General features: G+C 71.1%; 41 protein-coding genes and 1 tRNA gene. 25 read left to right on the top strand and 17 right to left on the bottom strand.

What is annotated here, in order from left to right:
* Nucleotides 1-110 precede the first annotated feature (110 nt).
* On the bottom strand, nt 111-923 hold the full coding sequence (locus tag AVW09_RS16850; protein ID WP_063259150.1) for an alpha/beta fold hydrolase: 813 nt from the start codon (nt 921-923) through the stop codon (nt 111-113).
* Nucleotides 924-1,138: 215 nt separating this feature from the next.
* Between AVW09_RS16850 and AVW09_RS16855 the strand changes: the two genes are divergently transcribed.
* Genes AVW09_RS16855 through AVW09_RS16865 form a run of 3 tightly spaced genes read left to right on the top strand, consistent with a single transcriptional unit; the run spans nt 1,139 to nt 3,842 of the window.
* On the top strand, nt 1,139-2,239 hold the full coding sequence (locus AVW09_RS16855; protein ID WP_063259151.1) for a cupin domain-containing protein: 1,101 nt from the start codon (nt 1,139-1,141) through the stop codon (nt 2,237-2,239).
* Nucleotides 2,236-3,060, top strand: coding sequence for a fumarylacetoacetate hydrolase family protein (locus tag AVW09_RS16860; RefSeq protein WP_063259152.1), 825 nt, complete (start codon nt 2,236-2,238; stop codon nt 3,058-3,060). Before AVW09_RS16855 ends, AVW09_RS16860 begins: the two co-directional genes overlap by 4 nt.
* The gene (locus AVW09_RS16865; RefSeq protein WP_197462686.1) at nt 3,057-3,842 is read left to right on the top strand and encodes a maleylpyruvate isomerase family mycothiol-dependent enzyme; all 786 of its coding nucleotides are present in this window, start codon (nt 3,057-3,059) and stop codon (nt 3,840-3,842) included. Before AVW09_RS16860 ends, AVW09_RS16865 begins: the two co-directional genes overlap by 4 nt.
* Before the next feature lie 83 nt (nt 3,843-3,925).
* On the opposite strand, the gene AVW09_RS16870 is transcribed toward AVW09_RS16865, so the two are convergent.
* From AVW09_RS16870 to AVW09_RS16880, 3 genes are read right to left on the bottom strand one after another with little or no spacing between them, the layout of a single operon-like run.
* Nucleotides 3,926-4,537: a flavin reductase family protein gene (locus AVW09_RS16870; RefSeq protein WP_063259153.1), complete on the bottom strand. Its 612-nt coding sequence runs from the start codon at nt 4,535-4,537 to the stop codon at nt 3,926-3,928.
* Nucleotides 4,538-4,557: 20 nt separating this feature from the next.
* A complete protein-coding gene (locus AVW09_RS16875) occupies nt 4,558-6,216 on the bottom strand; it encodes a (2,3-dihydroxybenzoyl)adenylate synthase (RefSeq protein ID WP_063259154.1) in 1,659 nt (552 codons plus the stop codon).
* Entirely contained in the window at nt 6,213-7,718 is a 1,506-nt protein-coding gene (locus AVW09_RS16880) for an FAD-dependent monooxygenase (protein WP_063259155.1), read from the bottom strand. Before AVW09_RS16880 ends, AVW09_RS16875 begins: the two co-directional genes overlap by 4 nt.
* A 109-nt stretch (nt 7,719-7,827) precedes the next feature.
* Here AVW09_RS16880 and AVW09_RS16885 point away from each other — a divergent pair, with 109 nt between their 5' ends.
* Complete coding sequence (locus tag AVW09_RS16885; protein ID WP_063259156.1) at nt 7,828-8,667, top strand: PaaX family transcriptional regulator; 840 nt, start codon at nt 7,828-7,830, stop codon at nt 8,665-8,667.
* A 44-nt stretch (nt 8,668-8,711) separates the two neighbouring features.
* On the opposite strand, the gene AVW09_RS16890 is transcribed toward AVW09_RS16885, so the two are convergent.
* Complete coding sequence (locus AVW09_RS16890) at nt 8,712-9,560, bottom strand: Sir2 family NAD-dependent protein deacetylase (RefSeq protein WP_063259157.1); 849 nt, start codon at nt 9,558-9,560, stop codon at nt 8,712-8,714.
* A gap of 87 nt (nt 9,561-9,647) precedes the next feature.
* Here AVW09_RS16890 and AVW09_RS16895 point away from each other — a divergent pair, with 87 nt between their 5' ends.
* Nucleotides 9,648-10,454, top strand: coding sequence for a TrmH family RNA methyltransferase (locus tag AVW09_RS16895; protein WP_063259187.1), 807 nt, complete (start codon nt 9,648-9,650; stop codon nt 10,452-10,454).
* A gap of 2 nt (nt 10,455-10,456) precedes the next feature.
* Here AVW09_RS16895 and AVW09_RS16900 read toward each other — a convergent pair whose 3' ends face one another.
* Complete coding sequence (locus AVW09_RS16900) at nt 10,457-11,314, bottom strand: SGNH/GDSL hydrolase family protein (protein WP_063259158.1); 858 nt, start codon at nt 11,312-11,314, stop codon at nt 10,457-10,459.
* A 255-nt stretch (nt 11,315-11,569) separates the two neighbouring features.
* Here AVW09_RS16900 and AVW09_RS16905 point away from each other — a divergent pair, with 255 nt between their 5' ends.
* Nucleotides 11,570-13,483, top strand: a complete 1,914-nt coding sequence (locus AVW09_RS16905) for a DEAD/DEAH box helicase (protein ID WP_063259159.1) — start codon at nt 11,570-11,572, stop codon at nt 13,481-13,483.
* A 154-nt stretch (nt 13,484-13,637) separates the two neighbouring features.
* Complete coding sequence (locus tag AVW09_RS16910) at nt 13,638-14,717, top strand: VIT1/CCC1 transporter family protein (protein WP_063259160.1); 1,080 nt, start codon at nt 13,638-13,640, stop codon at nt 14,715-14,717.
* A 54-nt stretch (nt 14,718-14,771) separates the two neighbouring features.
* On the opposite strand, the gene AVW09_RS16915 is transcribed toward AVW09_RS16910, so the two are convergent.
* Together AVW09_RS16915 and AVW09_RS16920 are read right to left on the bottom strand one after the other, a co-directional pair.
* A complete protein-coding gene (locus AVW09_RS16915; RefSeq protein ID WP_063259161.1) occupies nt 14,772-15,815 on the bottom strand; it encodes an isopenicillin N synthase family dioxygenase in 1,044 nt (347 codons plus the stop codon).
* A gap of 132 nt (nt 15,816-15,947) precedes the next feature.
* A tRNA-Leu gene (locus AVW09_RS16920) sits at nt 15,948-16,032 on the bottom strand.
* 161 nt (nt 16,033-16,193) lie between these two features.
* Here AVW09_RS16920 and AVW09_RS16925 point away from each other — a divergent pair.
* The gene (locus AVW09_RS16925) at nt 16,194-17,495 is read left to right on the top strand and encodes a M20/M25/M40 family metallo-hydrolase (protein WP_063259162.1); all 1,302 of its coding nucleotides are present in this window, start codon (nt 16,194-16,196) and stop codon (nt 17,493-17,495) included.
* Nucleotides 17,496-17,503: 8 nt separating this feature from the next.
* Nucleotides 17,504-18,352, top strand: a complete 849-nt coding sequence (locus AVW09_RS16930) for an undecaprenyl-diphosphate phosphatase (protein ID WP_063259163.1) — start codon at nt 17,504-17,506, stop codon at nt 18,350-18,352.
* A 54-nt stretch (nt 18,353-18,406) separates the two neighbouring features.
* Here AVW09_RS16930 and AVW09_RS16935 read toward each other — a convergent pair whose 3' ends face one another.
* Entirely contained in the window at nt 18,407-19,273 is an 867-nt protein-coding gene (locus AVW09_RS16935) for a PAC2 family protein (protein WP_063259164.1), read from the bottom strand.
* 109 nt (nt 19,274-19,382) lie between these two features.
* Between AVW09_RS16935 and AVW09_RS16940 the strand changes: the two genes are divergently transcribed.
* From AVW09_RS16940 to lnt, 9 genes are all read left to right on the top strand, one after another.
* The gene (locus AVW09_RS16940; RefSeq protein WP_063259165.1) at nt 19,383-20,075 is read left to right on the top strand and encodes an HAD family hydrolase; all 693 of its coding nucleotides are present in this window, start codon (nt 19,383-19,385) and stop codon (nt 20,073-20,075) included.
* A complete protein-coding gene (locus tag AVW09_RS16945; protein ID WP_063259166.1) occupies nt 20,072-21,097 on the top strand; it encodes a tRNA (adenine-N1)-methyltransferase in 1,026 nt (341 codons plus the stop codon). The genes AVW09_RS16940 and AVW09_RS16945 overlap by 4 nt, the downstream gene beginning before the upstream one ends.
* A 9-nt stretch (nt 21,098-21,106) precedes the next feature.
* The gene (locus tag AVW09_RS16950; protein ID WP_063259167.1) at nt 21,107-22,063 is read left to right on the top strand and encodes a hypothetical protein; all 957 of its coding nucleotides are present in this window, start codon (nt 21,107-21,109) and stop codon (nt 22,061-22,063) included.
* 26 nt (nt 22,064-22,089) lie between these two features.
* A complete protein-coding gene (locus tag AVW09_RS16955; RefSeq protein WP_063259168.1) occupies nt 22,090-23,082 on the top strand; it encodes a helix-turn-helix transcriptional regulator in 993 nt (330 codons plus the stop codon).
* A complete protein-coding gene (locus AVW09_RS16960) occupies nt 23,079-24,062 on the top strand; it encodes a helix-turn-helix transcriptional regulator (RefSeq protein WP_063259169.1) in 984 nt (327 codons plus the stop codon). Before AVW09_RS16955 ends, AVW09_RS16960 begins: the two co-directional genes overlap by 4 nt.
* Before the next feature lie 78 nt (nt 24,063-24,140).
* The gene (gene tatA, locus AVW09_RS16965; protein WP_063259170.1) at nt 24,141-24,389 is read left to right on the top strand and encodes a Sec-independent protein translocase subunit TatA; all 249 of its coding nucleotides are present in this window, start codon (nt 24,141-24,143) and stop codon (nt 24,387-24,389) included.
* 63 nt (nt 24,390-24,452) lie between these two features.
* Nucleotides 24,453-25,211, top strand: coding sequence for a twin-arginine translocase subunit TatC (gene tatC, locus AVW09_RS16970; RefSeq protein WP_063259189.1), 759 nt, complete (start codon nt 24,453-24,455; stop codon nt 25,209-25,211).
* A complete protein-coding gene (locus AVW09_RS16975) occupies nt 25,208-27,682 on the top strand; it encodes a DEAD/DEAH box helicase (protein ID WP_082823058.1) in 2,475 nt (824 codons plus the stop codon). The genes tatC and AVW09_RS16975 overlap by 4 nt, the downstream gene beginning before the upstream one ends.
* Before the next feature lie 38 nt (nt 27,683-27,720).
* Complete coding sequence (lnt, locus tag AVW09_RS16980) at nt 27,721-29,283, top strand: apolipoprotein N-acyltransferase (RefSeq protein ID WP_063259171.1); 1,563 nt, start codon at nt 27,721-27,723, stop codon at nt 29,281-29,283.
* Between the two features lie 14 nt (nt 29,284-29,297).
* On the opposite strand, the gene AVW09_RS16985 is transcribed toward lnt, so the two are convergent.
* The 4 genes from AVW09_RS16985 to AVW09_RS17000 form a co-directional block, all read right to left on the bottom strand.
* The gene (locus tag AVW09_RS16985) at nt 29,298-29,666 is read right to left on the bottom strand and encodes an RNA polymerase-binding protein RbpA (protein WP_022877536.1); all 369 of its coding nucleotides are present in this window, start codon (nt 29,664-29,666) and stop codon (nt 29,298-29,300) included.
* Nucleotides 29,667-29,775: 109 nt separating this feature from the next.
* Entirely contained in the window at nt 29,776-30,558 is a 783-nt protein-coding gene (locus tag AVW09_RS16990) for a glycerophosphodiester phosphodiesterase family protein (RefSeq protein WP_063259172.1), read from the bottom strand.
* Nucleotides 30,555-31,511 (bottom strand): SPFH domain-containing protein, encoded by a 957-nt coding sequence (locus AVW09_RS16995; protein ID WP_063259173.1) that lies wholly within the window; start codon nt 31,509-31,511, stop codon nt 30,555-30,557. Before AVW09_RS16995 ends, AVW09_RS16990 begins: the two co-directional genes overlap by 4 nt.
* Nucleotides 31,508-31,978, bottom strand: a complete 471-nt coding sequence (locus AVW09_RS17000; protein ID WP_063259174.1) for an NfeD family protein — start codon at nt 31,976-31,978, stop codon at nt 31,508-31,510. The genes AVW09_RS16995 and AVW09_RS17000 overlap by 4 nt, the downstream gene beginning before the upstream one ends.
* Before the next feature lie 177 nt (nt 31,979-32,155).
* Between AVW09_RS17000 and AVW09_RS17005 the strand changes: the two genes are divergently transcribed.
* Both AVW09_RS17005 and AVW09_RS17010 read left to right on the top strand, forming a co-directional pair.
* Entirely contained in the window at nt 32,156-32,920 is a 765-nt protein-coding gene (locus AVW09_RS17005; RefSeq protein WP_063259175.1) for an SDR family oxidoreductase, read from the top strand.
* A 2-nt stretch (nt 32,921-32,922) separates the two neighbouring features.
* On the top strand, nt 32,923-34,893 hold the full coding sequence (locus tag AVW09_RS17010; protein WP_063259176.1) for a S9 family peptidase: 1,971 nt from the start codon (nt 32,923-32,925) through the stop codon (nt 34,891-34,893).
* A 57-nt stretch (nt 34,894-34,950) separates the two neighbouring features.
* Here the strand turns inward: AVW09_RS17010 and AVW09_RS17015 are convergent, their stop codons facing one another.
* Nucleotides 34,951-35,502: an HdeD family acid-resistance protein gene (locus AVW09_RS17015; RefSeq protein ID WP_063259177.1), complete on the bottom strand. Its 552-nt coding sequence runs from the start codon at nt 35,500-35,502 to the stop codon at nt 34,951-34,953.
* Between the two features lie 78 nt (nt 35,503-35,580).
* Entirely contained in the window at nt 35,581-36,498 is a 918-nt protein-coding gene (locus tag AVW09_RS17020) for an AEC family transporter (protein ID WP_063259178.1), read from the bottom strand.
* A 259-nt stretch (nt 36,499-36,757) separates the two neighbouring features.
* Between AVW09_RS17020 and AVW09_RS17025 the strand changes: the two genes are divergently transcribed.
* Together AVW09_RS17025 and AVW09_RS17030 are read left to right on the top strand one after the other, a co-directional pair.
* A complete protein-coding gene (locus AVW09_RS17025; RefSeq protein ID WP_156496156.1) occupies nt 36,758-37,261 on the top strand; it encodes a hypothetical protein in 504 nt (167 codons plus the stop codon).
* Between the two features lie 31 nt (nt 37,262-37,292).
* On the top strand, nt 37,293-37,604 hold the full coding sequence (locus AVW09_RS17030) for a hypothetical protein (protein WP_063259180.1): 312 nt from the start codon (nt 37,293-37,295) through the stop codon (nt 37,602-37,604).
* A gap of 269 nt (nt 37,605-37,873) precedes the next feature.
* Here the strand turns inward: AVW09_RS17030 and AVW09_RS17035 are convergent, their stop codons facing one another.
* Together AVW09_RS17035 and AVW09_RS17040 are read right to left on the bottom strand one after the other, a co-directional pair.
* Nucleotides 37,874-38,473, bottom strand: a complete 600-nt coding sequence (locus tag AVW09_RS17035) for a DUF6578 domain-containing protein (protein ID WP_063259181.1) — start codon at nt 38,471-38,473, stop codon at nt 37,874-37,876.
* Nucleotides 38,461-39,267 (bottom strand): SDR family NAD(P)-dependent oxidoreductase, encoded by an 807-nt coding sequence (locus tag AVW09_RS17040; protein ID WP_082823060.1) that lies wholly within the window; start codon nt 39,265-39,267, stop codon nt 38,461-38,463. The genes AVW09_RS17035 and AVW09_RS17040 overlap by 13 nt, the downstream gene beginning before the upstream one ends.
* A 100-nt stretch (nt 39,268-39,367) precedes the next feature.
* On the opposite strand from AVW09_RS17040, the gene AVW09_RS17045 reads away from it, so the two are divergent.
* From AVW09_RS17045 to AVW09_RS17055, 3 genes are all read left to right on the top strand, one after another.
* Entirely contained in the window at nt 39,368-39,925 is a 558-nt protein-coding gene (locus AVW09_RS17045) for a dihydrofolate reductase family protein (RefSeq protein WP_063259183.1), read from the top strand.
* A gap of 83 nt (nt 39,926-40,008) precedes the next feature.
* On the top strand, nt 40,009-40,671 hold the full coding sequence (locus AVW09_RS17050; RefSeq protein WP_063259184.1) for a TetR/AcrR family transcriptional regulator: 663 nt from the start codon (nt 40,009-40,011) through the stop codon (nt 40,669-40,671).
* Complete coding sequence (locus tag AVW09_RS17055; protein ID WP_063259185.1) at nt 40,668-41,756, top strand: zinc-binding dehydrogenase; 1,089 nt, start codon at nt 40,668-40,670, stop codon at nt 41,754-41,756. The genes AVW09_RS17050 and AVW09_RS17055 overlap by 4 nt, the downstream gene beginning before the upstream one ends.
* Nucleotides 41,757-42,343 lie beyond the last annotated feature (587 nt).

Genomic DNA, 42,343 nt, shown 5'->3' on the forward strand with positions numbered 1-42,343 from the left:
GGCCGACCCGCGGCGCGGACGGGCGCTCGCCGAGGGGCGGGGGGGGTGGGAATGGGCCGGCCCCCGGCCCGGACGGGCGCACGCCGGGGGCCGGGGCGAAGGGGGTGGGCTCAGCTCTGCGCGCGTGCGGGCTGGAGCGCGTCGACGACCACGCGCGCGAAGCCGGCGGGGTCCGACAGGTGCGCGAAGTGGTCGGCGCCGTCGATGTCGGTGATCCCGGCGCCGGGGATGATGCCGGCGAGGTCGTGCGCCGACTGGTACAGGAACGACGTCGTCGCGGTGCCCGCGATGAGGTGGGTCGGGTCGTGGATCTCGGCGTATCCCAAGAGGTCGTCGCCGAGCGCGTCGATTTCCCCCAGCTCGCGCACCCAGGTGGGCGTCAGGGGCACGCTGGCGCCCCACAGGGGCGTCTCGCGGATGAACGGGATGGCCTCGGCGGGCACGCGCACGAAGTTGACGAGCGCGTACTCCAGCGCACCGTCGAGGTCGCCGGCATCCACGAGCTCCCGGTATCCGGCCAGGCGCTCGCCCGCGACGGGTCCCTGGACGGCCAGAGGAGGCTCGTAGGCGATCAGGGTGCCGCCGGAGAGGCCGTGTCGCCGCGCGTAGGCGAGCGTCGCGAGGGCGCCGAACGAGTGGCCGAGGAGGTGCGCGCCGGGGCCGGCGACCGCCATCATCGCGGCGATGTCGGCGACCTCGGTGTCGAGCGAGTAGTCCGCGGTGTCGCCGCTGCCGCCGCGCCCGCGACGGTCGTGGACGTAGAGGGTGACGTGCTCGGCGAGCGCCTCGCTCGCGGGGAGCCACTGCTCCTTCGTGGCGATGCTGCCGTGGGTCACGACGAGGGCGGGGCCGCTTCCACGGCGGAAGTAGGCGATGGGGGTGCCGTCGGCCGAGGTGGTGTGCGCGTGTTCGATGTCGGACATCTTCTGCCTCCTTGCAGAATCGCGTCGGGTGCCCGCCGGGGGATTCGGGGGCCGGGGCGTCGGACGCTCCGTGCGGCACATCGTGTAACAGATTTGCGTCTGACGCAAGAGGAATGTTTCACAAAGATCCCGGCATCCAATCATGTGTAACGAATTTCTGTTGCAAGACGCGCGAAAGTAACGCAATCTGGGATTGCCACGATCGAGGAGGACCGATGAGCACGCAGACCACGCCGGTCGAGAACGCGATGCAGCCCGAGGACAGCCCGGAGCTCCGCGCCCTGTACCGGGGATTCGAGGAGCAGCATCTCATCCCGCTCTGGACGCAACTTGACGACCTGATGCCGCAGACCCCGCAGCCCAAGGCGGTGCCGTGGGTGTGGCGCTGGAACGCCCTGCAGCCGCTCGCAGAGCGCGCCGGCGATCTGATCCCGGTGGGGCGTGGGGGAGAACGCCGCGCCATCGGCCTCGCCAACCCCGGCCTGGGCGGGCGCGCATACATCTCGCCGACGCTGTGGGCCGCCATCCAGCAGCTCGGGCCGCGCGAAACCGCGCCCGAGCACCGGCACTCCCAGAACGCCTTCCGTTTCGTGACATCCGGTGAAGGAGTCTGGACGGTCGTCAACGGCGACCCCGTGCGCATGAGCCGCGGCGACTTCCTGCTCACGCCCGGCTGGAACTTCCACGGCCACCACAACGAGACCGACCAGTCCATGACCTGGATCGACGGCCTCGACATCCCCTTCGCCTACCAGATGGACACCGGGTTCTTCGAGTTCGGTGCCGAACGCGTCACCGACGAGGCGACACCGAACTTCTCTCGCTCGGAGCGCCTCTGGGCCCACCCCGGCCTTCTTCCCCTCGCCGGGCTGCGTCGGACCGTGTCGAGCCCCATCGGCGCGTACCGGTGGGAGCACACCGACGCCGCGCTCACCGATCAGCTGCTCCTGGAGGCGGAGGGGATGCCGGCCACGGTCGGCCCCGGCCACGCCGCCGTACGTTTCGCCAACCCGACGACCGGCGGCGACGTCATGCCGACCATCCGCGCTCAATTCCACCGCTTCCGCGAGGGCGCGAGTACGCCCGTCCGGCAGGAGGTCGGATCGAACGTCTACCAGGTGTTCGAGGGATCGGGACGCGTGCTGCTGGGCCACACCGAGCACGCGGTCGAGCACGGCGACATCTTCGTCGTGCCGAGCTGGTGCCGCTTCCGGGTGCAGGCCGAGACGCGCCTGGACCTGTTCCATTTCAGCGACACCCCGATCTTCGAGGGCCTGGGGCTGTACCGCGAGCTCGAAGAGGAGACCGACCGATGAAGCTGTGCACCATCCACTGGCGAGAGTCCACCGCCGCCGCGCGGGTGGAGGGAGACCACGTCGTCGTGCTCGAGGAGCACGCGGACGTCGGCGCTCTGCTCCGCGCGGGCGACGTCGAGGCGACCGCCGAGGTCGACGGGCCCACGATCGCCCTCGACGAGGTGCGGTTCGCGCCGGTCGTGCTCGCGCCGAGCAAGATCGTGTGCGTCGGTCTGAACTACCGCGCGCACATCCTCGAGATGAAGCGCGACCTGCCCGAGTACCCCGTGCTCTTCGCGAAGTTCCCCGACACCCTCGCCGCGGCGGGCGAAGATCTCCCGCTTCCCCCGGAGAGCCCCGAGATCGACTGGGAGGGCGAGCTCGCGATCGTCATCGGCACCGCCGTGCGCCGCGCGGACGCCGGGCAGGCGGCCGCCGCCATCGCCGGCTACACGATCGCCAACGACGTCTCGATGCGCGACTGGCAGTTCCGCACGCGCGAATGGCTGCAGGGCAAGGTCTGGGAGCGGTCGACGCCGCTCGGGCCCGTGCTCGCCACCGCCGACGAGATCCCCTCCGACGCCCGGATGCGGACGGTCGTGGACGGAGTCCTCAAGCAGAACGGCGACATCCACGATCTCGTCCACGGGCCGGTCGACCTCGTCCGGTACATCTCGACCGTGACGACGCTCCGACCCGGCGACGTCATCCTCACCGGCACCCCCGGCGGGGTGGGACACGCGCGCGAACCCCAGGAGTACCTGGCATCCGGGAGCGTGGTCGAGGTCACGATCGACGGCATCGGAACCCTCGTCAACCGCTTCGTCGCGGAGGAGCCGTGAACGCCGAGACGCTGGGCCCCGAGGAGCGGGCCCTGCGCGAGCGTCAGGGCGCCGGCGCGCGCTACGACGCTCCGGCCGCACCTCACGCGCACCTCGACCTCGCGCGCCGGGGGACGGCGTACTTCGCGCGGCGGCTCGGCGAACTCGACGACGACGACATGGACGCGCCGAGCCTCCTGCCCGGGTGGTCGCGACGCCACCTCCTGGCGCACGTGGGCTACAACGCGCGCGCGGTCGCCCGGCTCGTCGAGTGGGCCCGCACGGGTGTGGAGACCCCGATGTACGCCTCCGACACCCAGCGGTGGGACGAGATCGTCCTCGGGTCGACCCTGCCCGCACGGGCGCTGCGGCACCTCGTCGAACACGCCGCGGTCCACCTGAACGTCGAGTGGCGCGACCTGACCGACGCGCAGTGGGATGCCACGGTCGTCACCGCGCAGGGGCGCACGGTGCCCGCGCGGGAGACGGCGTGGATGCGAGCCAAAGAGGTGTGGGTGCACGCCGTCGACCTCGACAACGGCGGCTCCTTCCTCGACTTCCCGACCGAGATGGTCGACGAGATCATCGCCGACGTCTTCCGCGCCTGGACGCGGCGCGGCGAGCCCGGTGCGGTGGTGCTGCGCGCGACCGACCGCGACCTCGGGGTCGCCGCGTACGGCGAGGGCGGGCCGACGGTCGAGGGCGCCACGCCCGACCTCGCGCGTTGGATCGCGGGCCGCGGCGCTCGCCGCCTGCGGGTCGTGGGCGGCGGCGACCTGCCCGTGATCGCGCGCTGGTTCTGACGCGGGCGCCGCTCATCCGCCCGGGACGGGCGGCAGTTCCACCACACGTCCGAGCGGGGTGTAGTGCGGGCAGGCGAGGCGTCTCATCCGCCCGGGACGGGCGGCAGCTCCATCACGCGCCCGAGCGGGGTGTACCGCGGGCCGGCGAGCCGTCCGATCGGGCGCAGCAGCTCGGTGTCGATGCTCGCGGCGCCCGTCGATCCGACGCGCACGATGTCGTCGCGGATCGACCACGCCACCACGGTCCCCACCACGAACTCGCCCCCTGTGGGGCTGAACGCGGTCGTCGAGTGGTAGCGGCACTCCATCCGCACGGGCGCGTCCGCGAGCCCCGGTATGCCGATCACCCGCGAGTCCTCGAGCGCGAGGCCCAGGTGCTCGGCTTCGCCGACGTCCGGTGGCATCCCTTCCGAACTGGCGTGGAGGGAGGCGAGCATCGACTCGTCGGCGATGTTGACGACGTACTCGCCGTACGCCTCGATGTTGCGGATCGTGTCCTTGCGGCCGTGCGCGCGGCGGTTCACGGTGAATCCGAGCATCGCGGGATGCTGACTCACCCACGTGAACGAGCTGAAGGGCGCCAGGTTCACCGGGTCCCGCCCGCTCGTGACCCACGCGATCGGGCGGGGGACGACCGACCCGACGAGCAGACGGTACGTATCGGCGGGGGAGAGGCCGGCGGCGTCGATGAACATGGGTCTCCTCGATCCGGGCGTCAGCCCCGGGCGTGTTCGCTCGCGAGCAGCTCGCGCAGCGCCTTCTTGTCGATCTTGCCGACTTTGGTCAGCGGCAGTTCGGCGACGGTCTCGAGGCGCTCGGGGCGTTTGAAGGCCGCGACCCCCGAGGCGTCGAAGTGCGCGCGGACGGTGGCGAGGTCGAGTTCGTACCCGTCGTGCAGCACGGCGAACAGGCACACGGTCTCGCCGAGGGTCGCGTGCGGCATCGCCACCGCGGCCGCGAGCCGCACCGAGGGGAGCCGATAGACCAGGTTCTCCACCTCCTCGGCGGAGATGTTCTCGCCGCCGCGGTTGATCATGTCCTTGCTGCGGCCCTCGACGACGAGGTTCCCGTCGGGGCGCAGACGCACGATGTCCCCCGTGATGTAGAAGCCGTCGGGTGTGAACGAGCGGGCGTTCGCCTCGGGCGCGTCATAGTAGCCGCGCGGCGTGTACGGCCCCCGGGTGAGGAGAACGCCGGGGGTGCCGTCCGGGACGGCGGTCCCGGTGGCCTCGTCGACCACCCTCAGCTCGTCGGAGGTCGACACCGGGCGTCCCTGCGTCGCGACGATCGCCTCCACGGGGTCGTCGAGCCGCGTGACGTTGATGAGGCCCTCCGCCATGCCGAACACCTGCTGCAGCGTTCCGGGCAGCTCCTCGACCGCTCGCCGGGCCAGCTCGTCGGCCAGCCGCGCGCCGCCCACTTGCAGCACGCGCAGGGTGTGGAGTGCGTCGGTGCCGACCGCGGCGCCGTGGTCGAGCCACGACGCCACGACGGCCGGCACCGCGGCCGTGTGGGTGACGCCGTAGCGCTGGATCGCCGCGAACGCGCGCTCCGGACGCGGGGAGCCGAGCGGCACCACCGTGCCCCGGGCGAACAGGGTGCCCAGGATGCCGGGGCACGCGAGCGGGAAGTTGTGGCCCATCGGCAGCGTCGCCAGGTACACCGTGTCGGCGTCGACGCCCGCGGTCGCCGAGGTCAGCAGCACGTTGCAGACGTAGTCGTCGTGCGTGCGCGCGATGAGCTTCGGCAGTCCCGTGGTGCCCCCGGAGAGCAGGAACACGGCGACGGAGGAGGCATCCACGGGCGGGAGCGCGACGCCGCGGGTCGCCGCGTCCGACGGGGCGCACAGCGGGGCGAGGTGCTCGACGTCGTCGGGGAGCGCGCGGTCGTCGTCGGCCTGGATGAGCACGTGGCGGAGCGTCGGACTCTCCGCGCGCAGCGCGCACGACAGGTTCCGGTGGTCGAAGTCGCGCAGCGCGTCGGGGCTCACGAGCGCCACGGCCTCGGACGCCTCGATCAGGTGCCGCAGCTCGTGCTCGCGGTGGGCGGGCAGCGCCATGACCGGCACGATCCCCGCGCGGAGGCACCCGAGCGTGAGCACGACGAACGTCCAGTGGTTCGGCAGCTGCACGACGATCCGGTCGTCGGGGGCGATCCCGAGGGCGAGGAGCCGCGCGGCGCACGCGTCGACGCGGTCGGCCAGCTCCGCATAGGTGAGGGTCGTGTCGCCGTCGGCCACGGCGACACGGTCGGCGTGGGTCCAGGCGGACTCGACGAAGACGTCGCCGATCGCGCGGCCCCGCCACAGTCCGTCCGAGCGGTAGCGCTCCGCGACCTCGGCCGGCCAGGGGGTGAGTCCGTCCGCGGTGTTCATCGGAGCACCGCGTCGGCACGGCCGGACAGCACGAGCGTCATCGCGCGATCCTCGTCGCAGTCGGGCTCGTCGATGATCGCTGCCACGCCGTGGCGCAGACGGGCCGCCTCGGCGGCCAGCTGGCGTTCGAGCGGGGTTCCGCCGGTGATCAGCACGGTCGTGGCATCCGCGTGGCTCGCGAGCGCGTCGCGGACCGCGGAATCGGGATGGATGCCGCTCCCCACCGCGACCGTGACGGCCGACGGCAGGTGGTCGCGGTCGAGCACGCGGCGGTCGAGGAGCACGCGGGCCCCGGGCCCCCGCACCGGGGACTCGAGTGGCGGTGCGCCGTGGCGTCGCTGCCACTGATCGAGCGCACGCCGCACCGCCTCGGGGTCGCGGCGGGCGATCTTGGCGGCCGGCAGCGCCCGGGAGAAGAAGTGGAAGCCGAACTGCCACGGCTCGAAGGCGTGGAAGTAGGTGCCGAAGTTCTCCCACCACGACAGGCTCGGACCGGCCGCGCCCTGGATGCGGGCCACCTGCGGCTGGCGCACGGCCTCGTACCCCGTGAAGGCGGCCTCGGTGTCGTCGGGGTGCGCGGCGAGCGCCTCGGAGAGCGCGATCGCGTCCTCGAGGGCCATCTTGGTGCCGCTGCCCACGGAGAAGTGCGCGGTGTGCACGGCGTCGCCGAGCAGCGCGACGTTGCCGTGGTGCCACCGGCGGGCGCGGATGGTCCGGAAGTTGCCCCAGCGCGAGTTGTTGCCGATGAGCTGCGCACCCCCGATGAGCGGGGCGAACAGTTCCTCCAGGCGCCGCTGGCTGTGCTCGTCGCTGGGCCCGGGGGGAGTGGCGGCGTCGAAGCCGTCGAGTCCCGCGGCCCGCCACGTGTCCTCGTCGGTCTCGACGATGAAGGTCGAGAGCCCGCCGCCGATCGGGTACGCATGGGCGGCGAACACGCCGCTCACGTCGCCGGGGAGAGTGTCGTCGTACGTGTGGAGGAAGGTGAGGCCGTCGAAGACGGCGTCTGTGGCGAACCAGATGAACTTGGCCGTGGCGATGTCGTAGGTCACGCCCAGCGTGTCGTCTCCGATGGCGGCACGGGTCTGGGAGTTCGCGCCGTCCGCGGCGACGATCACGTCGTAGTCGGCCAGGTCGTCGAGGACGCGGGCGTCCGAGAAATGCAGGTGCGCACCGGCATCCGCCGCCCGCGCCTGGAGGGCCGCGAGCAGGTCCTTGCGCAGCACCGCGCCCATGCCGTTGCCGCGGAACGACAGGCTCTCTCCCTTGAGGCGCACCTCGATAGCGTCCCACCGCACGCCGGAGGCGTCGAGCGTCTCACGCAGGGCCGAGTCCGCGGCATCCACGCCGTTCTGCGTCGCGTCCGAGAACACGACGCCGAATCCGAAGGCCTCGTCCGGGCGGTTGCGTTCGAACAGGTCGACGTGGGCGCCGGGGATGTTCCGGGCCGCCAGTGCGGCGAACAGCAGCCCGCCGGGGCCGCCGCCGAGGACAGCGATGCGCATATCAGCCTCCTTGCTGAAGTCGTCGTCCCAGGGGGGACGTCACGAGTATGCAACATAATCACGTGCAACGCCAAAACTTCGTTACACATGGGTCCGGTAACGTTCTCGCATGCGCCCGCGCTCCCTCGTATTCACCCTCTTCGGGGACTACTTCCGCTACTGCGGCGACGGAGGAGCGCCCCTGCGCGGTCTGAGCGACGTCCTGCAACTGTTCGGCGTCGAACCGGCGACCACCCGGGTCGTGATGTCGCGCCTGCGCGCCGAGGGCTGGTTCGAGACGCGGCGCGACGGTCGCCTCACCACCTACGTGCTGTCGCCGCGGGCGTGGACCCTCCTCGACGAAGGACGCGACCGCATCTTCCGGCACATCGCGCGCGAGTGGGACGGGCAGTGGACGCTCATCGCGACGCGGGCCGGCGACCGCACCGCGCGCGACGAGGTGCGCAAGCGCCTCACGTGGCTCGGCTTCGGCCAGTTGCAGCCGGCGATCTGGATCGCCCCCGGCGACCGGATGGCATCCGCTCGCGCGGTCATGGAGGAGAGCGACATCGAGTCCGACGTCTTCCTCAGCCGCACCGGAGACATCGACGGCGACCGCTCCCTCGCCGGTCGCGGGTGGGACCTCGAGGGTCTCGACCGGCTCTACCGTGATTTCGCCGCCGCGCACGACATCGCCGAGCCGCCGAGCTCCGACGAGGAGGCGCTCGTGCGCCGCGTGCACCTCACCGACGACTACCGTCGGTTCCCGTTCACCGACCCCGACCTGCCGGCGGTGCTGCTCCCTGCATCGTGGAGCGGACCGCGGGCCCACGCGGTGTTCGTGCAGCGGCACGGCGAACTGCACGACGCCGCGACCGCGGCGGTCGAGCGTCTCACGGGGCTCCGGATCGTGGGGGCACACCGTGTGTTCCTGGCGGACGGCGCGGTGGGATACACGCGCGGGCAGTGAGCCGTCGGGCGCTACCGCAGCGCGGGCAGTGAGCCGTCCGGCGCTTACCGCAGCAAGGGGAGCCGCTCGGCGAAGGTGCTCAGCACGTCGCTCGTGCCTGCGTCGATCTTGACCGCGGCGCGCTGATCGGCGCGCGTCGCTCCGCGGTTGACGATCACGACCGGCAGTCGCCGGCGACGCGCGCGCTCGACGAGGCGGATGCCGGAATTCACGACGAGCGACGAGCCGGCCACGACGAGGGCCTCGCTGGCGTGCACCAGCTGCTCGGCCTCGCGGAACTTCTCGACCGGGATGTACTCGCCGAAGAACACCACGTCGGGCTTGAGCGTGCCGCCGCACACCGTGCACACCGGCACGATGAAACCTTCCGCCGACGCGGGCGTGACGTCGCCGTCCGGACCGAGCTCGACGTTCTCGGGCACGGTGATCCACGGGTTGTCGGCCTCGACGCGCGCCGCCAGGTCGCGGCGGTCGAACACCTGCCCGCAGTGCAGGCAGCCGACGCGACGCATCGTGCCGTGGAGTTCGACCACGCGGTGACTGCCCGCGCGGACGTGCAGACCGTCCACGTTCTGCGTGATGACGCCGTTCGTGATCCCGGCGTTCTCGAGTGCCGCGAGAGCCCGGTGACCGTCGTTCGGCTCGGCCGCGGCGAACGCCTTCCACCCGAGGTGGCTGCCGACCCAGTACCGCCGGCGCGCGTCCGCGTTCGCGAGGAACTGATCCGCCGTCATCGGGGTCCGCGTCGGCGCGCCCTTTCCGCGGTAGTCGGGGATCCCCGAATCGGTGGACACCCCCGCGCCCGTGAGCACCGCCACGCGGCGGCCGGCGAGCACCTCGACGGCTCGATCGATGGATGCCAGGGTCTCGGCATCCCTCGTCGTGTCCGTCATGCGCACCTCCGTCGCTTCGAGTCTAGGACCGTGGGTGGATGCCCTCGCCCGGGGCACCGGGCCGTGCGGTCCTGGCAGAGTGGGACGATGCCCGTCCTCCCGATCGCCTCCGCCGACGACCCCCGTCTCGCCGACTACCGCGACCTCACCGACGTGTCGCTGCGCCGCGTGAGCGAGCCCGCCGGCGGCCTGTACATCGCCGAATCGTCGAAGGTGCTCGACCGCGCGCTCCGCGCCGGGCACCGTCCCCGCTCGGTGCTCGTGCAGGAGAAGTTCCTCGACGACGCCCTCGCGCTGGCAGGGGAGGATGCCGAGATCTACGTCGTCCCGGCGGAGGTCGCCGAGCAGGTCACCGGCTACACCGTGCACCGGGGGTTGCTGGCATCCATGCACCGTCCCGTTCTGGCCCCCGTCGCCGACGTCGTCGCGGGCGCGCGGCTCGTGGTCGTGCTCGAGGACATCGTCGACCACACCAACGTCGGTGCCGCGTTCCGTTCGGCCGCGGCGCTGGGTGCCGACGCGGTGCTCGTCACTCCGCGCTGCGCCGACCCGCTCTACCGGCGCAGCGTGCGCGTCAGCATGGGCACGGTGTTCCAAGTGCCGTGGACGCGGCTACCGGAATGGCCCGAAGCCAAACCGCTGCTCACGGACGCCGGGCTGCACCTCGCCGCCCTCGCGCTCGCCGACGACGCCGTGACGCTCGACGACTTCGCCGCGGCCGGACACGAACGCGTCGCCCTCCTCATGGGCGCCGAGGGCGACGGACTGAGCCGCGGTGCGCTCGCCGCGGCCGACACCGTCGTGACGATCCCGATGGCCGGGGGAGTGGACTCGCTCAACGTCGCCGCGGCGAGCGCGGTCGCGCTGTGGGAGCTGGGGCGCGCCTTGCGCTGAGCTCAGACCTCCGTGTGGCGCGAGGCCGTGGCATCCTGTCCCGGGGCGAGGGTGATCACGGGCAGCGGCTCGGGGCGCTTCGGGAGGATGTGGTCGCCCGACGACTGGTGACGCAGACGCCGCAGCACCCACGGCACGAGATACGCGCGCGCCCAGACCAGGTCCTTCTCGCGCGCCGCGCGCCACGTCGTCGGGGGCAGGGCCTCGGGCTGCATCGGCTGCAGGTCGTTGGGGACGTTCAGGGCCCGCAGCACCATCCGCGCGACCTCGTGGTGGCCGAGGGTGTTGTAGTGCAGGCGGTCGTCGTCGAAGAAGCGCATGTCCTGCACCTCTTTCAGGCCCCACTGGTTCGCGACGATGCAGTCGTAGCGGTCGGCGATCGAGCGGATGTTCTCGTTGTAGATCGCGACCTTGCCCCGGATGCCCCGGAACACGGGCGTGAACTCGGTGTCGATGCCCGTGAACACCACGACCGTCGCGCCGTCGCTGCGGAGGCGCACGACGGCATCCTCGAACTGCTGCGAGACGGCGTCGGGATCGGTGCCTGGGCGGATGACGTCGTTTCCCCCGGCGGAGAAGGTGATGAGGTCGGGCTTCAGCGCGAGCGCCGGGTCGATCTGATCGGCGACGATCTGGCCGATGAGCTTCCCGCGGACCGCGAGGTTGGCGTACGCGAAGTCGTCGACCTGGGATGCCAGGACCTCGGCGACACGATCCGCCCAGCCGCGGTGACCGCCGTCGGGCAGCGGGTCGCCGATCCCCTCGGTGAAGGAATCACCGAGGGCGACGAAGCGGCGCCAGGGGTGCGGGCCGGGGTTGTCGGACGCAGACGGGGCGGGCGAGTGCGGATCGAGTGTCATCGAAACCTCCGCCCCCAGGCTATCCCCGCCCCTCGGCACGGCAAGGGGCCCTGGCATCCCCCCACTCCCTCCTGCCGCCCCGCACCGCCCCCTTCTCGATAAACGCTCCGGCTCGCCAGAAACGCCGCGCCGGAGCGTTTCCACCGAGCCGAAGCGTTTATCGCAGGTGGGGTCGTGGAACCCTCCCCAGGCGCACGCGGCACCCCAGAGAAACGCCTATCGTGGATGTTCGCGCTCGCGAGGGAAGGAGGTTCGATGCTGGAAGAAGAAGCCCGCACTTCGGCCCTCCCCGACACCACCTCCGACGCGACCGCGCCCGAGCTCTCCTTCGGCGACTCCGGCGACGAGCACCACTTCGGAAGCTTCGCCGCGGAGCACCTCTCGCCGTCGTTCCCGCAGCGCGCCCCATGGGGAACCGCGCAGCGCCTGCGCGCGTGGCAGGCCGAAGCGCTCGACCAGTACTTCGGCTCCGACGGCCCCGACGGCGTCGGCAAGGGCCCCCGCGACTTCCTCGCCGCGGCCACCCCGGGCGCCGGTAAGACGACGTTCGCCCTCCGCCTCGCGTCCGAGCTCATGCGCCGCCGCGTCGTCGACCGCATCGTCGTCGTGGCCCCCACCGAGCACCTGAAGACCCAATGGGCTGAGGCGGGGGCGCGGGTCGGCATCCGTCTCGATCCGTACTTCTCCAACCGGCACGCGACGCCCTCGCGGCAGTACCACGGCGTCGCGGTCACCTACGCGCAGGTGGCCGTGAAGGCCGAGGTGCACCAGCGCCTGACGATGGATGCCAGAACCCTGGTGATCCTCGACGAGGTGCACCACGGCGGCGACGCGCTCAGCTGGGGCGACGCGCTCCGCGAGGCGTACGGCCGCGCCACCCGCCGTCTGCTGCTCTCGGGGACGCCCTTCCGCAGCGACACCGCGCCCATCCCGTTCGTGGAGTACCACCCGAACGACAAGGGAATCCGCCTCTCGCGCACCGACTACGCCTACGGCTACCGGCGCGCGCTCGACGACGGGGTCGTCCGTCCCGTCTTCTTCCTCGTCTACGCCGGGCAGATGCGCTGGCGCACCAAGGCCGGTGAAGAGATGGAGGCCCAGCTCGGGCAGGACAACACCAAGGACATCACGTCGCAGGCGTGGCGCACCGCGCTCGACCCCAACGGCGACTGGATCCCCGCGGTCCTCCGCTCTGCCGACCGACGCCTCACCGAGGTGAGAGAGACGGTCCCGGATGCCGGCGGCCTCGTCATCGCGACCGACCAGACCGCCGCACGCGCGTACGCCACGATCCTCGAGGACATCAGCGGCGAGAAGGTCACCGTCGTCCTCTCCGACGAAGCCGAGGCGTCCGGCCGCATCGAGACGTTCTCGAAGGGCACGAGCCGCTGGATGGTGGCCGTCCGCATGGTGTCCGAGGGCGTCGACGTCCCGCGCCTCGCCGTCGGCGTGTACGCCACGAGCGCCTCGACGCCGCTGTTCTTCGCCCAGGCCATCGGCCGCTTCGTCCGCGCCCGCCGCCGCGGTGAGACCGCGAGCGTCTTCCTCCCCAACGTGCCGCAGCTCCTCGCACTCGCCGGGGAGATGGAGGCGCAGCGCGACCACGCCCTCGACCGCGACAGCGACGCGGATGACCAGTGGAACGCCGAAGAAGACATGATGGATGCCGCCGAGCGCGAGGACAAAGCCTCCGACGCGCTCGAGCAGGAATTCGAGTACCAGGCCCTCGGCTCGCTCGCGCACTTCGACCGCGTCCTGTTCGACGGACAGGAGTTCGGCCAGCTCGCGGTCCCCGGAACGATCGAGGAGGAGGAGTTCCTCGGCATCCCCGGGCTCCTCGAACCCGAGCAGGTGCACGAGGTGCTCATGACCCGCGCGTCGCGCCAGTCGCGCCACCGGTCCTCGCGCGAGGCGAAGGAGAAGGCGAGCGGCCAGGAGCCGCCCAGCGTCGACGAGGGCGGGCTGCCGCAGCCCCTGCACCGCACCCTCAAGGAACAGCGGCAGCTGCTCAACAGCCTCGTCGGGCTCTACGCCCGGCAGACCGGCGAGGCGCACGGCCTCGTCCACGCCGAGCTGCGGCGCATCTGCGGCGGCCCCGCCGTCTCGCACGCCACCGTAGCGCAGCTGCAGGCGCGCATCGAGGTGCTGCGCAAGCGCGTGCGGTCCTGAAATCCGCGGATTCGCCGGTCCGAAATGCTGGCACCGGGTCCGTGGCATCCGCGTGTTCCCGGGCTTCGGAGGCCCGAAATGCTGTCAGTATCGGCCGACGCGCCCGGGGGAGGGGAACACCCCGCCTAACGTGGGGGAGACCCGAAGGAGAACCGTGACGACCCCCGCCACACCCACTGCCCGCGACCGCCGTCGTTGGGCGCGCTACCTCGTCGACGAACGCGCCGAAGCGCGCGTGTACCGCGACCTCGCGAGCCGCCGCTCCGGCGAGGAACGCGACATCCTCCTCGCGCTCGCCGAGGCCGAGGGCCGCCACGAACAGCACTGGCTCGCGCTCCTCGGCGACACGCCCCAGCGCCTTCCCCGTCCCGATCTCGGCACCACGCTGCTGGCCTGGATGGCCCGCCGCTTCGGCTCGATCTTCGTGCTCGCCCTCGCTCAGAACGCCGAAGCGCGCTCGCCCTACGCCGACGAGCCGTACGCCACCGCGCAGATGGCCGCCGACGAGCAGGTGCACCACGAGGTCGTGCGTGGGCTCGCCGCCCGCGGACGCCGACGGCTGTCCGGAACCTTCCGCGCTGCCGTGTTCGGCGCCAACGACGGACTCGTGTCGAACCTCGCGCTCGTGATGGGCGTCGGCGCCACCGGCGTCGCGCCGAGCTTCGTGCTGTTCAGCGGCATCGCGGGACTCCTCGCCGGCGCGCTGTCCATGGGCGCGGGCGAATTCGTCTCGGTGCGCTCGCAGCGCGAACTGCTCGAGGCCACCGAGGAGAACGACTACGCCGACTCCGCCCTCCCGCACCTCGACCTGGATGCCAACGAGCTCGCGCTCGTGTACCGCACCCGGGGGATGGAGGCCGAGGAGGCTCTTGCCAAAGCCCGCGACGTCGTCACGGCGGCCCAGGCCGGGACGGCGCCCGCCGCCGCGGCACCGGGGGAGTCGTCGCACGAGGTCGTCGGCAGCGCGTGGGGCGCGGCGATCTCCAGCTTCCTGTTCTTCGCCTCCGGCGCGATCATCCCCGTCCTCCCGTGGATCTTCGGCATGAGCGGTGTCGGGGCCGTGGCTCTCGCCCTCGGCCTCGTGGGCGTGGCGCTGCTCGCCACCGGTGCGATGGTGGGCCTGCTCTCCGGCGCTTCGCCGCTCAAGCGCGGTCTGCGTCAGCTCGCGATCGGCTTCGGCGCGGCCGCCGTGACGTACGTGCTGGGCCTGCTGTTCGGGGTGTCCGCGGCCTGAGGCCTTGGCATCCCCCTACCGCTGCCCCGATGAACCCGATCCACGGCGCGAGGCTCAGCCGCGGCTCGCGCTGACCCGCGCGGCTTCGCGCACCGCGGAGACGTTCTTGCGTCCGGCGCGGGATCCGGCGAGCTTCGCGGCGATGTGCTCCGCGACGGTCACCGGCTCGTAGAGCGCGGGCCACTCGCGCGACGCGAAGTGGGGGAGCACCCCGACCACCGCGTCGGCGTTGCCGTCGTGGAAGAACGCCGCCGAGCGGCGGCGCTCGATCGTCCCGTCGATCACGGGCGGCTTCACCCGGTGCAACGTCGACAGCCACTTGTCGTTCGTGAGCCGCGCGGCCACGTCGCCGATGTTCACCAGCAGCGCGCCCTCGGCCGGCATGACGTCGTTCCACGACCCGTCCAGTCCCAGCACCTGCAGCCCCGCGACCCGGTCGGCCCAGAGCACGGTCACGAGTCCGAAGTCGGTGTGCTCGCCCATGCCGGTCAGCTCGGCGCCGAGCTCGATCGAGCCCGGGGGCAGCGCGTAGTTGTTCATCCGGAGCACGTCGATCGAGTGGTCGGTGAGCGCATCGAAGTAGTCGTCGGGCACCCGCAGGGCGGCGGCGAAGACGTGCGTCAGCGTCTGGGCCACGCGGCGCGCTTCGTCGAAGTACGTCTGCACCGCGCGGCGGAAGGTGGGCACGGCATCCGGCCAGGTGTTCTCGGCGTAGTCCGCCGCGGTCGCCGTCGAGCCGGAGTACTCCCGCCACGAGGTGCCGACGTTGAACGCCTCGAAGAAGTCGTTCATGCGCGTCACCGGGTCGATGCCGAGGCTGTAACTCAGCGACTCGCTCTTCGGAGGCGTGTAGCCGCGGTTCTCGGATGCCGGACGCACGTACTGCTTCTTGGCATCCAGGCTCAGCCCGAAGAAGGCGTCGAGCGCGTCCTCGAGGTCGGCGATCGTCCGGTCGGGCACCCCGTGTCCCACGATCTGGAAGAAGCCGACGGTGCGGCACGCGTGATCGACGGCGGCGACGACGGCGGCGCGCGCCGCTTCGGATCCCGGGACGACCCAGGCGGAGATGTCGATGGTGGGAACGTGGAACCGGTACATGTGGCATCCATCCTTCCGGGATGCCTCGACGCTAGAGCCGCGATGTCACGGCGGCGTTTCGCCGGTGTCACGGGTATCGAAGGATGGAAAACGAAGAAGGCCCCGGACGAATCCGGGGCCTTCTTCGTTCTGTGCGCGAGGGGGGACTTGAACCCCCACGCCCTATACGGGCACTAGCACCTCAAGCTAGCGCGTCTACCTATTCCGCCACCCGCGCATTGGGTGTCTGTCGCTTTCGCAACGAAGAACGACATTACCACGCCTCGAGCGCACCCCACGAACCGGGGCCGCACCCCGGGCGCGTCCCGCCGTCGCACCGACGTGCCGCCGCCGTGGCGTGGACGGGGGAGGGCGCACGCGCCGGGTACCGTAGTGCGCATGTCCGAGCACGACGCCGACCCGCCCGAGGTCGCCCGCGTGGCCGCCGACCTCATCCGCTTCGACACGACGAACTTCGGCGGAGGCCGGTCCCGCGGCGAGCGCGAGGCCGCCGAGTACGCCGGTGCGTACCTCGAGGCTCTCGGTCTCGACGTCGAGTACTACGAGCCGATCGACCGCCGCACCAACCTCTCGACGCGCGTCCCGGGTCGTGACCGCGACAAGCCCGCGCTCATCCTCCACGGCCACCTCGACGTGGTCCCGGCCGTCGCCGAGGACTGGAGCGTCGACCCGTTCGCGGGCGAGATCCGCGACGGCATCCTCTGGGGCCGCGGCGCCGTGGACATGAAGGACATGGATGCCATGATCCTCACCGCCGTGGCCGACGTCCTGCGCGCGGGCGAGCAGCCCGAGCGCGACATCATCGTGACGTTCTTCGCGGACGAGGAGAACGGCGGCGTGGAGGGCTCGGCCCTGGTCGTCCGCGACCGACCCGAGTGGTTCGCGGGAGCGACCGAGGCGATCAGCGAGGTCGGCGGCTACTCGATCGCCGTCGACGATCGCCGCGCGTACCTGCTCCAGGTGGGCGAGAAGGCCCTGCTGTGGATCAAGCTCGTCGCCCGCGGCCGCGCCGGCCACGGCAGCGCGCTGCACCCCGACAACGCCGTGACCGCGGTCGCGGAGGCGGTCGCCGCGCTGGGGCGCACGCGATGGCCCGTGCGCCTGACCGACACCACGACGCAGCTCCTCGCGGGCCTCGCCGAGCTCACCGGTGACGACGCGGGCGACCCCGACCGGCTCGCGCAGCGCGCGGGCGCGGCATCCGGATTCCTCCGTTCCACCCTGCGGACGACGACGAACCCCACGGGGCTCACCGCCGGGTACAAGCACAACGTCATCCCCGACCGCGCCGAGGCCCTCATCGACGTGCGCGTGCTGCCCGGCACCGAGGAGGCGGCGCTCGCCGACATCCGCCGCATCGTGGGGCCGGACGTCGAGGTCGAGATCGTCCATCAGGACATCGGCCTGGAGGTCCCCTTCGCGGGCGACCTCGTGGATGCCATGGTCGGACAGCTGTCCCGCCACGACCCCGGCGTGCCGGTGATCCCGTACCTCATGGGCGGCGGCACCGACAACAAGGCCCTGGCCTCCCTCGGAATCTCCGGTTACGGGTTCGCGCCGTTGCGACTCCCGTCCGACCTCGACTTCACCGGGATGTTCCACGGTGTGGATGAGCGCGTCCCCGTCGACGCGCTCGAGTTCGGTCGTCGAGTCCTCGCCGACCTCATCCGGACGTACTGAAGGACCGCATGCATATCTTCGAGGTCATCATCCTCGGGCTCGTCCAGGGCCTGACCGAGTTCCTCCCCATCTCCTCCAGCGCCCACCTGCGGATCGTGGGCGAGTTCCTGCCCTCGCAGACCGACCCCGGCGCGACGTTCACCGCGATCACGCAGCTGGGTACCGAGCTGGCCGTTCTGCTGTACTTCCGCAAGAAGATCGGCAGGGTCATCTCGCGCTGGTTCGGTTCGCTGTTCGGCCGTGTTCCGCGCAACGACCCCGACGCCCGCATGGGCTGGCTGATCATCATCGGCACCATCCCCATCGGCATCCTGGGCTTCCTCCTGCAGAGCCTGATCCGCGACAACTTCCGGAGCCTCTGGATCACCGCGATCGTGCTCATCGTGTTCGGCATCCTGCTCGGACTCGCCGACCACTACGGCAAGCGTCGTCGTGACCTGAACGACCTCACGTACCCGCACGGTCTCGCCTACGGATTCGCCCAGGCCCTCGCCCTCGTGCCGGGTGTGTCCCGTTCGGGTGCGACCACGACCCTGGGCCGCGCCCTCGGGTACAAGCGGACCGCCGTCGCCGAGTACTCGTTCCTCCTCGCGGTTCCCGCGGTGTTCGTGAGCGGGCTCTACGAGCTGTACAAGAGCTTCGACGAGGGCACCGGACCCTACAACCTCGCCGAAACGGGGCTCGCGACCGTGATCGCGTTCGTCGTCGGCTTCCTCGTGATCGCCTTCCTCATGCAGTACCTCAAGAAGGGCAGCTTCCTGCCGTTCGTGATCTACCGCATCGTCCTCGGCGTCGTCGTGATCGTCCTTCTCCTCACCGGGGTCGTCCCGGCGGAATCGACGATCATCTCCGGCTGATCCGGCACGAAGCAGAACGGCGCCGCCCCTTCGGGGACGGCGCCGTTCTCGCGTTCAGCGGCGGGGCGGGTCGTCGCGCCCGGGCTTGGCGGGGCCGTCGCCGCCGCGGCGCAGGTACCGCTCGAACTCCTGGGCGATGGCATCCCCCGACGCCTCCGGAGAATCCCACGTGTCGCGGGTCTGCTCGAGCTGGTGGATGTAGTCGCGCATCTCGTCGTCGTCCGCGGCCGCGGCGTCGATCGACGCCTCCCACGCGAGCGCCTCGGCGGCGAGCTCGCCCCGCGGCACCGGGATGCCCGACACCGACTCGAGCCGGTCGAGGAGCGCGAGCGTCGCCTTGGGGGACGGCGTGTGGCCCGCGACGTAGTGCGGCACGCTCGCCCACAGGCTGGCCGTCGGGATGCCGGCGCGCTCGGCCGCGTCGCCGAGGGCGCTCAGGATGCCGACCGGCCCCTCGTACAGACTCCGCTCGAGCCCGAGGGACTGGCGCACGCCGTCGTTGTCGCTGCCCGCGAACACCGAGATCGGGCGGGTGTGCGGCACGTCGGACATCATCGAGCCGAGCGCGACGAAGCCGGTGATGTCCTCCCGCAGGGCGACGTCGATGAACTCCGCGGCGAAGGCCTGCCACGCACGCGCCGGCTCGACGCCCACGAGCAGCCAGATCTCCGGGGCGCCGGTGCGGTGGGCGGGGCGGAGCAGCGTGGCCTCGGGCCACGTGAGGGTGCGGTGGCCCTCGGCATCCACTCCCACCTGGGGGCGGGTGTACTGGTAGTCGAAGTACAGCTCCGGATCGACGGAGTGCACCACCTCGTAGTCGCTGCCCGTCCGCAGCATCGCTGCCGCGGCCGAGGCCGCCTCTCCGGCGTCGTTCCAGCCGTCGAAAGCGGCGACGATGATCCGGCGACCCAGTGCGTCCACGCAACCTCCTCTGCCCCTGCGGGGCTGGATATCCAGGATAGGCGCATGCGCCCCCGCGGGAGCGCTCGGCCGGGGGCTGGCCGGGGAGCGCCCTGGATACGATGGAACGATGACTTCCCCCGCGCCCGCCGCCGTCCTCTGGGACATGGACGGCACCCTCGTCGACACCGAACCGTTCTGGATGGCCGCGGAGACGCCCCTGGTCGAGCGGTTCGGCGGCACGTGGTCGCACGCGCAGGCGCTCGGGATGGTCGGGCTCGCGCTGGAGGACTCCGCGCGGCTGCTCCAGAACGCCGGAGTCCCGTGGGGCGTGGACGAGATCATCGCCCACCTCACCGACGAGGTGCTGCGTCAGCTCGCCGTGCACGGCGTGCCGTTCCGCCCCGGCGCGCGGGAACTGCTCGCCGATCTGCGTCGGTCGGGCGTGAAGACGGCCCTCGTGACGATGTCGATGCGGCGCATGGCGCTCTCGGTCGTCGACCTCATCGACTTCCCGGCCTTCGACGTCGTCGTCGCCGGGGACGACGTCACGCGGCCGAAGCCCTATCCCGACCCCTACCTCCAGGCCGCCGACGCCCTCGGCGTCGCGATCGGCGACACCGTCGCGATCGAGGACTCGCCGAACGGCCTGCGCTCGGCGCTCGCGAGCGGCGCGGTGACCCTCGGCGTCCCGCTCATGGTGTCGCTCGACGAGGTCGGTGCCCACGCGCTGTGGCCGACCCTGGCCGGTCGCGGCGCCGCGGACCTCGCCGCCCTCCATTCCACCCACGCACCCGCGACCACCCCACAGGAGACCCGATGAGCGAGACCCCGCACCTGAGCGGACCTTTCCGGGTCGGCGACCGCGTGCAGCTGACCGGACCCAAGGGGCGGATGCACACCATCACGCTCCGCGAGAACGGCGAGCTGCACACGCACAACGGCGTGCTCAAGCACGAGCTGCTCGTCGGCCAGCCGGACGGCAGCGTCGTCACGAACAGCTCCGGCCACGACTACCTCGCGCTCCGTCCGCTGCTGCGCGACTTCGTCATGTCGATGCCGCGCGGAGCGGCGATCGTCTATCCGAAGGACGCCGCGCAGATCCTGTCGCAGGCCGACATCTTCCCAGGGGCGACGGTCGTCGAGGCGGGCGTGGGCTCGGGCGCGCTGTCCCTGTGGCTCCTGCGCGCGATCGGTCCGAGCGGCCGCCTGGTGTCGTTCGAACGTCGCGAGGAGTTCGCCGACGTCGCCCGCGCCAACGTCGAGACGTTCCTCGGTGCGACCCCCGGCACGTGGGAGGTCGTCGTGGGCGACCTGGTCGAGAATCTCCCGGATGCCGTCCCCCCGGCATCCGTCGATCGTGTCGTGCTCGACATGCTCGCGCCGTGGGAGTGCATCGACGCCGCGGCCGACGCGCTCACCCCCGGCGGCGTCGTGCTCTGCTATGTCGCCACCGCCACGCAGCTGAGTCGCGTGGCGGAGTACATCCGCGCCACGGGGCTGTTCACCGACCCGGATGCCTCCGAGACCATGGTCCGCGGATGGCACGTCGAGGGCCTCGCCGTCCGCCCCGACCACCGCATGGTCGCGCACACCGGCTTCCTCCTCACCGCGCGTCGCCTGGCTCCCGGGGCCGTGCCGCCGGAGGTCAAGCGGCGCGCCTCGAAGTCCAGCTACGGCGACGAGGACGTCGAACTGTGGACCCCCGGCGCCGTCGGCGACCGCGAGATCACCGACAAGAACCTGCGCAAGCGCGTGCGTGAGGCTCAGAAGGCCGCCGACGGCGTGCGCCGCCGCGAGGGTCAGACGGGGGCCGCGACGGAGGCACCCGACGGGACCGCCTAAACTGATCCGGTGCGCAGACTCCCCGCCCTCGTCGCCGTGATCGCCCTGGCCGGTACCGGCCTCGTCGGATGCGCGGCATCCGGCAGCGCCTCCGCTGCGGGATGCACCCCGCCGCCGTCCGACTCGCGCGCCGCGGAGGCCGTGACGGTCTCGGGCGAGGTCGGGAAGCAGCCCGACGTGCAAGTGCGGTCGCCGTTCCTGCCCGACACGCGTTCGGTCGAGACGGTGGTCACGGGTGACGGCGAGCGCATCACGCAGCCCGACCAGCTCGTGCTCCTCGACCTGACGGTCTACAACGGCATCACGGGCGAGCGCATCGTGGGCTCCCGCTACGACGGCAACGTCGCGAATGCGCAGCCCCTGTCCGGCTGGGACCAGACGTTCCCCGACTTCTCCTCCGCGATGCTCTGCGCGACGCAGGGGTCGCGCCTGGTCGTGTCGATGCCGTACGACAGCGTCGGCCCGCAGGCGGCTCAGGGCCTCGACATCCCGCAGGGCGGCTCCGCGGTCGTCGTGGCCGACGTCGAGCGCGTCTACCTGCCCGCCGCCAACGGCGCCGACCAGTTCACCGCCGGCTTCGGCCTTCCCACCGTGGTGCGCGCCCCGGGCGGCCAGCCCGGTGTGACGATCCCCGACGGCGACGCGCCGACGTCCGTGTCGGTGCAGACGCTGAAGAAGGGCGACGGCCCCGCGCTGACCGCCGACGCGACCGCACGCCTCGCCGTGCTCGGCGTCTCGTGGAACGACCGCCGGCAGTTCGTGACGACGTGGGGCAAGAACCCGATCGCGGCACCCCCGTCGAAGCTGCCCGGGACGCTCGCGTCCGCGCTCGAGGGCCAGACGGTCGGCTCCCAGGTGCTGGTCGTCGTCCCCGCCGACCAGACGGCGGACGACCAGAAGCTCTTCAACGCGCCCACCGACACGGCCCTCGTGTACGTCTTCGACATCCTCGGCGTCGACGGCTGAGTCCGGCCCGCGCCTAGGATGGGCGGGTGTCCGCCGCCTCGTCCCGACCCGCTCCCGAGGAGCGTCTGGTCAACCTCGTCGTCGCCCTCATGGCGACCGAACAGGGGCTGACGAAGGACACGATCCTGTCGTCCGTTGCCGGTTACCGCGAGCAGTACGAGGCGGGGGCCTCCAAGGACGCCCTCGAGAAGATGTTCGAGCGCGACAAGGAGAACCTGCGCGGACTCGGCGTCCCCATCGAGACGATCGGCGACCGCGCCGACCCCGATGATCTGCGCGAGGCCCGGTACCGCGTGCCGACCGCGGAGTACGCGCTTCCGGAGGACATCTCGTTCAGCCCCGCCGAGGTCGCGCTGCTGAACATCGCGGGAAGCGTGTGGGGGAGCGAGTCCCTCTCGGACGCCGCCCGCAGCGGCCTGCGCAAGATCCGTGGTCTCGGCATCGCCGTCGACGAGCCGATCATCGGTTACGCGCCGCGCATCCGGGCTCGGGATGCCGCCTTCCCGGCGCTGCAGCGGGGGATCGAGGAGTGCCGGGTCGTCACGTTCAGCTACCTGCGTCCCGGCGACGCGCGGGCGCGGGAGCGTCGCATCCGTCCCCTCGCGCTGCTGGAGTACGAGGCGCGGTGGCACGTCTTCGGTTTCGATCTGTCGATGGATGCCGAGCGCACCTTCCTCCTCTCGCGCATCGTCGGGGACGTGACCGTGACGCGGGAACGCTTCGACGAGCAGCTGCGGGTCGGTGCGGGGGAGCGCGCCCTCGCGGGACTCGAGGGTGTCGCGCATCGCCGGCGGGCTCTCCTCGAGGTGCACCCGGGCACCGAGGCGGCGCTCCGCCTGTCGCGGCGCGCGGAGCCGGCGGCGCAGGGCATCGTGGTGCCGTACGTCGACCTGCACGTCTTCGCGGACGAGCTCGCCTCCTACGGGCCCGAGGTGCGCGTCGTCGCCCCCGACGACCTGCGCGAGCAGGTCATCCGTCGCCTGCGGGCGACTCTCGCCCTGCACGGAGGTGCCGCATGAGCTCCGACCGTGCGCTGCCCGCCCTCGACCGGGCCGCCCTCCTGCTGCAGCTCGTGCCGTACATCGTCGGCAAGGGCGAGGTCTCGATCGCCGAGGCCGCCGCCGATTTCGACGTGACGGCCGACCAGATGCGGGCGATGGTCGAGAGGCTCACCGTCATCGGCCTGCCCGGCGAGGGCGGCTACTGGCAGCTCCCCAACGAACTGTTCGACATCGACTGGGATCTGCTCGATCGCGACGAGATCATCTCGATCACGAACACGGTCGGCCTCGAACGCTCGCCGCGCCTCACCGCGCGCGAAGCCGCAGCGCTGCTGGCCGGGCTCCAGCTCACGCGGTCCCTGCCGGGGGTGGGGGACAGCGCCCTGGTGACCGGTCTGCTGGCGAAGCTCGCCCGCGGGGCGTCGTCGACCCCGCCGGCGGTCATCGTGGCCCCCGGTCCCGTGGACGGTGTCCGCGACGTCGTGGACCGCGCGCTCCGTCGCGGAGTGGCGGTGTCGTTCACCTATCGCGCGCCCGGTGCCGCACCGACGACCCGCACGGTGGACCCGATCAAGGTCCACATCGCCGGGGGCCAGTGGTACCTGCAGGGCTGGTGCCACACGCGGCAGGCGGTGCGCACGTTCCACCTCGACCGTGTCAGCGACCCCGAGCTCACCGGCATCCCCGCCGTCCACGGCGCCGACCCGGTACCCGAGCTGTTCGCGCCCGCCGACGACGAGGTCGTCGCGCGGTTCCGATTCCCGCGCGCGGTCGCGCCGCTGCTGTCGGACTACCTCGAGCGCGCCACGATCGAGGGCGAGGGGGACGTCGCCGTGGCGTCGCTGCGGCTCGCCGACGAGCAGAGCCTGAAGCGTCTCGCGGCGCGGCGCGGCGGCGAGGTCGAACTGCTCGAGCCCGCCGGGGCACGGCGTGCCGCGGCGGCCTGGGCGGCCGCCGGTCTCGCGCAATACGGCGAGGATGTCTCGCCCCAGGGGTGAACACGTCGAGTTCCTGGGCCCCCGCGGAGGGGCAAGAGCTACACTGAAGGCACCCCCGCCCGATACTGAGGAGTCCTCATGCTAGGCAATCTGAACGGATGGCACCTGCTGATCGTTCTCGCGGTCATCCTGCTGCTTTTCGGTGCCGCGAAGCTCCCCGCCCTCGCGAAGAGCATGGGCCAGTCGGCGCGTGTCTTCCGCAGCGAGATGAAGGAGATGAAACGCGACGACGAGGCCGCGACTCCTGAGGTCCCGCGCGCGACCGAGTCGGGAACCGCGTCGTCCGTGACGCCCGAGAAGCGCCCTTCCAGCGACACCTCCGCATAGCGCGTGGCCACGGCAGGACCGCCGCGGATCGAGGTGCCGGAAGGACCGCGGCGTGACAAGCGCATGTCGATCGGCGCTCACCTCGTCGAACTGCGTAAGCGCCTGATGATCGCCGCGGCGGCGCTCGTCGTCGGCATGATCATCGCGTTCATCATCACCGATCCGGTCATCGCGTGGATCACGGAGCCGATCCGCGTGCTCACGGAGAAGCGCGGTGCGAACTTCGCGGCGCTCAACTTCACGAACGTCACGTCCGGTTTCGACCTCCGGATGCGGATCGCCTTCTCGATCGGCATCTTCCTGTCGTCTCCGATCTGGCTCTGGCAGATCTGGGCGTTCGTGATGCCGGGCCTCACGCGCAAAGAGATCCGCTACACGGTCGGGTTCCTGGCCTCCGCGATCCCGCTGTTCTTCGCCGGCTGCTGGGTGGGGCTGCTCATCGTCCCGCACGTGATCGAACTCATGTCGACGTTCATCCCGCAGGGCGGGGTCAACTATTACTCGGCGACCGAGTACTACGACTTCGTCTTCAAGCTCATGCTCGTGATCGGCGTCGCGTTCGTCCTGCCGGTGTTCCTCGTGGCCCTCAATGTCATCGGCATCATGAGCGGGCGCGCGATCCTCAAGGGCTGGCGCATCGCGATCCTCATCGCGACGCTGTTCGCCGCCCTCGCGACCCCCGCAGCCGACGTCGTGACGATGTTCCTGCTCGCCGGCATCCTCATCGTCCTGTTCTTCGCCGCGGCCGGCGTATCGATGCTGTTCGACCGACGCAAGGCCCGTCGCGCCGCCGCGGCGGGGCTGCCAGGATCGATCGTGTGAGTGGACTGAGCCCCGCCGACCGATTCGCCCGGGCCTCCGCCCGCGCCCAGCATCCGATCACCGCCGATTTCGCGGAGTCCCAGCGGTTCGACCTCGATCCGTTCCAGATCGCGGGATGCCAGGCCCTCGAGGACGGGCGGAGTGTGCTGGTCGCCGCGCCCACCGGAGCCGGTAAGACGATCGTGGGCGAATTCGCGATCCACCTCGCGATGCTCGAGCCCGGCGACAAGGCGTTCTACACGACCCCGATCAAGGCGCTCTCGAACCAGAAGTTCCACGAGCTGCAGGAGGTCTACGGCGACGACGAGGTGGGCCTGCTCACCGGCGACACGAACATCAACGCCTCCGCGCGCATCGTGGTCATGACGACCGAGGTGCTCCGCAACATGCTGTACGCGGATTCCCCGGCGCTGCGCGGCCTGCGGTTCGTCGTGATGGACGAGGTGCACTACCTCGCCGACCGCTTCCGCGGTGCGGTGTGGGAAGAGGTCATCATCCACCTGCCGCGATCGGTCAAGCTCGTCTCGCTCTCGGCCACCGTGTCGAACGCGGAGGAGTTCGGTGACTGGCTCGACACCGTGCGCGGCGACACCGAGGTCATCGTGTCGGAGACGCGGCCCGTGCCGCTCGAGCAGCACGTGCTCGTGCGCGGCGACCTCCTGCCGCTGTTCGACGACCGCGCGGGCGTCGCGACGGCCCAGGTGAACCAGGAGCTGCTGCGGATCCGCGGCGGCCACTCCTCGACGTTCGAGAACAACCGGCGAGCGCAGGAGTACCGCTCCGCGCGGCACGCGGGCGGCCGGCGCCAGCCGCGGAACGGCCAGCGCCCCGTCCGGGCCGCGCACGCGCCGAGGATGGAGCGGATCGAGCGCCCGCAGGTCGTCGACCTGCTGCGACGCAACCACCTGCTCCCGGCGATCTTCTTCATCTTCAGTCGCGCCGGCTGCGACGCGGCCGTGCAGCAGCTGCGGCGCGCCGACGTGCGCCTCACCTCGCCCGAGGAGCGGACCGAGATCCGGCGCGTCGTCGACGAGCTGACCTTCACGCTCAAGGACGAAGACCTCGCTGTGCTGCGATTCTGGGAGTGGCGCGAGAACCTCGAGCGCGGTATCGCCGCGCATCACGCCGGCCTGCTGCCCGCCTTCAAGGAGGTCGTCGAGGAGCTTTTCCGACGCAAACTCGTGAAGGTCGTGTTCGCGACCGAGACCCTCGCGCTCGGCATCAACATGCCCGCCCGCACCGTCGTGCTGGAGAAGCTCGAGAAGTTCAACGGCGAAGCGCGGGTCGCGATCACGTCGGGCGAGTACACGCAGCTCACCGGTCGCGCGGGGCGTCGCGGCATCGACGTCGAGGGGCACGCGGTCGTGCAGTGGACCGAGGGCCTCGACCCGCAATCGGTCGCCGCGCTCGCGTCGCGCCGTACGTACCCGCTGAATTCGAGCTTCCGGCCGACCTACAACATGGCCGTCAACCTCATCGACCGGTTCGGGCGTGTCCGCGCGCGCGAGATCCTCGAGTCGTCGTTCGCGCAGTTCCAGGCCGACCGCTCGGTCGTGGGCCTCGCGCGGCAGGTCAAGGAAGCCGAGGAGTCGCTCGCGGGCTACGAGACCGCGATGACGTGCGACCGCGGCGACTTCCGCGAGTACTCCACGATCCGCCGCGAGCTGTCCGACCTCGAGAAGATCAATCGCCGCGATGCGACCGCGCCCCGGCGCCTGCGCGACGAGCGGCAGCACCAGATCCAGTCGCTGCGGCGCCGGATGCAGCGGCATCCGTGCCATTCGTGCCCCGATCGCGAGGCCCACGCCCGCTGGGCCGAGCGGTACTGGAAGCTCAAGCGCACCACCGACAAGACGCGGCAGCAGATCGACCAGCGCACGGGGACCGTGGCGCGCGTGTTCGACCGCGTCGTCGACGTCCTCGCGGCGCTGGAGTACGTCGAGATCGACGACGACGGCACCACGACGCTCACCCCGGCCGGACGCACGATGCGCCGCATCTACGGCGAGCGCGACCTGCTCGTCGCGGAGTCGCTCCGCCAGGGGCTGTGGAACGCGCTCGACGCGCCGTCGCTGGCGGCGCTCGCGTGCTGCCTCGTGTACGAACCGCGCCGCGACGAGGCGGGCCCGGGGGAGCGGGGCCTGCCGCGCGGCCCCTTCCGGGGAGCCCTGGATGCCACGCAGACGCTGTGGCAGGAGTTGGACGACCTCGAGCGAGACCACCGCCTGCCGGGGTCGGAGACGCCGGCCTCCGGGCTCGCCCCGGCGATGCACGGGTGGGCGCGCGGGCTGCCGTTGGACACGGTGCTGACCCTTGCCGACATGGCGGCGGGCGACTTCGTGCGGTGGGCGAAGCAGACGATCGACCTGCTCGATCAGATCTCGCTCGTGGCCGAGCCCAAGCTCGCGAAGACGGCGCGGACCGCGCTCGATTCCGTGCGCCGCGGGATCGTGGCGTACACGTCGGCGTGATCAGGGTCGGCGCAGGTCTCGCCGCTTAGGCTGGTCGGGTGCCTCTCGCCGATCCGCCGCGACCGATCGTCCGTCTGGCGTTCGCGGCACCGCTGTCGACCGCGGCGGGGCTGCTGCTCGTCACCGCGTTCCCGGCGCCCGCGCTGTGGCCGATGGCGTTCCCCGCGGTCGCGATGGCGCTCGTCGCCCTCGCGGGTCGGCGCGTGTGGTCGGCGGTGCTCGTCGGCTTCCTCTTCGGCGCCGCCTTCTTCTCGGTGAACCTGCTCTTCACCGCCCGCTATCTCGGACCGATCCCGTGGATCGCCCTGTCGGTCCTGGAGTCGCTGCTCACCGCCGCGTTCGCCGTGCCGATCGCGTTGGCGTATCGGTGGATGCCGCGGATCGCCCCGGGTCGCGTGGGGCGCGCGGTGCTCCTCCCGGCGCTCGTGGCAGGGCTGTGGACGTTGCGGGAGCAGATCGTCGGCTCGTGGCCGTACGGCGGCTTCCCGTGGGGCCGGATCGGCGTCTCGCAGGTCAACGGTCCGTTCGCCGAGGTCGCGTCGTGGGTGGGCATGTCGGGGCTGAGTTTCCTCGTCGTCCTGTTCTGCGCGATGGCGATCGAGTTCGTGCGCTCGGGGCGGTTCCGGCGACCGGTGGGCGCCGTTCCCGCTCTGGTCGTCCTCGTCGCGCTCCTCGCGCTTCCGCAGTTCCCGACCACGGACGCCGGGTCGCTGCGCGTCGGCGCGGTGCAGGGCAACGGACCGGCGGGGTACTTCGACCAGCGCGCGCGCAACGCGGTGCTGAACGCGCAGCTCGCGGCATCCGCTCCTCTCCTCGGGCAGAAGATGGACGTGCTGCTGTGGCCGGAGGGCGGCGTGGACTCCGACCCCACCCGCAACCGGAGCACCGCGGCGGTTCTCGACGAGCTGTCACGGCGGCTGGACGCTCCGCTGCTCATCTCGGCGGTCACTGAGCGCGGACCGAACCTCTACAACTCGTCGCTGCTGTGGACCGCGGACGGGGCGCCGCAGCAGATGTACGACAAGCGCCACCCGGTGCCCTTCGGCGAATACGTTCCGGACCGGGCCTTCTGGGAGCCGTTCGCTCCCGACCTCATCGGTCTCATCGGCCGCGAGTACACCCCCGGTACGGCCGACCCCGTGGTCGACATCGACGGCGTCGTGGCGGGGCTCGCGATCTGTTTCGACGTGATCTACGACGACGTCGTGTGGGACGGCGCCTCGGAGGGCGCGGAGGTGTACCTGTTCCAGACGAATAACGCCGACTTCCGCGGGACCGACGAGAACCTTCAGCAGCTCGCGTTCGCCCGGATGCGCGCGATCGAGACCGGGCGGTCGGTCGTGAACCTCTCGACGGTCGGGACCAGCCAGGTCATCGCCCCGGACGGCGCGACGCGCGACGAACTGCCGGTCGACACCGCCGGCTACATGCTCGACGACGTTCCGCTGCGGACGGGCCTGACCCCCGCAGTCGTGATCGGCCCGGCGCTGAAGATCGTGCTGGGGTGGGGGAGCCTCGCGGGACTCGCGGCCGCCGGAGCGGTGCTGGTGTTCCGTGGGCGCACGAAAAAGACGCCGGCCCCCGAGGGAACCGGCGCCTGAATCCGTGATCCGCGTTACGCGCTGATCTTCTGGTCCCCGCCGCGGCGTGCCCGGAGGAACGCCAGGCGCTCCTCGAGGAGCTCCTCGAGCTCGGGGATCGTGCGACGCTCCAGGAGCATGTCCCAGTGCGTGCGCGGTGCCTTGTCGTCGCTGTGGTCGACGGTGGCGGTGCCCTCGCCGATGCGCAGCAGCGCCTCAGCGCCGCAGGTGCGGCATTCCCATGCCGGCGGAACCTCGGCGTCCGCGGCGAAGGTCAGCACCGTCTCGCGTCCGCAGGTGGCGCAGACGTAGGTGTGCTGGGCCCGGTCGTGGAAAACGACCCCGTCTTCGCTCTGAAGGCTCTGTGCGCCGAGTCGGATGCCTCGAAGACTGCGATCTGCCATTGTGTGGTCCTCTCGTCGGTCCCCATGTATAACGGCCCGACCTGTGCGCTTTATTCGAACGGAGGGCACCCTGGCGAGATTCACAGTGGATGCTCAGGTCGTTGGGCGTTCACCGCCCGTTCACGACGGCGAGCGCGAGGTCCGCGCGGTCGGTGACGATCCCGTCGACGCCGAGGTCCAGCAATCGCCGCATGTCCGCCGGGTCGTTCACCGTCCACACGTGCACCTCGACGCCGGCCGCGTGGGCGGCCCGAACGAGACCCGGGGTGACCACGCGCACCGGGCCCTGGCGCTCGGGGATCTGCACGGCATCCAGTCCCGCAAGGAGTCGCCGGACGATGCCGCGAAGGCCCACCGCGTGCGCGGCGACGAGGCGCGCGACCGTCCGAGAACCGGGGGAGGTCGCGGGGGAGACGGCGGCACCCGCGGCGCGGGCAGCCGCGAGCGCCGCGCGTCGGCGTTCGTCGGAGAAGCTCGTCACGAGCACGCGGGTGGCGTGCGGCGCGACGAGGCGTCCGGCCGGTTCGGCGGCGGCCTCGGCCTTCACGTCGAGGTTGAACCGCGTATCGGGGAAGGCCTCGAGCGCCTGGGCGAGGGTGAGCAGACCGCCCCGCTCGGCCATGAGCTCCTCCAGCTCGGGGAGGCGGACGTCGGCGATCCTGCGGGGGTCGCCGGTCACGCGCGACAGGTCGTCGTCGTGGAAGAGGATCACGACGCCGTCGGCCGTGAGGTGGCAGTCCGACTCGACGTACGCGACGCCGGCGGCGTGCGCGGCCGCCACGGCGGCGAACGAGTTCTCGGCGACGCCCAGCGCGGCATCCGCCGGGGTCACGAGCCCGCGATGCGCGAGCACGCGGGGCGGTTCGGGGGAGAGGTAGGGATGCCGAGTCATGAGCCGGCGGGAGCGGCACCGCCGCGCTCGTCGGGGGAGGGGCTGTCCGGAACGTCGAGCCCCCGCGCACCGAAGGCACCGGAGATGCCCTTCAGTGCCTCGGTCAGCTCGCTCGGGATGATCCACAGCTTGCTCGAGGCGCTGTCGCTGATCTTCGGGAGCGTCTGGAGGTACTGGTAGGCGAGCAGCTTGTCGTCGGGGCGACCTTCGTGGATCGCGGAGAACACCGAGTGGATCGCCTGGGCCTCGCCCTCGGCGCGTAGCACCGCGGCCTGCTTGTCGCCCTCGGCCTCGAGGATCGCGGCCTGGCGGCGCCCCTCCGCCTCGAGGATCTGCGACTGCTTCGATCCCTCGGCGGTGAGGATCGCGGCGCGGCGGTCGCGCTCCGCGCGCATCTGCTTCTCCATGGAGTCCTGGATCGACACCGGCGGGTCGATGGCCTTGAGCTCGACGCGGCCCACGCGGATGCCCCACTTGCCGGTCGCCTCGTCGAGCACGACACGCAGCTGTCCGTTGATGTTGTCGCGGCTGGTCAGCGCTTCCTCGAGGTTCAGGCCACCGACCACGTTGCGAAGCGTCGTGGTCGTCAGCTGCTCGACGGCGCCGAGGTAGTTGGCGATCTCGTACGTCGCCGCGCGGGCGTCGGTGACCTGGAAGTACACGACTGTGTCGATCGAGACGACGAGGTTGTCCTCGGTGATCACCGGCTGCGGAGGGAACGACACCACCTGCTCGCGCAGGTCGATGAGGGGCCGCACCCGGTCGATGAACGGCACGACGATGTTCAGGCCCGGGAGGAGCGTCTTGTGGTACCGGCCCAGCCGCTCGACGACGCCGGCGCGGGCCTGCGGGATGATGCGGACCGCGCGGAAGATCGCCACGATCACGAAGATCGCGACGGCGATCGCCAGCACCCAGCCGATCACGGCGGGGACGAGATTCTCGACGTTCATGGTGTGACTCCCTGCTCTCGAGCGCGGACGACGGCGGTGGCGCCGTCGATGCGGGCGACCTCGACGGGCGTGCCCGGGTCGAGGCGCGTGTCGGTGTCGCTGCGTGCGGTCCAGATGTCGCCGTTGGCGAGCTTGACCTGCCCCGCGACCCGCGAGACGGTCGCCAGCACGAGGCCGTCGAGGCCGATGAGCGCCTCGACGTTGGACGGACGGGTGTCGGCGGTGCGTTGCAGGCGCCGCAGCATCCGCGGACGGAGGAACACCACGAGCGCGATCGCGGCCGCCGCGGCGAGGATGACCTGCACCCACGGCGGAGCGCCGCCGAGATCGGCGACGAGACCGACGATGCCGCCGAGCGCCAGCATGAGAAATGTCAGCTCGACCGTGATCATCTCGATGACGAGGAAGAGCAGGATCACCACGAGCCACAGGATCCAGGCCCACGTGTCGATGGTCGAAAGATCCATGTCGCACCGCCCTTTTCCCGAACGTAGCACGCGTGCGCGGGGCCGAGACCGGTTCCTGGGGGAGCGTTCAGGATGCCGTCACCGGTGGGTTCCGGCATCCCGGTCGGTAGGCTGGGTCCTTGTCGTGTGCGCCGGCGTCGATCGCCGGCATCCGATTCCGAATCGTCAGGAGTTCCCGTGTCCCAGACCCTCCCGTCCGGCTCGCTGAGCGGCAAGACCGCCCTCGTCACCGGCTCGTCGCGCGGCATCGGCGCGGACACGGTCCGCTATTTCGCCGAGGCCGGCGCGAACGTCGTCATCAACTTCCGCAACAAGGCCCCCCGCGCCGAGAAGCTCGCCGCGCAGTTGCGCGAGCTGGGCGTGGAGGCGCTCGTCGTCGGCGCCGACCTCACCGACCCGGCGTCGGTGCAGGCGATGTTCGACGAGGTCGAGCGCACGTTCGGCGGCCTCGACGTGCTCGTCCTCAACGCCTCGGGCGGCATGGAGTCGGGCATGGCCGAGGACTACGCGCTGAAGCTCAACCGCGACGCGCAGGTCAACGTGCTCGAGAGCGCGCTCCCGCTGCTCCGCGAGGGCTCCCGCGTCGTGTTCGTCACGAGCCACCAGGCGCACTTCATCCGCACGACGCCGACGATGCCCGAATACGAGCCCGTCGCGCTGTCCAAGCGCGCCGGCGAGGACGCCCTGCGCGAGCGCATCCCGGCGCTCGAGGAGCGCGGCATCGGCTTCACCGTCGTCTCCGGCGACATGATCGAGGGCACCATCACCGCGACGCTGCTCGAGCGCGCCAACCCCGGTGCCATCGCCGCGCGCCGCGAGGACGCCGGCAAGCTCTACAACGTCGCCGAGTTCGCCGCGGAGGTCGCCCGCGCGGCCCTCGACCCGGTGCCCGCCGATCACACGCGCCTCGTCGGAGACACGGACTCGTTCGGAGGGGAGTGAGCATGCGCGCCCACGACATCGAGACCCTGGTGTCGGTCGGGCGCCCCGCGCTCTCGTCCGACTGCGCCTTCGCCGTCTACGCCACGTCCCGCCCCGACATCGCGGCCGACCGTGCCGTGGGTCAGCTGTGGCGCGTCGACCTGCCCGACGGCACCCCGCGACGCCTCACCCGCGGAGTCGCCGACCGCGCCCCGCGACTGTCACCCGACGACGCCACGATCGCCTTCCTGCGCGCCGACGCCCGCGGCCGCACGCAGGTGTTCCTCGTCCCCGCGGGCGGCGGCGAGCCCGTGCAGGTCACCGACCAGGCCGGCGGCGTGACCGACCTGTCGTGGTCGCCCGACGGCACGCGCCTCGCGTTCACCGCGCGCGTGGTCGAGCCCGGCCGGTACGGCACGGTGGAGGGGCGGGATGCCGCCGCCGAACCGCCGCGCCGGATCACCGGCATCCGCTGGCACGCGAACGGCCACGGCTATCTCGACCGTCCCGCGCACCTGTTCGTCATCGACGCGCCGGCGGCCGACGCGGAGCCGTTCTACGAGCCCGCCCCCGACGTCGTGACCCCGGAGAAGCGGGTGGTCGCTTCGACGCCGCAGCAGCTCACCGAGGGCGCGACGAGCTGGTCGGGCGTGGCGTGGACGGCCGACGGCAGCGAACTGGTCAGCCTTCCCGACGTCATCGAGGACCGCGTCGCCGACCTGCGCTCGCGGGTCGTCGCGGTGGCGGTCGACGGGGGAGTGCAGCGCGAGGTACTGGGAACCGCGGCGAACCTCTCGATCGACGAGGTGGGGGTGGCGCCGGACGGTGCGATCTTCCTGCGCGGCAACGACGTCGGCGACTCGGGCCTCGACTTCGTGGCGCCGGGTACGGCCGTCTGGCTGCTCGACGTCGACGGTCCGCGTCCGCTCACCGATCCGGAGACGATCGACCTCGGCGAGGTCGGCTCGCACCTGTCGTTCGACGGCGATGACGTGCTCGTGCAGGACCGCACGCGCGGCCGGGTGCGCCTCCTCCGCGTCACGCGCGGGGGAGTGGTCGCCGAGGTCTTCGGCGGCGACGTCGAGGTCACCGGACACGCCGCCGCGGGCGGCCGGATCGTCGCGGCCGTCGCGACCCCCGAGTCCGCAGGGGAGCTGCTGCTCCTCGACGGCGTCACGGGTCGCGCGCTCACCGACCTCGGCGCCGCGGCCCGCGAGCGCGGGATCGTCGTGCCCGAGGAACGGGAGATCACCGGCCGCGACGGCTACCCCGTCCACGGCTGGGTCGCGGTCCCCGAGGGCGAAGGGCCGTTCCCCGTGATCCTGCAGATCCACGGTGGCCCGTACGCCTCGTACGGCGTGCACCTCTTCGACGAGACGCAGGTCCTTGTGGATGCCGGCTACGCGGTGGTCTACAGCAACCCGCGGGGAAGCGCCGGTTACGGCCGCCCCCACGGGCGCTCGATCCGGCAGGCGATGGGCACGCTCGACTACTTCGACGTCATCGACTTCTTCGACGGTGTGGTCGCCGCCGATCCGCGGCTGGACGGCGAACGCGTCGGCATCCAGGGCGGGTCGTACGGCGGTTATATGACCGCGTGGGTCATCGCGCACGACCACCGGTTCGCCGGGGCGATCGTCGAGCGCGGGTTCCTGGACCCCGTCGCGTTCCCGGGGACGAGCGACATCGGGTCGTTCTTCGGACAGGAGTACGTCGGGACCGACCCCGCGCGGGTCGCCGCGCAGAGCCCGATGGCGGTCGTCGACGACGTGCGCACACCCACGCTCGTGCTGCACTCCGAACTCGACTTCCGTTGCCCGATCGAGCAGGCGACGCGCTACTACGCGGCGCTGAAGCACAACGGTGTCGACGCCGAGATGCTCATCTTCCCCGGCGAGGATCACGAGCTCACGCGCGCGGGTCGCCCCCGGCACCGCGTCCAGCGGTTCGAGGCGGTCCTGGACTGGTGGGCACGGCACCTGCCCGTCGCCTGACGAACGAGAAGGGGCCTGGATGCCGTGGCATCCAGGCCCCTCCCTTCTTGCGGTTCGTCAGGCGGTCTTGCCGAACTGGATCGCGCGGACGATCTGGAACACGCCGAGGACCAGGAGCGAAGCGCCGAGCAGGAGGAACAGCGTCACCGCACCGAGGAGCGGGGAGAACAGCAGGACGACGCCGGCGAGGATGCTGATGATCGCGAAGAAGATCGTCCAGCCGCGGCCCGAACCGTGGTTCAGCGTCGTGAGCGAGACGACGCCCTCGATGATCCACAGAATGCCGACGAGGGTGCCGACGAAGACGCCGAACCAGGCCGTCGTCGCGGGGAGGTTCACGAACGAGAAGATGCCCGCGAGGATGAACAGCAGCCCGAGGACGATGTAGCCGATCCGCGCCCATCCGGAGCGGAAGAAGATGCCGATCCCGATGTTCACGATGCCGGCGATGATGACGTAGACGGCGATGATGGCGACGGCGACCGCGGCGGTGCGTCCGGGCCAGAGCAGGATCAACAGGCCGACGATCAGCGAGACCGCACCGCTGACGGCCAGGGCCGTGCGCACGGCCCGCACCGCGGGCGTACTGGACGAGGTGGTGGTGGACATGGCGAGCCTTTCCTGAGCGAATGCTGAGAGCTTCGCTTTCACGATAGACCTTGCGTCATGCGGAGTGGGGGACCAACGTCATCCCAGCAACAGGGCGACTCCGAACAGCACCGGCAGACACCCGAGGGTGGAGATGAACACCACGTCGCGCGACAGGATCTCTCCCACCCCGTAGCGCTGCGCGAAGTTGAACACGTTCTGCGCCGTGGGGAGCGCGGCGAGCGTCACGACGATCAGCACCTGCTCCGGCGGCAGCGCGAACGCCAACGCGACGCCCCACGCGACCGCGGGCATCACCAGGAGTTTCAGCACCGAGGCGATGAGGACGTCGACGCGACGTCCGGGCTCGGTGAGGACCCGCTGGCCATACAGCGACATCCCGTACGACATCAGCAGCACCGGGACGCACGCCGCCGAGAAGAACGCGAGCGGGTCCATGACGATCGGCGGGAGGTGGATGCCGAGAACCGCGACGAGCACGCCGAGCGCGGATCCGATGAGCATGGGGTTCTTGGCCGTCTGGGTGAGGATCCGCCGCGGGGAACGCGAGCCCGAGGTCGCGGCATCCAGGATCCCGAGGGCGATGGGCATGAGCACCAGCAGCTGGAACAGGATCACCGGAGCCGAATACGCCGCATCGCCCAGCATGTAGAGCGAGATCGGGATGCCGATGTTGTTGCTGTTCACCTGTCCCGCCGACAGCGCGCCGATGACCGACTCGGCCGTGCGGCGACGGAGCACGAAGCGAGAGATCAGGGCGTAGCCGCCGATGATGATCGCCGCGGTGATCATCGACACGGGGAGGAGCGCCGAGAACAGCGTCGTGACGTCGGCGCGCGCCAGCACCACGAACAGCAGGAACGGCGACAGGACGAAGAACGTCAGACGGCTCAGCACCGGGCGGGCATGTTCGCCGAGCAGATCGATGCGGGCGATGACGTAGCCGACGACGACGGCGAGGCCGATGACGGCGAATCCCGTCAGGATGCCGCTCACGCCGGCACTCCCGGGCAGACCCGCGCGCCGCGGGGGCGACGTCGCGATTCCATTGGAGCGAGCCTACTCGCGCGGGGTAGTCGCTCGTTTCCGTCCGCGGGGACGAAAGGCCTGTGCGTGGCGGTTGGACGCTCGGGCCGCGATCGATGAATCACCGATAATGCACATTATGTCAGTTTGAATCGAGAGCGGAGCCTCTCATCGCGGCGCTGAGTTCCCCGCCCGTAGAATTCGTGCGACGTCGGTTGAGGGGGCGGACATGCCGGTGGGTGCGCTCATCTTCGTCGTTGCGGCGCTGACGTTCATGATCCCGCTGGCTGTGATCGCCATCGTGTGGCCGGCACCTCTCGCTCGCTGGAACGGTGCTGCTCAGCGAACGCGCCTTTTCGGCGTGGCGCGCCCCGCGCGAGCGCGAGGTTCGGTGGCGTCGTCGCCGTGGTTCGTGCGGGCCTGGGGAATCGCAGCCCTCTCGATCGGCACGCTCATCGCCGTCAGCGTCGCCTCGAGTGTCGGTACTCACGGCATCGAGTCGAAGCGCCCGGAACTCTCCCCCGTTCTCACGGTCGGTTTCCTCGTGATCGGCACGGCGCAGGCGGTGTTCGGGACCGTGCTCGTCGTCCGCTCGCGGCATGTCCACGAGGCTCTTCGTCGGAAGTTCGCCGACGACGGAGCCGATCTTCGGCGCGGGATGATCGTCGCCTGGGGCTGCGTGGCGCTCGTGATGTCGACTGCGGTCTTCACCGTCGTGCTGATGAGCGTGTGAGGCGCCAGGAGCCTGCGACTAGCCTGAGCGGATGAGTTCCCCCCGACTCCCCCGTGATCGCCGTCGCACCGCGTCGATCGTGCTGTCGTCGATCTCGCTCGCGATCATGACGACGGTGTTGGTGTGGTTCGCGGGCATCATGCTGACGTCTTCCGGTGCTTCTACGATGATCGCGATTCTTCCGTGGACGCTGTTCTACCTCGGGTCGTGGATCTGGGCCGCGCTGGCGTTGGTCGCGCTGGTGCTCGGGGCGACTTCCCAGAGACCACTACTCCCCTGTGTCCTCGCGGCGGCGGTCCTCGCCGAGATCGTCTTCGGATTCTTCCTCCTCCCCGCGCTGTGATCGCGCGGACCGAGTTCGGTGTCACGGCGTGTCCCGCGCCAGACTACGGATATGACCGGTGAGCGCCCGCGGGACGACTTCATGGCCGCGTTCGGGGACGAACCGATGGTGCTTCCTGACGGCCAGGTCGTCCACTCCGACAGAACGGACTGGGGTCGGATTCTCGGGGCGGTGCAGGCGCTCTACGACGTCCTCAAGCGAGTCGGGCTCGCCAGCGGGAAGCGCGTCACGCTCTCCCGAGAAGGAAGCTGGGACGACGTCGTGGTGGCCTATGACTCGGAAACCGGGTGGTTCTCGTGGACGTCGACGACCCACGCGACGACGGATGTCGTGCGTCGCTCGGCCGGCGGCTCCGGGTTCTCGTCCGGCGGCTCGGTGGCTTGATCCGACGCCGTCGGCGGCACCCCATCCCGTGGGGCGAGCGTCACGGCACCGGGAACGGGAACGCTCTCGATCATCCATCTCGACGGGCGTGAGCCGATCATGAACCCGTTCCCGAGATCTCGACCGTCGAACGGCCAGTCCTCCCCCTCCGCGGGCATCTCGGCATCCGGAGGCGCGCCGAAGCCCGGGCGGCGAAGATGCCGTGTCTCGATGTGCTCCTGAACAACCGCATGGATGCCGGCTACCCGGCCCCGTACCCGGTCCTCCGGTGTCGTCGGTGTCTCCTGGTGGTGGGATTCGATCGCGTCGATGGTGGCCGCGAGTTCGGGACCCACGCTCTCGATGAACGCCGACGACGGCGTCCGCGTGCGCACCAGCAGATCGACCTCGTCGCCGACGCTGAACGGGTCGCCGCAGCACGCCCACTCCCAGGTGTCGAGCCACACCCGGGTCACGTCATGGGCGCCGGGCGTCAGCGGATCCACTCGGACGTCACACCGATCACGCGCGAACCGTCCAGATCGCCGAGCGAGAGCCCCGCGAACCGGACCGCGGCCTCGGAGGTCTGCCACCGGAACTTGGGTGTCTCGGTGATCGCGGCTTCGATCACCGTCTTCGCGGCATCCTCCGCCGCCTGCGCCTGCGCGAATGACGCGGTCGTCCGCTGGATGTACGCGTCGAGCTGCGCCTGGTACGGGCCACCGTCGTAGCGATCCACGGATGCCGTGAACGACGACGCGACGGCCGCGGGTTCGACGATCGCGACGTCGATGCCGAACGGAGCGACTACGGGCGCGAGCGACTGCATGAGGCCTTCCACCGCGAACTTCGCACCGCAGTAGGCGTCGGCGAACGGCTGGCCCACCGCTCCCCCGACGCTGGTGACCGTCACGATGCGGCCGTGCCCGCGCTCGCGCATCCCCGGCAGCACGAGACGTGTGAGCCGCGCGACGGAGAGGTAGTTGGTGTCGAGCTGCGCCTGGAGATCGGCATCCGAGAGCTGTTCCAGGGTGCCGACGGCTCCGCGCCCGGCATTGTTGACGAGGATGTCGACGACGCCGAGGTTGGCGACGAGGTCGGCCGCCGCGTCGGCGTCGGTGACGTCGAGCGCGCGGATGTCGAGGGTGACGCCCGCGGCGTCGGCAGCCTCGCGCAGCGCGTCGGCGCGGGAGGTGTCGCGGACCGTGGCGACGACGGAGAGGCCGGCCTGGGCGAGGCCGACGGCGGTGTGCAGACCGATGCCGCTGGAGGTACCGGTCACGAGAGCGATGCGGGTCATGGCACCGACCTTACGCCCGGTGGCCGACACCGTTCACTCCCCCGCGAGCTCGCCGATCAACGCATCGACGCGTGTCGGAGGCCCCGGCTAGCGTGCCGGCATGACTCGCGTGATCTTCCACACCGCCACGACCCTCGACGGCTACCTCGCGACCGATGACGACTCCCTCGACTGGCTGTTCGCCGTGCCCGGCGCCGACGAGGCCGAGGCGGCCTTCGGCGACTTCCTCGCCGGAGTCGGCGTCCTGGTGATGGGGTCGGCGACGTACGAATGGATGCTGCGCCACGAGGCCCTCCTCGACGCTCCCGAGAAGTGGGCGGGGTACTACGGCGCGCGACCGACGTTCGTGTTCTCGTCACGGCCGCTCCCCCGTGTTCCGGGCGCCGACATCCGGGTCGTTTCCGGCGGTATCGAGGCGCACTGGACGTCGATTCAGGATGCCGCGGGCGCGGGCGACGTATGGATCGTGGGCGGGGGTGATCTGGCGGGGCAGTTCGTCGACGCGGGCTTGCTCGATGAGATCCGGCTATCGGTGGCGCCCGCGACCCTCGGTTCGGGGAAGCCCCTCCTCCCCCGGGTGTTGGGAGCCGACCGGCTGATCCTCCGCCACGTTCAGCGCGCGGGGCAGTTCGTCGAGCTCGTGTACGCCGTGTCCTGAGAGCGCACCGCGGCGTCTGCGCCGCCGAAACGTTCGTCGCGGATTTTCTAGACACGTGTCCAGGACAGGTCTAGTCTCGCGATATGGCACGCAGTGACGCAGCCGCCGATATCGCCGGTGTCCGGGACGGACTCCGGTCCTCCTCCGACCCCCGGGTCGAGGCCACCCGCGCGAAGCTCTTCGACGCCGTCCGTGAGCTCTCAGCCGCGGGCGAGGACGTCAGCGTCAGCTCCGTCGCCAAGGCGGCCGGCGTGGGGCGCGCCACGTTCTACACGCACTTCTCGGGCATCGACGACCTCGCGCTGCACCTGCAGGAGACGACGTTCCATGCTCTCGCGCTCGAGGCGCGCGCCGAGATCGCGCAGGGTGGCGATGCCCTCGCGCAGTCGCAGCGCGCGTTGATCGCGCACTACGGCGCCTACCGACCGCTGTACGCGGCGACGTTCTCCGTCGCCGTCCCGCGGGGTGTGGAGTCGCGGGTCGCGGCGCTCATGCGGGAGGAGATCCTCGCGCACATCCGCCTGCTGATCGACATGCCCGCCGGGGTCGACCCCGATCTCGCGGCGACGTACCTCGCGCACGCGGCCATGGGGCTCATCGCCTCCTGGGTCGTGGGCGATGTCGAGACCGAACCCGAGCGGCTCGCCGACCACCTGACCGACCTGATGCCGGCCTGGATGAGCGGGCCGATTGCGCTTCCGCCGGAGATCGCGGCGGACGAGAGAGATGAGGAATACCCGAAATGAATGCAACGGTCGTCCGTGCGGTGAACGCCGGGTTCGTCAGCGCCGACCTCGAGATCGCCGCGCCCGTCGGGCGCGAGGTCCTCGTCGACGTCAAAGCCTCGGGCCTGTGCCACACCGACCTGACCATGTCGAAATTCGACCTGGGCGTCCCGTTCCCCGCGGTGTTCGGCCACGAGGTGGCGGGTGTGGTCGCGGAGGTGGGGCCCGACGTGGTCGAGCTCGCGGTCGGAGATCACGTGGTCGGATGCCTCGTGCAGTACTGCGGCGCGTGCGTGAAGTGCCTCTCGGGCAAGGTCTTCCAGTGCCTCCACCCGGAATCCACGCTCCGCGCGCCCGACGAGCCCGCCCGCCTCACCGAGAACGGCACGCCGGTCACCCAGGCGTTCGGGCTCGGCGGGTTCGCGCAGCAGGCGTTGATCCACGAGAACCAGCTCGTGAAGGTTCCCGACGAGGTCCCCTTCCCCCAGGCCGCTCTTCTCGGATGCGGCGTCGTCACCGGGGCGGGCGCGGTCCTGAACACCGCGAACGTGCAGGCGGGCGACTCGATCGTCGTCATCGGCGCGGGCGGCGTGGGCCTCAACGCGATCAACGGCGCGCTCGTCGCCGGAGCCGCGACGATCATCGCGGTCGACATCGCGGAGGACAAGCTCACCAAGGCCCGCTCGTTCGGGGCCACCCACGTCGTCAACTCGGCGGCGGTGGACCCGGTCGAGGCGGTGCGCCAGATCACCGGCAACGGCGCCGACGCCGTCTTCGACTTCGTCGGCACTCGGGCGGTCGCCACGCAGGGGCTCGAGATGGTCGCCCCGGGCGGCGGACTCTACCTGATCGGCGTCATCGACCCGACCGCGCACTTGGACGTCCACCAGGTGGGGCTCATCGGATCGCAGAAGCGCGTCCAGGGCGTGTACATGGGGTCCACGACCGCCAAGCGCGACATCGCGATGTACGCGCGGCTCTACCTCGAGGGGCGTTTCGAGCTCGACGCCCTGCTGTCGAAGGAGATCGCGCTCGACGAGGTCAACGAGGGCTACGAGGCGCTGCACGACCCGAACGTGACGCGCGTCGTCATCACCTCGCTCTGAGGCCGACGAGGTGCCGCGTGCGGAGGATCAGACCGCGCACGGCACCATTCCCCTCCGAGCCAGGGCTCGCGGGGCTCGCGTGTCTGTGCCGCCTCACGTGTGTGCAGAAGCGGCCCTCCCCGCCGCGCGGCGTCATGGAGACGCACACGGCGGGGAGAACCTTCCTCACCTCAGTTTTCGCGGCGGCGTCGACGTGCCCACAGCGAAGCAAAGATCCCCCAGCCCAACAGCGTCACGCTGAGCATCGAGGCCGCGACCGGCAGCGCCTGGCCTGTGCGGGCGAGACTCCTGGCGGGCGTCTCCGCGGTACCCACGGATGACGTGTCGCCCGTCGGTACCGCCGGGGCCGAGGATGAGGGGCCGGATGACGCCGAGTGCATCGCCGAGGGGCCGGCGGACGGGGTGTCCGTCGGTTCCGGTGTCGGGCTGGGTTCCGGTGCGGCGGTAGGCTCCGGCGTCGGGGTGACTGTCGGTTCCGGTTCCGGTTCCGGTTCCGGTTCCGGTGTGGGGGTGGGTTCCGGTGTGGGGGTGGGTTCCGGTGTGAGGGTGGGTTCCGGTGTGAGGGTGGGTTCCGGTGTGGGGGTGGG

Source organism: Microbacterium sp. T32 (assembly GCF_001619615.1).
Lineage (GTDB): Bacteria > Actinomycetota > Actinomycetes > Actinomycetales > Microbacteriaceae > Microbacterium.

Bases quoted from the DNA above. Each gene is read 5' to 3' on its own strand.
- AVW09_RS16890 (WP_063259157.1), bottom strand. From the start codon at position 9,560: ATGACGGACACGACGAGGGATGCCGAGACCCTGGCATCCATCGATCGA.
- AVW09_RS16985 (WP_022877536.1), bottom strand. From the start codon at position 29,666: ATGGCAGATCGCAGTCTTCGAGGCATCCGACTCGGCGCACAGAGCCTT.
- AVW09_RS16945 (WP_063259166.1), top strand. From the start codon at position 20,072: ATGAGCGAGACCCCGCACCTGAGCGGACCTTTCCGGGTCGGCGACCGC.
- AVW09_RS17010 (WP_063259176.1), top strand. From the start codon at position 32,923: ATGCGCGCCCACGACATCGAGACCCTGGTGTCGGTCGGGCGCCCCGCG.
- AVW09_RS17030 (WP_063259180.1), top strand. From the start codon at position 37,293: ATGAGTTCCCCCCGACTCCCCCGTGATCGCCGTCGCACCGCGTCGATC.
- AVW09_RS17000 (WP_063259174.1), bottom strand. From the start codon at position 31,978: ATGGATCTTTCGACCATCGACACGTGGGCCTGGATCCTGTGGCTCGTG.
- AVW09_RS16930 (WP_063259163.1), top strand. From the start codon at position 17,504: ATGCATATCTTCGAGGTCATCATCCTCGGGCTCGTCCAGGGCCTGACC.
- AVW09_RS17025 (WP_156496156.1), top strand. From the start codon at position 36,758: ATGCCGGTGGGTGCGCTCATCTTCGTCGTTGCGGCGCTGACGTTCATG.
- AVW09_RS16940 (WP_063259165.1), top strand. From the start codon at position 19,383: ATGACTTCCCCCGCGCCCGCCGCCGTCCTCTGGGACATGGACGGCACC.
- AVW09_RS16860 (WP_063259152.1), top strand. From the start codon at position 2,236: ATGAAGCTGTGCACCATCCACTGGCGAGAGTCCACCGCCGCCGCGCGG.
- AVW09_RS17045 (WP_063259183.1), top strand. From the start codon at position 39,368: ATGACTCGCGTGATCTTCCACACCGCCACGACCCTCGACGGCTACCTC.
- AVW09_RS16855 (WP_063259151.1), top strand. From the start codon at position 1,139: ATGAGCACGCAGACCACGCCGGTCGAGAACGCGATGCAGCCCGAGGAC.
- AVW09_RS16885 (WP_063259156.1), top strand. From the start codon at position 7,828: ATGCGCCCGCGCTCCCTCGTATTCACCCTCTTCGGGGACTACTTCCGC.
- AVW09_RS16875 (WP_063259154.1), bottom strand. From the start codon at position 6,216: ATGAACACCGCGGACGGACTCACCCCCTGGCCGGCCGAGGTCGCGGAG.
- AVW09_RS16960 (WP_063259169.1), top strand. From the start codon at position 23,079: ATGAGCTCCGACCGTGCGCTGCCCGCCCTCGACCGGGCCGCCCTCCTG.
- AVW09_RS17050 (WP_063259184.1), top strand. From the start codon at position 40,009: ATGGCACGCAGTGACGCAGCCGCCGATATCGCCGGTGTCCGGGACGGA.
- AVW09_RS16905 (WP_063259159.1), top strand. From the start codon at position 11,570: ATGCTGGAAGAAGAAGCCCGCACTTCGGCCCTCCCCGACACCACCTCC.
- AVW09_RS16895 (WP_063259187.1), top strand. From the start codon at position 9,648: ATGCCCGTCCTCCCGATCGCCTCCGCCGACGACCCCCGTCTCGCCGAC.
- AVW09_RS16915 (WP_063259161.1), bottom strand. From the start codon at position 15,815: ATGTACCGGTTCCACGTTCCCACCATCGACATCTCCGCCTGGGTCGTC.
- tatA (WP_063259170.1), top strand. From the start codon at position 24,141: ATGCTAGGCAATCTGAACGGATGGCACCTGCTGATCGTTCTCGCGGTC.
- AVW09_RS16870 (WP_063259153.1), bottom strand. From the start codon at position 4,537: ATGTTCATCGACGCCGCCGGCCTCTCCCCCGCCGATACGTACCGTCTG.
- AVW09_RS16850 (WP_063259150.1), bottom strand. From the start codon at position 923: ATGTCCGACATCGAACACGCGCACACCACCTCGGCCGACGGCACCCCC.
- AVW09_RS17055 (WP_063259185.1), top strand. From the start codon at position 40,668: ATGAATGCAACGGTCGTCCGTGCGGTGAACGCCGGGTTCGTCAGCGCC.
- AVW09_RS16880 (WP_063259155.1), bottom strand. From the start codon at position 7,718: ATGCGCATCGCTGTCCTCGGCGGCGGCCCCGGCGGGCTGCTGTTCGCC.
- AVW09_RS17015 (WP_063259177.1), bottom strand. From the start codon at position 35,502: ATGTCCACCACCACCTCGTCCAGTACGCCCGCGGTGCGGGCCGTGCGC.
- AVW09_RS16925 (WP_063259162.1), top strand. From the start codon at position 16,194: ATGTCCGAGCACGACGCCGACCCGCCCGAGGTCGCCCGCGTGGCCGCC.
- AVW09_RS17040 (WP_082823060.1), bottom strand. From the start codon at position 39,267: ATGACCCGCATCGCTCTCGTGACCGGTACCTCCAGCGGCATCGGTCTG.
- tatC (WP_063259189.1), top strand. From the start codon at position 24,453: ATGTCGATCGGCGCTCACCTCGTCGAACTGCGTAAGCGCCTGATGATC.
- AVW09_RS16995 (WP_063259173.1), bottom strand. From the start codon at position 31,511: ATGAACGTCGAGAATCTCGTCCCCGCCGTGATCGGCTGGGTGCTGGCG.
- AVW09_RS16990 (WP_063259172.1), bottom strand. From the start codon at position 30,558: ATGACTCGGCATCCCTACCTCTCCCCCGAACCGCCCCGCGTGCTCGCG.
- AVW09_RS16900 (WP_063259158.1), bottom strand. From the start codon at position 11,314: ATGACACTCGATCCGCACTCGCCCGCCCCGTCTGCGTCCGACAACCCC.